Here is a 55,228-nt window from a genome sequence, read left to right on the forward strand (position 1 = left end):
GCTCGCCTTCGCTGGTCTGATCTGGATCATCGCGACCAAGATCTGGCCGCCGCTGATGAACGCGATCGAAGAGCGCCAGCAGAAGATTGCTGAAGGCCTCGCTGCTGCCGACCGCAGCCAGAAAGATCTGGCCCAGGCGCAGGAGAAGGTCAACGAAGCGCTGAAAGAAGCACGCACCAAGGCCAACGAGATCATCGACCAGGCCCACGCGCGCGCCAACCAGATCGTTGATGCTGCCCGTAACGAAGCGATCACCGAAGCCACCCGTCAGAAGGAACTGGCCCAGGCTGAAATCGACGCCGCCGCCAACCGTGCCCGTGAAGATCTGCGCAAGCAGGTGTCCGCGCTGGCCGTGACCGGTGCCGAAAAGCTGCTCAAGCGCGAAATCGACGCCAACGCCCACAAGGCGCTGCTCGACGAGCTGGCCTCGGAGATCTAAGGATGAGCCAGGCCCTCACGCTTGCCCGCCCGTACGCCCGCGCCGCGTTCGCGACCGCGCGCGACGAAGGCGCGTTCGCGCCGTGGTCGGACGCCCTGGCGTTCTCCGCCCACGTCGCCGCCGACCCGCGCGTGGCGGCCCTGCTCGCCAACCCGGAGCTGGGTCGTGACGACGCCGTCGCCCTGCTGGCGCCGGTGACCCACGGCGAGACCTACTCGCGCTTCCTGACCATCCTGGCCGACTCGCATCGTCTGCCGCTGCTGCCGGAAATCTCCGGCATGTTCGATGCCCTGCGCGCCGAAGCCGAGCATGTGGTCAAGGCCACGGTGACCTCGGCGGCTGAGCTGTCGGCCGGTGAGCTGGATGCGATCAAGGTCGCGCTGCGCAAGCGCTTCAACCGCGAGGTCGAAGTGACCACCGCGGTCGATGCCTCGCTGATCGGCGGCGCCGTGATCGACGCCGGCGACGTGGTCATCGATGGTTCGCTGAAGGGCAAGCTGGCCCGTCTGCAGACCGCGCTCGCTAACTGAATTCATTTAACGTCCGGCCCCGCTGCCGGCACTAGGACTTGACGATGGCAACCACGCTCAACCCCTCCGAAATCAGCGAACTGATCAAGAACCGCATCGAGAAGGTCAAGCTGGCCGCGGAATCGCGCAACGAAGGCACCGTGACCAGCGTGTCCGACGGCATCGTGCGCATCTTCGGTCTGGCCGACGTGATGCAGGGCGAAATGATCGAACTGCCGAACAACACCTTCGCCCTGGCCCTGAACCTGGAGCGCGACTCGGTCGGCGCCGTGGTCCTGGGTGACTACGAGCACCTGCGCGAAGGCGACGTCGCCAAGACCACCGGCCGCATCCTGGAAGTGCCGGTCGGTCCGGAACTGCTGGGCCGCGTCGTGAACGCGCTGGGCGAGCCGATCGATGGCAAGGGCCCGCTGGGCACCGACCTGACCGCTCCGGTGGAGCGCGTTGCTCCGGGCGTGATCTGGCGCAAGTCGGTCGACCAGCCGGTGCAGACCGGTTACAAGTCGGTCGACGCCATGATCCCGATCGGCCGTGGCCAGCGCGAGCTGATCATCGGTGACCGCCAGACCGGCAAGACCGCGATGGCCATCGATGCGGTGATCAACCAGAAGGGCACCGGCATCAAGTGCGTGTACGTTGCGATCGGCCAGAAGGCTTCGACCATCGCCAACATCGTGCGCAAGCTGGAAGAGAACGGCGCGCTGGCCCACACCATCGTGGTGGCCGCGACCGCTTCCGAATCGGCTGCCATGCAGTACATCAGCGCCTACTCGGGCTGCACCATGGGTGAGTACTTCATGGACCGCGGCGAAGACGCGCTGATCGTGTACGACGATCTGTCCAAGCAGGCCGTGGCCTACCGCCAGATCTCGCTGCTGCTGAAGCGCCCGCCGGGCCGTGAAGCCTACCCGGGTGACGTGTTCTACCTGCACTCCCGCCTGCTCGAGCGCGCAGCCCGCGTGTCCGAGGAATACGTCGAGAAGTTCACCGAAGGCAAGGTCACCGGCAAGACCGGTTCGCTGACCGCGCTGCCGATCATCGAAACCCAGGCCGGCGACGTGTCCGCCTTCGTTCCGACCAACGTGATCTCGATCACCGACGGCCAGATCTTCCTGGAAACCGACCTGTTCAACGCCGGCATCCGCCCGGCCGTGAACGCCGGTATCTCGGTGTCGCGCGTCGGTGGCTCGGCCCAGACCAAGATCATCAAGAAGCTGTCGGGCGGCATCCGTATCTCGCTGGCCCAGTACCGTGAGCTGGCGGCGTTCGCGCAGTTCGCCTCGGACCTGGACGAAGCGACCCGCAAGCAGCTGGAGCGTGGCCAGCGCGTCACCGAGCTGATGAAGCAGAAGCAGTACGCGCCGATGTCGATCGCCAACCAGGCGCTGTCGATCTACGCCGTCAACGAGGGTTACCTCGACGACGTGCCGGTCAACAAGCTGCTTGCGTTCGAAGAAGGCCTGCACGCCCACTTCGCCAACACCCAGGGCGAGCTGGTCAGCAAGGTCAACGCCACCGGCGGTTGGGACAACGACATCGAAGGTGCCTTCAAGAAGGGCATCGCCGAGTTCAAGACCACCGGCAGCTGGTAATCGCGGTCCTGTAGAGCGGAGCCACAGGCTCCGCTGGACCAGATGACAAACGGTTGAACAACGCGGGGCATCAGCCCCGCGCCACGGGAAACAAGAGATGGCAAGCGGACGCGAAATCAAAACCAAGATCAAGAGCGTGCAGAACACCCGCAAGGTGACGCGCGCCCTGGAAATGGTCTCGGCCTCCAAGATCCGCAAGGCGCAGGATCGGATGAAGACCTCGCGTCCGTACGCGCAGGCGATGAAGCAGGTGATCGGCCACCTGGCCCAGGCCAGCACCGACTACCAGCATCCGTTCCTGGTCGAGCGCGAGCAGGTCAAGCGGGTCGGGTTCATCGTGATCTCCTCCGATCGCGGCCTGGCCGGCGGCCTGAACAACAACCTGTTCCGCAAGATGCTGGGCGAAGCCAAGGCATGGCAGGACAAGGGTGCCGAAGTGGACCTGGTGACCATCGGCCAGAAGGCATCGACCTTCTTCCGCCGCGTGAAGGTCAACATGGTCGGCAGCGTGACCCACATCGGCGACGTGCCGAAGCTGGAATCGCTGATCGGTGTGATCAAGGTCATGCTCGACGCCTTCACCGAAGGCAAGGTCGACCGCGTGTACCTGGTCTACAACCGCTTCGTGAACACCATGACGCAGAAGGCCAGCTTCGATCAGCTGCTGCCGCTGCCGCCGGCTGAGAAGCAGGTCGCTCACCACGACTGGGACTACCTGTACGAACCCGATGCCGCGACCGTGCTGGAGCACGTGATGACGCGTTACATCGAGTCGCTGGTGTACCAGGCACTGCTGGAAAACGTCGCCTCCGAGCATGCGGCACGCATGGTTGCGATGAAGGCGGCGAGCGACAACGCCAACAAGCTGATCGGCACCCTGCAGCTCGTCTACAACAAGGCGCGCCAGGCAGCGATCACCCAGGAAATCTCCGAAATCGTCGGCGGCGCGGCAGCAGTCTGACCGCGTTCGTTCAAAGCACACATTAGAGGATGCAGCAATGAGTCAGGGCAAGATCGTTCAGATCATCGGCGCGGTCGTCGACGTCGAATTCCCGCGTGAGTCGGTGCCGAAGGTGTACGACGCACTGAAGGTCGACAACACCGAAATCACCCTTGAAGTCCAGCAGCAGCTGGGCGACGGCGTGGTGCGCACCATCGCCCTCGGTTCCACCGATGGCCTGAAGCGCAACCTGATCGCCACCAACACCAACCGCGGCATCTCCGTGCCGGTCGGTGCTGGCACCCTGGGCCGCATCATGGACGTGCTCGGCCGTCCGATCGACGAAGCCGGCCCGGTGGCCGCCAGCGACAGCTGGGAAATCCACCGTGCGGCCCCGTCGTACGAAGACCAGTCCCCGGCCACCGAACTGCTGGAAACCGGCATCAAGGTCATCGACCTGATGTGCCCGTTCGCCAAGGGCGGCAAGGTCGGCCTGTTCGGCGGCGCCGGCGTCGGCAAGACCGTCAACATGATGGAACTGATCAACAACATCGCCAAGGCGCACAGCGGTCTGTCCGTGTTCGCCGGCGTGGGTGAGCGTACCCGTGAGGGCAACGACTTCTACCACGAAATGAAGGACTCCAACGTCCTCGACAAGGTGGCGATGGTGTACGGCCAGATGAACGAGCCGCCGGGCAACCGTCTGCGCGTCGCCCTGACCGGCCTGACCATGGCCGAGTACTTCCGCGATGAGAAGGACGAAAACGGCAAGGGCAAGGACGTCCTGCTGTTCGTCGACAACATCTACCGCTACACCCTGGCCGGTACCGAAGTGTCGGCACTGCTGGGCCGTATGCCGTCGGCCGTGGGTTACCAGCCGACCCTGGCCGAGGAAATGGGCGTCCTGCAGGAACGCATCACCTCGACCAAGAACGGTTCGATCACCTCGATCCAGGCCGTCTACGTTCCCGCGGACGACCTGACCGACCCGTCGCCGGCGACCACCTTCGCCCACCTGGACTCGACCGTGACCCTGTCGCGTTCGATCGCCTCGCTGGGTATCTACCCGGCCGTCGATCCGCTGGACTCCACCAGCCGCCAGATGGACCCGCTGGTCATCGGCCACGAGCACTATGACACCGCCCAGCGCGTCCAGCAGACCCTGCAGAAGTACAAGGAACTGAAGGACATCATCGCGATCCTGGGCATGGACGAGCTGTCCGAAGAGGACAAGCAGGCCGTGTCGCGCGCCCGCAAGATCGAGCGCTTCTTCAGCCAGCCGTTCCACGTGGCCGAAGTGTTCACCGGTTCGCCGGGCAAGTACGTGCCGCTGAAGGACACCATCCGTGGCTTCAAGGCCATCGTCGATGGCGAGTACGACCACCTGCCGGAGCAGGCGTTCTACATGGTCGGCGGCATCGAAGAAGCGGTCGAGAAGGCCAAGAAGATGGCCGAGAAGGCCTGATCCGGGACGGGCGGGAGCGATCCTGCCCGACCTGACGCCGGTGCCGGGCAACCGCCCGCACCGGTGGACTCCCACGGTGGCATTGCGCCGCCGCGAACAGCGAAGAGATTTGCATGAGCACGATCCGTTGCGACATCGTCAGCGCCGAGCAGGAAATCTTCCGTGGCGAAGCGACCCTGGTCGTGGCCACCGGTGAGCTGGGCGAACTGGGCATCGCGCCCAAGCACGCGCCGCTGATCACCCGCCTGAAGCCGGGCAAGGTGGTGGTGACCACGCCGAACGGCGAGCAGCTGGATTTCGCCATTTCCGGCGGCATCCTGGAAGTGCAGCCGCAGGTGGTGACCGTGCTGGCCGACACCGCGATCCGCGCGCAGGACATCGACGAAGCCTCGGTCCGCAAGGCCAAGGAAGAAGCCGAGCGCATCCTGGCCAACCGCGGCGAAGCGATGGAAGTGGCCGAAGCCCAGCAGAAGCTGGCCGAGGCCGTCGTCCAGCTGCAGGCCCTGGAACGCCTGCGCAAGACCCTCAAGCACTGAGGTTCACGCGCTGCATCCACGAGAACGCCGGCCTTGCGCCGGCGTTTTTGTTTGGCGGACCGGTAGCGCCAACGGTGCTCGAGATCCGTGCAGGCCCGACCCATCAGCGATACACGACCTGTCGCAGCAACAGGAACGAGATCACGGCCAGGCCGCCTTCCACCAGCGGCTTGGCCAGCCAGGCGTACTGCAGGCCCAGCGCATGATCCGCGGCAGATACCAGCAGCGTGCTGGCCGTGGTGAGCAGCAGCCACAGTGGCAGGAAGCGCGCGAAGCGTCGCCAGCCCAGCCGCTGCTGGCCGTCGTCGGTCGCGAAGGTGATCCGTCCGTTCAACCAGAAACCCAGCAGCATGCCGGCCAGGCGCCCGGCCAGGTTGCCTGGTACCACGGGCAGGCCTGCCGCCGTGGCCAGCACGAACACCGCCCAGTCGAGCAGCAGCTGCAGTCCGCCGATGATGAGGTAGGCGCTTCCCTGGCGGAGCAGGTTCATGGCTGGGGTGAAGACGGGCAAGTCCCCATGTTAGCGGCCCACGCACTAGAATCATCGGCAACGAACCATAGATTGCCGTTGCCATGACCCAACCCCTGCACGTCATCATCCTCGCCGCCGGCGCAGGCAAGCGCATGAAATCGGTGCTGCCGAAAGTGCTGCAGCCGATCGCCGGCGAGCCGATGCTGGCACATGTGATCGCCGCGGCACGCGAACTGCAGCCCGCCGCCATCCACGTGGTCTACGGCCATGGCGGTGAAGCAGTGCGGCAGCACTTTGCGGACCAGCCTGACCTGCAGTGGGCCGAGCAGGCACAGCAGCTGGGCACTGGCCATGCGGTGGCGCAGGCGATGCCGCAGGTTCCCGACGCGGCGCAGGTGCTGGTGCTGTACGGCGACGTGCCGCTGATCCGCGCGCAGACCCTGCGTGACCTGCTGGCGCAGCCGGGTCGCCTGGCGGTGCTGGTTGCGGAGGTCGACGACCCCACCGGCTATGGCCGGGTGCTGCGCGATGCCGAGGGCAAGGTCGGCTCGATCGTCGAGCAGAAGGATGCCACCGATGATCAGCTGCGCGTACGCACGATCAACACCGGCATCATCGCGGCCGAGTCGACCGCACTGCGCCGCTGGCTGTCGCAGCTTTCCAACAGCAACGCGCAGGGCGAGTATTACCTGACCGACGTGTTCGCCTTCGCCGCACACGAGTACACCCCGGCCGAGATGGCGCTGGTGGCCGACGCGCAGGAAGCCGAAGGGGCGAACGATCCCTGGCAGCTGTCACAGCTGGAGCGCGCCTGGCAGCGTCGTGCGGTACGTGCGTTGTGCGCGCAGGGCGCGCGCGTGCGTGATCCGGCGCGGCTGGACATCCGCGGTACCGTCACCGTCGGCAGCGACGTGCTGATCGACGTCGACGTGGTGCTGGAAGGCAACATCGTGCTTGGTGACGGCGTCACCGTCGGTCCGTTCAACCGCCTGAAGGACGTCAACCTCGGGCCGGGCACCGAAGTACGCGCGCATTGCGACCTGGAAGGCGTGGTCACCGAGGGCGCGGCGCAGATCGGCCCTTTCGCGCGCCTGCGCCCGGGTACTGTGCTGGCCGACGGCGTGCACGTCGGAAACTTCGTTGAAACCAAGAAGGTCACGCTGGGTGTGGGCAGCAAGGCCAACCACCTGACCTATCTGGGCGATGCGGTGATCGGCAGCAAGGTGAACATCGGTGCCGGCACCATCACCTGCAACTACGACGGGGTGAACAAGTCGACCACCACCATCGGCGACAACGCGTTCATCGGTTCCAACAGCTCGTTGGTGGCACCGGTGACCATCGGCGATGGTGCGACCATCGCTGCCGGTTCGGTCATCACCCGCAGCGCCCCGGACGGCAAGCTGACACTGGCACGCGCACGGCAGGAAACCATCGATGGCTGGAAGCGCCCTGTCAAGAAATCCTGAGCCACGTATTCCGCATGCCGACGAGCTCGGCGTGCTGCCGGGCATCGAGCAGCGCGCTGGCGAACTGCTGAAGGGCCACGAAGCCTATCCGGTATTTGCCGCTCACGGCCTGGATCTGCCGACGCTGCAGGGCGGCCTTGAGCGCCGGCAGCTGTGGGTCGTGGATGCGGCTGACGGTGGCATCGCCGGCTATCTGCTTGCCGGCGACCTGGCGGGTGAATTCCACGTGCTGCAGATGGACGTCGACCCGATGCATGCGCGCCGCGGTCATGGTCGTGCGTTGCTACGGCATGCGCTGGCACAGGCGCGGGCGGGAGGCCATCGCTCGGCTGTGCTGACCACCTTGTCCGATGTGCCGTGGAACGCAGCCTTCTATGCCAGCGAAGGGTTCGACGTAGTGCCTGAGGCGGAGCGGAACGACGGCCTGCGCGCCGTCATGGCCGAAGAGGCTGCGCTCGGATTTCCGATGCACCTGCGGGTGGCGATGCGACGGGTCTGGTAGGAGCCGACCTCGGTCGGCACATCCACGCATGGCGTGGATCTACCCCATCGATCCACTCAACCCGCCGGCAGCAGGATCGACACGCACAACCCGCCATCGCCGCGATTCTGCAGCGACACCCGCCCGCCATGCGCCTCCACGATCTCGCGGGTCAGCGCCAGCCCCAATCCGGTGCCATTGCGCTTGGTCGAATAGAACGGCATCAGCGCGTTCTGCAGTACCTGCTCGTTCATGCCCTTGCCGCGGTCCAGCACGTCCAGGCGCAGCCATTGCGGCAGCCGTGTCAGCTGCACCTGCACGTCATCGTTGGGTGGATCGGCTTCCGCGCAGGCTTCGTGCGCATTCTTCAACAGGTTCAACAGCGCCTGCCCGAACTGCGCGATGTCGATGCGGCTGCTCAGCGCTTCGTCCGGCTCGTGCTCCATGGTGAACGGAATCTGCTGGCGCAGGCTGGACAGGAACGGCGCCCAGTGCACGGTCTGCAGCTGAGGCTGCGGCAGCTTGGCAAAGCGCGCATAGCCACGGATGAAGCCCTCCAGGTGGCGCGCACGGTCTTCGATGGTGGTGAAGATTTCCGGCAGCCGGTCGAAGCGTTCGCGCTGCACCAGCACGCCGCCGGAATGGGCCAGCGAAGCGATCGGCGCCAGCGAGTTGTTGAGCTCGTGGCTGATCACCCGGATCACCTTCTTCCAGGTCTGCACTTCCTGGCGGCGCAGTTCGGCGGTCAGCAGGCGTACCAGCAGCAGGTCGTGCGGGCGGCCGTTGAGCTGGAACGCGCGGCGTGAGAGGTGATAGACCTGCTCGTCGTCCTCGTCGCCGTCCTCGCCTTCGGCATGCACCGCGAACAGGCTGTCACCGCCGCGGGCGATCGCGTCGCGCAGCTCCACCGGCACCTGTTCCAGCACATCCTCCAGGCGCTGTCCTTCCAGCTTCCAGCCGCCGTGCAGCAGCTTGCGCGCAGCCAGGTTGGAAAACAACACGCGGGCGATGCCATCGCCACCGGACGCGATCAGCAGCATCGCCACCGGCGTGTTCTGCACCATGGTGTCGAGCAGCAGTTCGCGCTGTACCAGCCCCTGCCGCTGCGCTCGCAACACATCGCCCAGCTCGCGATGCGCCTGCACCAGATCGCCCAGCTCATCATTGCCCGGCCAGTGCACGCCGAAGTTGAATTCACCATCGCGGTAGCTGCTGGTGGTGCCGGAGAGGGCGCGCATCAGCGAGCGCACCGGCGCGGTCGCACGGCGCAGGGTCCACCACATCAGCGACAGCAGGACCAGTGTCGATACCGTGGTGATCACCCAGCCGTGATCCATCCAGTACGCCAGCAGCCACGGCAACGCGGCAGCCAGTGCCAGCACCGGCAGCAGGCGCAGGAACAGGCGGAAGGTGAACGAGCGCCGCTTCATTCGCGCGGAATGCCGTGGCGGTCCATGCGCCGGTACAGCGCCTGGCGGCTGAGCCCGAGCTCGGCCGCGGCCTGCGCGATCACGCCATGGTTGCGTGCCAGCACATCCTCGATGCGCGTGCGATCAGGATCATTGCCGGCACCCGGTGCCGGGCGCGGTGCCGCCGCAGTGCGCGGCAGGTTGAGGTCAGCCACTTCGATGCGGCTGCCGGTGGCCAGCAGCTGGGCGCGCTGGATCACATTGCGCAGTTCACGCACATTGCCGGGCCACGGATGCCGCTGCAGCGCCGTGGCCGCGGCACTGGACAGTGGCTTGTCGGTGGCCAGGAAGCGCTCGGCCAGGGGCACGATGTCGCCCGGGCGTTCGGCCAGTGGCGGCAGCACCAGTTCCACCGTGTTGAGGCGGTAATAGAGATCCTCGCGGAAGGTGCCGTCGCGGATCATCGCCGGCAGGTCGGCGTTGGTCGCACTGACCACGCGTACCTTGACCTGGCGCTCGCGGTTGGAGCCCAGGCGCTCGAAGCGGCCGGTTTCCAGCACGCGCAGCAGCTTCATCTGTCCGCCCAGCGACAGGTTGCCGATCTCATCGAGGAACAGGGTGCCACCGTCGGCCGCTTCGAACTTGCCCTCGCGTGCCTTGTTGGCACCGGTGTAGGCACCGGCTTCGGCGCCGAACAGTTCGGCTTCGATCAGTTCCGATGGCAACGCACCGCAGTTGACGGTGATGAACGGGCCCTTGGCCACCAGCGAATTGGCCTGGATGATCTGTGCGATCTTCTCCTTGCCGGCCCCGTTGGGACCGGTGATCAGGACCGGCAGTTCCGAGCGCGCGACCTGGCAGGCCAGGGCGATGACACGCTCGCTGGCAGGGTCGGCGAACACCGCGCCGCACAATTCGTACTTCGCTTCCAGGGCGTTGCGCTGGCGCAGTTCACGGCTGCGACGCCGGTCCAGTTCGCGACGCGCCTCGGACAACTCCAGCAGGTTGTTGACCGTGGTCAGCAGCTTGCGGTCGTCCCACGGCTTGGCCAGGTAGTCGGCGGCACCGGCCTTGACCAGGTCCACCGCGCTGCTCAGATGGGTCCAGGCGGTGAGCAGGATCACCGGCAGGTCCGGGTGGCGTTCGCGGATCTGCGCGAACAGAGCCTCGCCTTCCTCGCCGGACGTGGTGTCCTCGCTGAAGTTCATGTCCTGGATCACCAGGTCGACCGGCTGCGACTCGAGCAGTGCCAGGCCCTCGGACGGGCTCTGCGCCTGCAGGGTGTCGATGTCGTGCAGGGAGAACAGCACGTCCAGCGCGGTACCCACGCTGGCGTTGTCGTCGATGATCAGGATCGAAGGCATCAAGCGGTTCTGCAGAAAGGGATGGGCGGCGCCGTTGGAGCCGTTCGTGTCCACACGCCGGGAGAGCCCGGCGCCACCCATCAAGCATAGCCAAACCCGTGGCCGCAGGCGCGGTCCGGGCTTACCGCGGCGGAGGAGGCGGTGGCGGCGGCACCGGAGCAACCAGTGCCAGGCGCCAGGCAGCCGCATTCACCGGCACGGTCAGTTCGCGCCTGTCGCGGCGCAGCAACAGGTAGGCGGTGGGGGCGGTGGAGTGGCGCAGGGCTTCGGTCAGATGCTCGATCCTGCGCACGGCGGTGTCATCCACGCGCAGGATGCGGTCACTGCTGCGCACGCCGAAGCGGGCTTCGGGGGCAGCGGCTTCCACCCGCACCTGGCCTTCGGTCGAGCGCAGCGCCAGCCGTGCATCCTGCTGGCGCCACTCCAGCGTCTGCGCGCTGCTGCTGCCGGCCAGGGCCGGCAGGGATGGAAGCAGCATCAGCAGCAGCCAGCAGGCGCGCATCTCAGGCGCCCCGGGTGGCAACCGCCGGCGGTACCGCTGCGGCACGCCGCGCCGGCCCGAACACCGCGATCTGGCCCAGCGCCCACAGCAGCAGCGCACCCAGTGGCAGGTAATACAGCGGCATGCGCGGCAGCTCGTACATGTTCATCAGGGCGAGGTTGATGGCGTAGGCCGCCAGCATGCCCAGCACGATGCCCAGTGTGGCCAGCAGGAAGTTCTCGGTCTGGAAGTAGCGCAGGATCTGCCCGCGGGTAGCGCCGAGCGCGCGGCGGATGCCGATCTGCTTGCTGCGCTGCTGCACCCAGAAGCTGGCCAGGCCGATGATGCCCAGCGCGGTGACCACCAGCAGCGACACGCACACGGTGACCAGCAGGCCGACCATTGCCCGGTCGTTCTTGAAGTAGTCCTTGCGCTGGTCCTCGTAGGTCAGCTTGTCGCGCATCAGCCGGTTGGGGTCGATGCGCTCCAGCGCCGCGGCCGCAGCATCGAGTACTTCCTGGCGCCGTGCCGGATCGGTCCGCAGCACGTACGTGCCGCCTTCATCGAAGGTGCGCTGCAGCGGCAGCAGCATCGAATTGGTCCAGTTGTCGTTCCAGCCATTGGGCGTGCTGAGCGTGTCGACGATACCGACCACGTTCAAGGGTTGCTTGCCCATGTAGTAGGTCTTGCCCAGCGCGCTGCCGTTGGGCTCCATCTTCGCGGCAGTGCTCTGGGTGAGGATCACCGGGATGGCCTTCTGCTTGGCACCGCCCTTGGAGGCTTCCTTGAACTCGATGTACTCGCCGGGAAGGAAGTCGCGGCCTGCGATGAGGTTGATTCCCATCGTGCCCAGGCCGCCTTCGGACAGGGTGTACATCGACGCGTTCGTGGTCGGGCGTTCCTGGTCGACCTCGCGGGAGATACTGCTGCTGGACGAGCCGTTGCGGAACGGCACCTGGTTGATGATGGTGGCACTGGTGACGCCGGGAATCGCGCGCAGTGCCGCCAGGTCTTCGCGGGTGCGCGCCATGGCATTGGTCTGCTCGCCGATGCCGCTGACGCGCAGCATCACCAGTTCGTTCTCGGCGATGCCGCTGGGCATGCTGATCTTCTCCACGCGCTGGCTGACCAGGAACAGCGCGTTGCAGACGATGGCGCAGGTCAGGGCGACTTCCAGCACGATCAGGGCAGCGGCGGTCTTGTGCCGGCGCAGGGTGCTGAGGATGGGGCGGATGTCCATGGGTGTCCTCGTTCTCGTGCTTACTGCGACTTGAGCTGGATGGCCGGGGTGACCTGCATCGCGCGCCACGCGGGCAGGAAGCCTGCGGCAAGACTGGCGAACAGGGTCAGGCCCAGTGCGAGCAGCAGCATGTTGCCGTCCAGGTGGGCGAGCTTGGCGTACTCCACCGGCTGCTGGCGCACCGCGAACAGGCCGAGCAGGGCCAGGCCGATGCCCAGCACGCCACCGACGACGCCGACTGCGCCGGCTTCCACCAGGCACTGCAGGAAGATCTGGCCGCGGCTGGCACCGAGGGCACGGCGCACGCCGATCTCACCGCTGCGGCGCAGGAACTTGGCCAGCAGCAGGCCCACCGTATTGACCAGGCAGACGCCGAGGAAGCCCAGTGCCAGCCACAGCTGCAGGCGCACGTCGCTGGGTACTGCGCCGTTGAAGTCCAGCCATTCCATCACGGTGCGCAGGCGCACGTTCGGCGGATGCTTGAAGCGGCCGGCCTCGCGCTGCTGGGTCGAATAGTTCTCCAGGTAGCGGCGGTAGTCGCCGGCCTTGGCCGGGTCGATCTCCACCCAGTACTGCAGCCAGGCGCACGGCGCATTGAGCGAGTAGCTGTTGCCGTCGGGATTTTCGCCAAAGCAGTTCATGTTGCCGTTGTTGCCGAGCTTCAGGTCGAACGAGGTGGAGATCGGCAGCAGCAGGTCTTCGTTCTTGCCATAGCTGCCGGTGGTCAGGTCATAGAAGTGCGGCTCCGGGCTCCATTCCTTCATCACGCCGACGATGCGGTAGCTCTGGCCTTCCATGCGCAGGTCGCGGCCCACGCTGTTGGCGCCCTGGTACAGCTTGTCGTTGAGCGCCTTGGAGATGACCACCACGCGTGCGCGAGCTTCATCGTCCTCCCGCGTCCACGGCCGGCCGTACTGCATGGGCACCTCGAACATCGGGAAGAAGTCGGCCGAGGTCCAGCGGGTGTCGATGCTGAAGGGCTTGAGGGTGCTGTTGTCCGGCTCGATGGTGCCGCCGCCGCCGCTCATCAGCGCCTGGCGCTCACCCTTGGCTTCGCGCAGCAGCGCTTCACCGTCGAACCGGGTCAGCTGGGTTTCCGGCTCCTCGCCGGCAACGTAGGCGCCGGTCGCGGCATCGAGCTGCACGTAGAACAGGCGGTCGCTCTTGCCGGGAATCGGGTCGCCGGACAGCACGTGGAAGACGGTCAGCGTGGTCATCGAGGCGCCGATGCCGAGTGCGATGGCAACCACCATCAGCGCGGTCAGAACCTTGTTGCGGCGGAAGCTGCGCGCCGCCAGTCGGGCGTAGTAGGCGAACATGGTCGGGCCCTCACTCGTTGACGGCGACGATGTGGCGCACGGGCGTGGCCAGCACCGGCTCACGCACCAGGTCGGTCACCTGGCCGTCGACGATGTGCACGTTGCGCTGCGCACGTGCGGCCAGTTCCGGATCGTGGGTGACCATCACGATGGTGGTGCCGGCCGCATTGATCTCTTCCAGCAGCTCCATCACGCCGCGTGCCATCTGCGTATCCAGGTTGCCGGTCGGTTCGTCGGCCAGCAGCAGGCGCGGGCTGCCGGCCAGGGCGCGCGCGATCGCCGCACGCTGCTGCTGGCCGCCTGACAGCTCGTTCGGGTAGTGCTTCATGCGCGAGCCGAGGCCGACCTGGCTCAGTGCCTTCTCGATGCGCTCGCGGCGTTCGTTGGCACTCATCTTCCGATAGCGCAGCGGTACGTCGACGTTGTCGAACAGGTTGAGGTCCGGGATCAGGTTGAAGCCCTGGAAGATGAAGCCGATCTTCTGGTTGCGCAGGCGGCTGCGGGCATCGTCCCCCAGCGTGCTCACGTCCTGCCCGTCCAGCATGTAGGTGCCGCTGGTGAAGGTTTCCAGCAGGCCGGCGATGTTGAGGAAGGTGGTCTTGCCGGAGCCGGACGGACCGGTGACGGCGACGAACTCGCCTTCCTTGACCTGCAGTTCCAGCGAGCGCAGTGCGTGGGTTTCCACCTGTTCGGTGCGGAAGACCTTGGCGACCGAACGCATTTCGAGCATGTACATGGGGTGTCCTCTCTCCAGGATTCAGGGTTCTGATATCAGTTGACGGAGACGCGTTCGGCGTCCTTGAACAGGTCGCTGCCGGAGACCACGATGCGGTCGCCCGGTTGCACACCCGACTTGATTTCCACTTCGCCCAGGCTGCTGACGCCCAGTTCCACCGGACGGCGCACGGCGGTGCGGCCATCCATCACGTAAGCCATGCCGTTGCCCTGTTCGACGAACGGGCCACGCTCGACCTTCAGCACGTTCCTGCGGGTATCGAGCAGCACGCGCACCGACATTCGCTGGCTCTGGCGCAGGCCCTCCGGCTGTGCGCTGGCAAAACGCACGCGGGCGTTGACCTCGCCATTGACCACCTCCGGCGACACCGCGCTGATCTCGCCCGGGAACGGCTGGCCGTTGCCGCCGGTCAGCTGTGCGGGCATGCCGATGGCCAGGTCACGGGCGAAGCTCTCCGGAACCTTGATCTCGACTTCGAACTTGGACAGGTCGACCACGCCCAGCACCGGCGCGTTGGCGGCCAGGTTGGTGGACTGGATCGCCTGCACCTGGCCGACCTGGCCATCGAACGGCGCGCGCAGGGTCAGTGCATCGACCTGGCGCTGGACTTCGGCCACCACGGCCTTCTGGCGATCGGCCAGCAGCCGCTTGTTGCGCGCGTCCAGGTCGGCGCCCTGGCTCTGCAGGCGTGCATCGGTGGTGGCGTTGGCCAGGGTGATGTCGGCCTTCTTCAGCGAGTCCTTGGCCTTGGCCAGGTCGATCTGCGGCACCGCACCGCCGTCGTAGCCGCGCTGGTAGCGCTGCAGGTCGCGGTCGGCGGCCTGCCGCTCGATGGTGGCCTGGTCGGTTTCCTTGCGCGACTTGGCGCGGGCCAGGGTCGCGTCCAGCGCGGCGCGGCTGGCCTCGGCTTCCAGACCGGCCAGGGTGGCCTGTTCCTGGGCCAGCTTGCTGCGCAGTTCCGGGCTGTCGATGATCGCCAGTTCCTGGCCCTTCTTGACCACGTCGCCGGCGACCACCTTCAGGTCCACGGTACCGGCCGAGATGGCGTACAGGATCGGGCTGTTGGCGGCGATCACGCGGCCGTCGGCCGCGATGTCACGCACCAGGTCGCCGCGCTTCACTTCGGCGATGCGCACGCGGCTGCTGTCGAAGGAGCGGCTGGCGTTGGACCAGGCGTGCACGGCCCAGCCGATGCCGGCCAGCAGCACGATGGCGCCCGCCGCCGGCCAACGGTAGCGGTGCCAGTTGGCGCGGGTGGCGCTGGCCGGTGCGGAGGAAACGATCTGGTCCTGGGCGGAAGTGTCGCGGATCATCGGATGCGTGCCTTGCGGTGGTAGCCAGTACCAAGCACGTAGCGTGCCAAATTTATTCTTTTTCAGATCAATGGTTTGGCGGGCCCGTCGCGGTGTCCGGGTGTCCGCGGACACCTTTCCGGACACTTTCATTAAGCGGACAGGAGGGGGAACCCGGACACGCAGGCTAGAATGCGCCGATCGTCTTCAAGGAATTGCGTGACATGTGTGGAATCGTGGGTGCGATCGCCGATCGCGACGTAGTGCCGGTGTTGATCGAGGGCCTGAAGCGCCTTGAGTACCGTGGTTACGATTCCTCGGGCATCGCCGTGATCGATCAGGGCGAACGGCCGGAGGTGCGTCGCGTGCGCCGTACTGGCCGTGTGTCGGAAATGGCCACGGCGGCCGAGGCTGAAGGCTTCAATGCGGTGCTGGGCATCGGCCACACGCGCTGGGCCACCCATGGCGGCGTCACCGAGGCCAACGCGCATCCGCACATCAGCCAGGGCGTGGCGCTGGTGCACAACGGCATCATCGAGAACCACGAAGAGCAGCGCGAAAGGCTGCGCGCGCTCGGCTACACCTTCGAGTCGCAGACCGACACCGAAGTCATCGCGCACCTGATCCATCATCACCTGAAGGATGGCGACGATCTGCTGGTGGCGCTGCAGCACACGGTGAAGGAGCTGACCGGTGCCTACGCACTGGCCGTGGTCAGCCATGTCGAGCCGGAGCGCTTCGTCTGCGCGCGGATGGGCTGCCCGCTGCTGATCGGCGTGGGTGAAGGCGAGAACTTCGTTGCCTCCGATGTCTCGGCCGTGATCTCGGCCACCCGCAAGGTGATTTTCCTGGAAGAGGGCGACACGGCCGAGATCCGCCGCGACGGTGTGCGCATCTTCGACGAGCACGATCAGCCGATCGAGCGCGACGTGCATCTGTCAGACGTGTCGCTGGCATCGCTGGAGCTGGGGCCGTATCGCCACTTCATGCAGAAGGAAATCCACGAGCAGCCGCGCGCCCTGGGTGACACCATCGAGGCGGCAATCGACGCCGGTGGCTTCCCGGCCGAGCTGTTCGGCAAGAACGCCGAAACGGTGCTGTCGGGCATCGAAGGCGTGCAGATCATCGCCTGCGGTACCAGCTATTACGCCGGCCTGACCGCGCGCTACTGGATCGAGGCCATTTCCGGCCTTCCGTGCAGCGTGGAGATCGCCAGCGAATATCGCTACCGCGCCGCCTATGCGAACCCGAAGCACCTGATCGTCACCATCTCCCAGTCCGGCGAAACGCTGGATACGATGGAAGCGCTGAAGTACGCCAAGTCGCTGGGTCACAAGCACACGCTGTCGATCTGCAACGTGCCGGAAAGTGCGATCCCGCGCGCCAGCGAGCTGGTCTGCTACACCCGTGCCGGTGCCGAGATCGGCGTGGCCTCGACCAAGGCGTTCACCACCCAGCTGGCCGCGCTGTTCCAGCTGACCGTGGTGCTGGGCAAGCTGCGTGGCCGCATCGACGCAGAGCAGGAAGCAGACTACCTGGAGCAGCTGCGCTTCCTGCCGGGCAGCGTGCAGTACGCACTGAACATGGAGCCGCAGATCGCGGCATGGGCCGAGCGTTTCGCGCGCAAGAGCAGTGCGCTGTTCCTGGGTCGCGGCCTGCACTACCCGATCGCGCTGGAAGGCTCGCTCAAGCTCAAGGAGATCTCCTACATCCACGCCGAAGCCTATCCGGCGGGCGAGCTGAAGCACGGCCCGCTGGCGCTGGTGGACGAGGACATGCCGGTGGTGGTGATCGCCCCCAACGACAGCCTGCTGGAGAAGGTGAAGTCGAACATGCAGGAAGTGCGCGCCCGTGGTGGCGAGCTGTTCGTGTTCGCCGACCAGGACAGCAACTTCAACGAGTCCGAAGGCGTGCACGTGATCCGCACGCCGCGCCACGCCGGCGTGCTCAGCCCGATCGTGCACACCATTCCGGTGCAGCTGCTGGCCTACCACACCGCACTGGCGCGCGGCACCGACGTGGACAAGCCGCGCAACCTGGCCAAGAGCGTGACGGTGGAGTAACGCCGGCTGCTCGGACTGGATGCCGTACACGAAGGGGGCCCATGTGGCCCCCTTTCGTTTGCGCCGGTAACCGCATCAAGTGGGACAGCCGCCGGTCGTTCTGTCCGCCGGCGGCAGGCCGCAATCAATCTTTAGTGCGCAATACCGCCTGTATTCAGCGGCGGTTTCAGCCACGGTGCCATTCTCTGGATCGTCAGTTGGTTCCCACGACGAACTGTCCTATCGATGCCGGTAGTGACCGATGGTCGCAGTCGTAGAATCGATCTGACCGAGGCATGGGTTGCGCGGTTGAGCCCACCTCGTTCGCGTTGCAGTACGTCGCCTGCCGATGCATCTCCCAGGGCAGGCACGTGCGCCAGACGTGCGCTGAAAGGTCTGTTCCCGGGGAGGGAGCGTATCGGAAGAGCACACTTTTTTGACTTCAGTGACCTGCACCAGGAAACAAGAATGAACGTCCGCGAACTCCTGCAATCCAAGAAAGAAGCTGTCATCACCATCGACGCCGAAGACACCATCGGTGCCGCTGCCCACAAGATGAGCGCGAACAAGATCGCTGCGCTGGTGGTGATGAAGGACGATGCCCCGGTCGGCATCATTTCCGAAAAGGACATCGTGCGTACCCTGGCCGACGACGGCCCGCAGGCTGGTCGCCGGGTGATTTCCAGCGTGCCGACCACCGGCCTGGAAGGTATCTCGCCGGAGGCCACGCTGAAACAGGCCATGTCGTTGATGACGTACTCGCGGCGCCGTCATCTGATGGTCACCGACGGCACCCGCCTGGTCGGCATCCTCAGTCTGGGCGATATCGTGAAGAACCTGCTGGGTGAGCTGGAGCTGGAAAAGGCCGTGCTTCAGGACATCTACATGGCCGCCCACTGAGGGCTGCAGCGCTGGACGCAGAGAAGCAGGGCATTGCCCGGCTTCTTCGTTCACGGCATCGGTGAAATCAGAAAGTGACCTTCACCGAATCGGCGCTGTAGTCCGCCGGGCCGTGGTAGACCACTTCGATGTTGTTGCCGTCCGGATCGAGCACGAAGGCGCCGTAGTAACCGGGATGGTAAGGGCGCTCGCCGGGTGCGCCGTTGTCCTTACCTCCGGCAGCGATGGCCGCAGTGTGGAAGGCATCGACGGTGGCGCTGTCACGGGCCTGGAAGGCCAGGTGGTGGCGGCCGGTCAGCTGGCCAGCGGCGGCCTCGCTGCTGGCGCTGGAAACGAACAGCTCATCGGCCCAGAAGAAATCCGGCCCTTCACCACCCAGCGGCACGCCAATGGTGTCGTACACCGCCTGGTAGAAGCGACGGCTGGCGGCCAGGTCACGCACCACCAGCTGCAGGTGGTCGATCAAGCGGCCGCGGTGCAGTTCCATTGTTTCCATACCAACCTCGCAAAAAAGGGGACGGAGGGAATTAAGTCGCTTCCGGCCAATAGTGCCAGAAACGGCTTAATCCCCTCCTTCCCTTTTCTGGTCAGTTGGCGATGATCTCGACCCAGTAGCCGTCCGGGTCCTTGATGAAGGCCAGGTTCTTCATGCGGCCGTCGGTCAGGCGCTTCTGGAAGGTCACGCCGAGGTCCTCGAAGCGCTGGCAGGCGGCTTCGATGTCCGGCACCGATACGCAGATGTGGCCGAAGCCGCGCGGGTCGCTGTTGCCATCGTGGTAGACCGCGCCGTCCTGGGCCTCGGTGCCATGGTTGTGGGTCAGTTCCAGCACGCCCGGCAGGCCGGCCATCCACAGGCGGCGCTGGGCGTCGTCTTCCGGCACCACCGCGCCGGCCGGCACGTAGGCCAGGAAGTACAGGCTGAACTGGGCCTCCGGGAAGTCGCGCTTGTCGATCAGCTGGTAGCCGAGCACGCGGGTGTAGAAGTCCAGCGAGGCGGTGATGTCCTTCACCCGCAGCATGGTGTGGTTGAACACGAAGCCGGTGGTCTCGGCCGGGGCCTGGGCGGCGACGCCGGGGACATCGCGCAGGGCGGGAATGGTCATGGGGGAGGTCCTTCAGACGGGGCCGTTGCCGGCCGGATGGCTTCATTCTACCGGCCCGCACCTGACGGCACCGCGACGTACAATGGCCGGATCGCACCGTTCCGTCCTGATAACGATTGCCCGCCATGTCGCAGCGTGAATGGGTGGCTGCCGCCATCCGCAAGATCGAAGCCGATTTCAACCGTTCCGCCGATACCCACCTGATCCCGCTGGCGCTGCCCGGGTTCGAGGGCATCGAGCTGTACCTGAAGGATGAATCGAGCCATCCCACCGGAAGCCTCAAGCACCGGTTGGCGCGCTCGCTGTTCCTGTATGCGCTGGCCAATGGCTGGCTGCGCGAGGGCCGGCCGGTGATCGAGGCCTCCAGCGGCTCGACTGCGGTGTCCGAAGCCTATTTCGCGCGCCTGCTGGGCCTGCCGTTCATCGCGGTGATTCCGGCCACCACCTCGCCGGAGAAGATTGCGGCGATCGAATTCCATGGCGGCCGTTGCCACCTGGTAGAGCGTGCGTGCGACCTCAACTGCGATTCGGAAAAGCTGGCCCGCGAAACCGGCGGCCACTTCATGGACCAGTTCACCTACGCCGAGCGCGCCACCGACTGGCGTGCCAACAACAACATCGCCGAATCCATCTTCAAGCAGATGGCCGAGGAACCCAGCCCGATCCCGGAATGGATCGTGTGCAGCCCCGGTACCGGTGGTACCGCTGCGACGCTGGGCCGCTATGTCAGCTACCGCCGGCACGACACCCGCATCCTGTGCGCGGACCCGGAAGTGTCGGTGTTCTTCGACGGCTACAAGGCCGCCGTGGCCGGTGAGCCGGACTGGCGAGGCCTGACCTGCAGCGGTGGTTCGCGCGTGGAAGGCATCGGCCGGCCGCGGGTGGAGCCGAGTTTCATCCCGACCAGCGTCGATGCGATGGTGAAGGTGCCCGACGCGCTGAGCCTGGCCGCGATGCGCCATGTCAGCCGCCAGCTCGGCCGCCGCGTCGGTGGTTCCACCGGCACCAACTTCATCGGCGTACTGCAGGCCGCGCAGTGGATGCGCGAGGCAGGCCATCAGGGCAGCATCGTCAGCATCCTGTGCGACAGCGGCGAGCGCTACGCGCAGAGCTATTACGACCCGGCGTGGTACGTGCGGCAGGGAATCGATGTCGAGCGCGCCGATGCGCAGCTGGCGGCAGCGGTGGCCGGGCAGGGCTTGCCGGAACTGCCGTGGAGCAGCCTGGAAGCGCTGTAGCGCCTGCGTAGCGTCGAGCCATGCTCGACTCCGATAAAGAGCCGTCGAGCATGGCTCGACGCTACATACTCAGTATCCCGCCGCAGTGAACGCATCCAGTACCGCATCACGCAAGGCATCGGGCAGGGCCTCGATGTCCATCGCGCGATCATCCAGGTGCAGGCTGGGGTCCAGCGTGCTGGCGCGGCCCTGGGCCAGGGCCTGCAGCCACAGCAGCACGCAGATCACGAATTCGCGCTCATGGCCCAGCTGCAGCTGGCTGGCGCCGCGCTCGATCACTTCGAACGGGTACCACTCCTGAGCGTCATTGAACGTGCCGCCCTGCTGCAGCACCGCCTGCAGCTGCTGCAGGTGGCGCGGGGCGTCGTCGCCGGCATCGCACAGCGCGGCGATCCAGGTCAGTTCGGCCGGGCTGGCAGACAACGCCAGTGACCGCGCCGCTGGGGCGGATGCAACTGCAGCCAGACCTTCCATGTAGGGCCTCGTTCGGTACGTACCGCTGCGGACTCCCCCGCAGCGAAAGCTTCGAGCCGCGACCGTAAGGCCGACGTGAATGCCAGGCGTCACCCCCTTGTCAGCCACGCCCGCCAGCGCCATATGTACCAGGCTGCCCGCCCGCCGGGCCCGTACCCTGGAGATCTGCCGTGACCGCTGCCAACCCCCTGCTCGATTTTTCCGGCCTGCCGCGCTTCGAGGCGATCCGCCCCGAGCACGTGGCGCCGGCGCTGGATGTGCTGCTGGCCGAGGCCGAAGCGGCGGTCAGCGCCGCCGAGCAGGTGCAGCCGGTGCGCTGGGAGAGCTTCGTCGCCCCGCTGGACGATGCCACCGAGCGCCTGTGGCGCGCCTGGGGCCTGGTCGGCCACCTGCAGGGCGTGGTCAACACCCCGGAACTGCGTGAGGCATACAACAGCAACCTGCCGCGGGTGACCCGCTTCGCCAGCGCGCTGGGCCAGAACCTGGCGCTGTACCGCCAGTACCAGGCGCTGGCCGCCAGCCCGGAGGCCGCAGGTTTCGACGAGGCCCGGCGCAAGGTGCTGGACAACACCCTGCGTGATTTCCGCCTGGGCGGTGCCGAGCTGGCGCCCGAGGCGCAGCAGCGCTTCGCAGAGATCAAGGAGGAACTGTCGGCACTGTCGGCGAAGTTCTCGCAGAACGTGCTCGACGCCACCGATGCGTGGTCGCTGATCATCGAGGATGAAGCGCGCCTGGCCGGCCTGCCGGAGGACGTGAAGGCCGCCGCGCACGCTGCGGCGGAAAAGGACGGCAATCAGGGCTGGAAGCTGACCCTGCAGATGCCGTGCTACCTGCCGGTACAGACCTGGGCCGAAGACCGTGACCTGCGCGAGATCCTGTACCGGGCCAGTGCGCAGCGTGCGTCCGAATTCGGCGACGACGCGCTGGACAACAGCGGCAACATTGACCGCATCCTGGCCCTGCGTGCGGAGCTGGCCGCGCTGCTCGGCTTCGCTTCCTACGGCGATTATTCGGTGGCGACCAAGATGGCGCAGGACCCGGCCGAGGTGCTGGGTTTCCTGCGTGACCTGGCCGCGCGTGCCAAGCCGTTCGCGGCCAAGGATCGCGCCGAGCTGGAGCAGTTCGCGCGTGAACAGCTGGGCATCGACAGCCTGCAGGCCTGGGACCTGGCGTTCGCCGCCGACCGCCTGAAGCAGGCGCGCTACAGCTATTCCGAGCAGGACGTGAAGCAGTACTTCACCGAACCGAAGGTACTGGGCGGCCTGTTCTCGGTGATCGAGCAGCTGTATGGCCTGCGCGTGCAGGAAGACAGCGCGCCGGTGTGGCATGAGGAGGTACGCTTCTTCCGCCTGGTCGATGCGCAGGGCGCGCTGGTCGGCCAGTTCTACCTGGACCTGTATGCGCGCGAAGGCAAGCGCGGCGGTGCGTGGATGGATGATTGCCGCAACCGTCGCGTGCGTACCGACGGCAGCGTGCAGACGCCGCTGGTCTATCTGGTGTGCAACTTCGGCCGCGGTGCCAATGGCAAGCCAGCCACCTTCAGCCACAACGAAGTGACCACCCTGTTCCATGAAATGGGCCATGGCCTGCACCAGCTGTTGACCCGCATCGGCGAACTGGGCGTGGCCGGCATCAATGGCGTGGAGTGGGATGCGGTGGAACTGCCCAGCCAGTTCATGGAGAACTTCTGCTGGGAATGGGACCACCTGCAGGGCATGACCGCGCACGTCGACAGCGGCGAACCGCTGCCGCGCGCGCTGTACGAGCGCATGCTGGCCGCGCGCAATTTCCACAGCGGCATGGCCACCGTGCGCCAGCTGGAATTCGGCCTGTTCGACATGCTGCTGCACAGCCAGTTCGAGCCGGCGCAGGACAGCGTGCTGGCATTGCTGGACCGCGTACGCGCGGACGTGGCGGTGAACCATCCGCCGGCCTGGAACCGCTTCCCGCATCAGTTCAGCCACATTTTCGCCGGCGGCTACGCGGCGGGCTACTACAGCTACAAGTGGGCCGAGGTGCTCAGTGCGGATGCCTATGCCGCGTTCGAGGAAGCACCGCAGGCACTGGCTGAAACCGGTGCGCGCTTCCGCGACGAGATCCTGTCGCGCGGCGGCAGCCGGCCGGCGGCGGAGAACTTCAAGGCCTTCCGCGGCCGCGCACCGCAGATCGACGCGCTGCTGCGCCATTCGGGCATGGCGTAAGGCTCTGGTAGGTGCCAACCTTGGTTGGCACTTTCCGGCAATGGCGCGGACCAAGGTCCGCACCCACCGAAGAGCGGTGCTCTATTCGGCGTAGATCATCTTCCGGGTCATGCCGCCGTCGACGATGAAGTCCTGGCCGGTGGTGAAGCCGGACAGCGACGACAGCAGGTACACCGCCAGTGCGCCGATGTCCTCGGGGCGGCCGACACGGCCGACCGGGTGCTGGGCGTGATCGGTGGCCGGGTAGTCGGGTTCGTGGCGGCGCGATGGCGCCTGCCAGGCCGTGGTACCGATCCAGCCGGGGCTGATGCTGTTGACCCGCACCGCCGGGCCGCTGCTGATCGCCAGCGCGTGGGTGAAGGCGACCAGCCCGCCCTTGGCTGCCGCATAGGCCTCGCTGTGCGCTTCGGACTGCCAGGCGCGGGTCGAGGCGATGTTGATGATCGCGCCCTCAGTGCGGGCCGAGAGTGCCGGCAGTGCGTGCTTGCTGCACAGGAAGGCACCGTGCAGTGACGACAGGCGGCGCTGCCATTCCTCCCACTCCATGTCCTGCAGCAATGTGCCATGCGGGCCGGCGATGCCGGCGTTGTTGACCAGTCCGTCGATTTGGCCGAACCGCTGCAGGGCCACCGCGATGAAGCCGCGCACGCAGGCTTCGTCGGTGATGTCCAGGCGCTGGAACGCGGCATCGTCACCCCGCTGCCATTCGTCCAGGCAGGCCTGGCCGGCTTCCACGTCCAGATCGCCGATCAGCACGCGTCCCCCGGCGCCGAGCACGGCCTGGGCGATGCCACGGCCGATGCCGTTGGCGCCGCCGGTGACCAGCACCACCTTGCCCGACAGCGGCGCGGCCGGCCATGCGGCAATCGGCGGCACCGTACTCACGTCAGGTCTTCGCCGCGCAGGCGGCGATGCCAGCCGTCCACGCCGATGCGGTCCAGGGTCTGGATGTTGCGCTCGACGATCACGTCCGGGTCTGGATAGACATCCACCGCGCGCGCCACGCTGTCTTCGCGCAGCAGGTGCAGGGTGGGGAAGGGCGCCCGGTTGGTGTAGTTGCTTGCGTCGTCCGCGGCCACGCCGTCGAACTGGTAGTCCGGGTGGAAGCTGGCCACCTGCAGGATGCCCTGCAGGTCCAGCGCCTCGATCGCGGCGTCGGCGTTGTCGAGGAAATCGTTGTAGTCGAGGAAATCGGTCAGCACCTGCGGATGCACGATCAGCGTGGTGTCGATCTGCTCGGCCGGCGTATCGCGCAGCAGCACCAGTTCCTCGGCCAGCTGCTCAACCAGGGCTTCCGGCGTGGTCGCATCGCTCAGCACGATGCGGACCTGGTCCTTCACGTACACCGCCTTGGCGAACGGGCACAGGTTCAGGCCGATCACGATGCGCTCCAGCCACAGGCGGGTGGCGGCGATCGGGTCATCGGTGGGCAGGTGGGAATCGTTCATGGCGGGCACGTCGGCTGGCGGGGCCGCCATTGTAGGCGCGTCGCCGGCAACGCGCCGTCGTACCCGCTGGCTGCAACGCCGGGCGATGCCCGGCGCAGGCCTCAGTCGCGGAAGTTGTTGAACTGCAGCGGCAGCTCGAACTTGCCGGCCTTGAGCACGGCAATGGCGTCCTGCAGGTCATCACGCTTCTTGCCCTGCACGCGCAGCTTGTCGCCGTTGATCTGGCTTTCCACCTTCAGCTTGGCGTCCTTCAGTGCAGCGGCGATCTTCTTGGCGATCTTCTGCTCGATGCCCTGCTTGACGGTGATCTTCTGCCGGGCCTGGGCCAGGTTGGTCTCGATGTCGCCGAATTCCAGGCTGAGCACGTCGATGCCGCGCGCGGCCAGGCGGGCGCGCAGGATGTCGTTCATCTGCTTGAGCTGGAATTCGGTCGGCGCGGTCTGGTTGATGACATCGCCATCGCGTTCGAACTTCGCGTCCACGCCCTTGAAGTCGAAGCGGGTGGCCAGCTCACGGTTGGCCTGGTCGATGGCGTTGGTCAGTTCGTGGGTGTCGACTTCGGACACGACGTCGAAGGAAGGCATGGGCGCGGCTCCGCAGGATTCAGTGAGGGCCATTCTATCGTGCCGACCTGCCAGCTTTTTGTAGAGTCGAGCTTGCTCGACTGTTTTGTGAAGAGCAGTCGAGCAGGCTCGACTCTACAATCCGGCGCGGTCGGCGATAATGGGCCATGAACGTGCAACGCTCCCCCTCGCGCGCGGTGGCCTGGATGGTCGCGGCAGTCGCCTGTTTCTCGCTGATGGACGCTGGCATGAAGCAGCTGTCGGCCAGCTATCCGACCCTGGAAGTGACCTTCCTGCGCGGCGCGGCCTCATTGCCATTCGTGCTGGTCTGGGTCCTGGTCAGCGCCGGCCCGCGGTCGCTGGTGCCGCGACGCTGGGGCCTGCACCTGCTGCGCGGCGCGTTGGGCATGGCGATGATCGGCTGCTTCGTGTTCGCCCTGCGCGACCTGCCGCTGTCCACCGCCTACACCATCTATTTCGTCGCCCCGCTGCTGATCGCGGCACTGTCGGTGCCGCTGCTGGGTGAGCGGGTCGGGCCGCGGCGCTGGGTCGCCATCGGCATCGGCCTGGTCGGCGTGCTGGTGGTGCTGCGGCCGGGCGTGGACGGCTTCATCTCGGTGCCGGGGCTGATGGTGCTGGCCGCGGCCACCGCCTACGCCGTGGCCGCGATCACGGTCAGCCTGCTGACCCGCACTGATACCTCGCAGTCGATGGTGGTCTGGTTCCTGGTGATCATGGCGATCGGTGCGGGCCTGCTGGCCCTTCCCGGCTGGGTGCCGCTGCAACTGGCGCACGCGCCGCTGATCGCCGGCATGGGGCTGGCCGGGGCGCTGGGCCAGATTGCCCTGACCAAGGCCTTCCAGCTGGGTGAGGCCTCGATGATCGCACCGCTGGAGTACAGCGGCCTGGTCTGGGTGATCGGCTGGGATCTGGCCTTCTGGGGCCAGCTGCCGGACGGCTACACCTGGGTGGGCGCGGCGATTATTGTCGCTTCCGGCCTGTACCTGCTGCACCGTGAGCGGGTGAACCGGCAGGAGCCGCCGAAGCCGCTGGATCATCCCTGATCCCGGGGGGTAGTGCCGGCCGCTGGCCGGCAACTCCTCACGCTGGAGGGATCCGCTGCGGTTGCCGGCCGGCGGCCGGCACTACCGGGTGCGAGGCTTCACGGGCGGCTTAGAACCAAAAGGAATAACATTCCGGCTTATGGCGCGGGCGCGTGAGCGCCGGCGCTGGTAGGCTGCACGCCCCCTTCCGTCACCCAGCCGGTGAGCCACGCCCGTGATCGAGTTCCAGCGCCTGCACAAATCCTATGCCGTTGCCGGCCGCGAAGTCAGCGCGCTGCAACCGCTGGACCTGACCATCGAGGCCGGGGAGGTCTTCGGCATCATCGGCCATTCCGGCGCGGGCAAGTCGACCCTGATCCGCATGATCAACCGCCTGGAAGAACCCAGTGGCGGCCGCTTGCTGATCGGTGGCGAGGATGTCACCGCACTGGACGCCGATGGCCTGCGCGCGCTGCGCCGGCGCATCGGCATGATCTTCCAGCACTTCAACCTGTTGTCGTCGCGCACGGTGGCCGGCAACGTCGCCTTCCCGCTGGAACTGGCCGGCACGCCGAAGGCGGAGATCGACGCGCGCGTGGCCGAGCTGTTGCAGACCGTGGGCCTGGAGGCACATGCGCAGAAGTACCCGGCGCAGCTGTCCGGTGGCCAGAAGCAGCGCGTCGGCATTGCCCGCGCGCTGGCGACGCGCCCGCAGATCCTGCTGTGCGACGAAGCCACCAGTGCGCTCGATCCGCAGACCACCGCCTCGGTGCTGTCGCTGCTGTCGAAGATCAACCGCGAGCTGGGCCTGACCATCGTGCTGATCACCCACGAAATGGACGTGATCCGTCGCGTCTGCGATCGCGTCGCCGTGCTCGATGCCGGGCAGATGGTCGAGACCGGACCGGTCACCCGGGTGTTCCTGCACCCGCAGCACCCGACCACGCGCCGATTCGTCAGTGAATCGGAGCATGTCGACGAAGGCGCGTTGCACCGTGATTTCGACGCCGTCGGTGGCCGCATCGTGCGCTTGACCTTCCTCGGCGGCGACACCTACGAGCCCTTGCTGGGTAGCGTCGCGCGCGAGACCGGCGTCGATTACAACATCCTGTCCGGCCGCATCGATCGGATCAAGGACACCCCGTATGGCCAGCTGGTGGTCGCCCTGGTGGGCGGTGACCAGTCCGCCGCGCAGGCCGCGTTCGTGGCCGCCGGCGTGCACGTTGAGGAACTGCGTCGATGATCATCGCCACTGCCGGCGGCTTCTTCCGCCACCTGGATGCGGGCAAGTGGGCCGATATCGGCCAGGCCACCGTCGACACCCTGCTGATGCTGCTCGGTTCGCTGCCGCTGACTCTGGCCATCGGCCTGCCGCTGGGCGTGCTGCTGTACCTGTTCGGGGCGCCGCAGATGAAGCGCCGGCCGCTGGCCTATGGCGTGCTGGCGCTGGTGGTGAACCTGCTGCGCTCGGTGCCTTTCATCATCCTGATGATCGTGCTGATCCCGGTCACCCTGTTCCTGATGGGCACCTCGCTGGGCGTGCGCGGCGCGATCGTGCCGCTGGTCATCGGTGCTGCGCCGTTCTATGCGCGCCTGGTCGAGACCGCGCTGCGCGAGGTTGACCGCGGCGTGATCGAAGCGACCCAGGCGATGGGTGCCACCACCTGGCAGCTGGTCACCCGGGTGCTGCTGCCGGAAGCGCGCCCTGGCCTGATCGCTGGTGCCACGGTCACTACCGTGGCCCTGATCGGTTTCACCGCGATGGGGGGTGCCATCGGTTCCGGTGGCCTGGGCGACCTGGCCTTCCGCGACGGCTACCAGCGTTCGCACACCGACGTGGCCCTGGTCACCGTGGTCCTGCTGCTGGTGCTGGTGCAGCTGCTGCAGATGCTCGGCGACCGCCTGGTCGCGCATTACAGCCGCAAGTAACGGGGTGCCGGGCGACGCCCGGCATCGTCCAGGTAGTGCCGGCCGCTGGCCGGCAATGCCACGACCCGATCAGCGCACGTTCGGTACTTCGTAGCCCAGCTTGCCGACCTGGTCGGGATGCTGCGGCACGCGCTTGAGCTTGTCGGTATTCACGCCGTACTCGTCGCGCAGGCGCTCGGCCAGCTCCTTGTACAGGGCCTTGTCCATGTCCGGCTTGCGCGCGAAGATCCAGGCCATCTCGCGGCCCGGGTAACCGATCAGCGCCCAGGAATAGTCCGGGGCGACTTCCAGCACGCGCGAATGGGTCGGCACGACACGGTAGAACCAGGTACGCCAGCCGTGGTTGCCGCTGTCCGGATCGACACTGGCACGTGCGCGCACCTCCTGCACCGGTTCACCGAAGCCATCGCGGTAGCGGTAGGTGATGCCGACCTTGTGCGTGTCGCGAAGCTCGTATTCGTTGACGCTGGCGACATGCCCGCGTTCGATGAAATTCGGCACGCGGCCGATCACGTACCAGGTGCCCATGAAGCGCTTCAGGTCGATCGGCGCGTCCAGAGCGGCCGCGTCGGTGGCACGGGGCGATGGCGGCTCGCTGGCGGCCATGGCGGGGCCCGCCAGCGACAGGGCCAGCAGCACGGCGCAGAACGGGCGGATCGAAGTCATGCGGGAGCGGGCTCCAGTGGGCTTGCACGCGCATGGTCGACTGTGTGCACGCGATCCGTCAATGGTGTCGCAGTCTGTGAGAAGGCCCTTGCCCACGCTGTGTTGCATTGTCCACCGGAGAAGCCCCATGAACGCACGTTCCGTCCGTCGCCCTGGAACTGAACGCGTCATCTTCGAGCGCGCCGATCCACGCCTGCTGCGCGGCGTGCAGCAGGTGGCGCTGGCCGGCGTGGCGCTGGTGCTGGTCTGGCCGGCCGCGCGTGGCAGCAGCGCATGGCTGGGCTGGCTGCCGATGTGGCTGGTGGGCATGCCGCTGGTGGCGTGGTGGGCACTGCTGCGTTTCCCGTTGCCGCGCCTGTCATGGCTGCGGCTGGCACGTCGTACCGGTGGACAGGCACGGCGCCGTCCGGCTCCGGCTGCACGCGGTCGACGTCGCCCGGCAGCCACGGCCTGACCTTCGACACGGGGGCGACCGCGACATTCCATGCTAGCGTTCCACGGCTTATGACTGCCTGGAGCTGCAATGTCACGACTCGCTTCCGCCTGCCTGCTGGCCGGCATGATGACCGCTGCCTCGGTGGGGACCGCCGTGGCCGCTGAAGACACCGATCGCTACGCCTGGCTGGAGGACGTCACCGGCGACAAGCCGCTGTCCTGGGTCAAGGAACAGAACGCCAAGTCCGAGGCGCGCCTGGCGCAGACCCCGGCCTTCAAGCAGATGGAGACCAGCATCCGCGAGGTGCTCGACTCCGATGCCAAGATCCCCGGCGTGCAGAAGATCGGCGACTACTACTACAACTTCTGGAAGGACCAGCAGCACGAGCGCGGCCTGTGGCGGCGCACCACGCTGGCCGAGTACCGCAAGGCCTCGCCGCAGTGGGAGACCGTGCTCGACCTGGACGCGCTGAACAAGGCCGAGGGCGAGAACTGGGTCTGGCACGGCGCCGACTGCCTGCGCCCGGACTACAGCCGCTGCCTGATCGCGCTGTCGCGCGGCGGCGCCGATGCCGACGTCACCCGCGAGTTCGACCTGGCCAACAAGACCTGGATCAAGGACGGCTTCTTCCGTCCGGAGTCGAAGGGTGGCCTGAACTGGATCGACCGCGACACCGTGTTCGTCTACACCGACTTCGGTGCCGGCACCATGACCACGTCCGGCTATCCGCGCGTGGCCAAGCTGTGGAAGCGCGGCACGCCGATGGCCTCGGCCAGCGTGGTGTACGAAGGCAAGCCGGAAGACATGTACATCGCGGCGATGCACGATGACACCCCGGGTTTCGAGCGCAACCTGGTCAGCCGCACGCTGGCGTTCTACAACAACGAGATCTACCTGCGTGGCGACGACGGCACGCTGACCAAGATCGACGCGCCGAACTCGGCCGAGAAGGGCCTGCACAAGCAGTGGCTGACCCTGGAACTGCGCGATCCGTGGACCGTGGGCGGCAAGACCTACGCGTCCGGTTCGCTGCTGGCGACCAGGCTGGACGACTTCCTGGCCGGCAAGCGCGACTTCGAGGTGCTGTTCACCCCGACCGCGACCACCTCGCTGGCCAGTGCCACCTGGACCAAGAGCCACCTGGTGCTGAACGTGCTGGACGACGTCAAGAACCGCCTGTCGGTGCTGACCCCCGGCGCCGATGGCTGGCAGACCAGCCGCTTCGTCGGTGCGCCGGCCTTCGGCACCTTGGGCGTGGCCGCGGTGGACAGCAACGACAGCGACGCGGTGTGGCTGACCGCCACCGACTACCTGACCCCGACCACGCTGGCCCTGGCCGAGATCGGCCAGCCGCCGGAAACGCTGAAGACCATGCCGGCCTTCTTCGATGCCAAGGGCAAGGTGATCGAGCAGCACTTCGCCACCAGCAAGGACGGCACCCGCGTGCCGTACTTCGTGGTGCACGACAAGGCGATGAAGCTGGATGGCTCCAATCCGACCCTGCTGTATGGCTATGGCGGCTTCGAGATCTCGCTGACCCCGAGCTACTCCGGTGGCATGGGCCGCGCCTGGCTGGAGAAGGGCGGCGTGTATGTGGTCGCCAACATCCGCGGCGGTGGCGAGTACGGCCCGCGCTGGCACCAGGCGGCGCTGAAGCAGAACCGCCACAAGGCCTATGAAGACATGGCCGCGGTGGCACGTGATCTGGTCAAGCGCAAGATCACCACCGCCAAGCACCTGGGCGTGCAGGGCGGCAGCAACGGTGGCCTGCTGACCGGCAACATGCTGACCCAGTACCCGGAACTGTTCGGTGCAGTGGTGGTGCAGGTGCCGCTGCTGGACATGAAGCGCTACAGCCGCCTGCTGGCGGGCGCCTCGTGGATGGCCGAGTACGGCAACCCGGACACCAGCGACTGGGAGTTCATCAAGACCTTCTCGCCGTACCACCTGTTCGACGCGAAGAAGAACTACCCGCCGGTGCTGTTCACCACCTCCACCCGCGATGACCGCGTGCATCCGGGCCATGCCCGCAAGATGGCGGCGAAGATGATCGACGCCGGCAAGGACGTGACCTACTACGAGAACATCGAAGGCGGTCACGGCGGAGCAGCCAACAATGCGCAGGCCGCGCACATGTCGGCGCTGGCCTACAGCTTCCTGTGGGAGCGGTTGGGCGGCAAGTGATGGAATGAAAAACGCCGCCCTCGGGCGGCGTTTTTCTTTACCGGTAGTGCCGGCCGCTGGCCGGCAAACCGGGGATGTATGGGTGATGCCGTTGCCGGCCAGCGGCCGGCACTACCATCAACGTGATCCTTGCCAACGCTTCAGCCCGCGCGCAATCCGTGCCACCGCTTCCTGCAAGCGCGGTACTTCCTGCGTGTACGCCAGGCGCACGTGCTGGTTGGCGCGATGGAAGCCGAAATCCAGGCCCGGGGTGAACGCCACGTGCTCGGTTTCCAGGAAGTGGGCACAGAACGCCTGCGCGTCGTCAGTGAACGCGCTGACGTCGGCATACAGGTAGAACGCACCCTGCGGCTCGACTTCGATGCGGAAGCCCAGTTCGCGCAACGCGGGCAGCAGGAAGTCACGGCGCTGGCGGAACGCTTCGCGGCGCTGCTCGAAGATTGCCATCGATGCTTCGCTGAAGCAGGCCAGCGCTGCATGCTGGGCAATGCTCGACGCGCTGATGTACAGGTTCTGGGCGAGCTTCTCCAGATCGGGTACCGCTGCCGGCGGCGCCACCAGCCAGCCCAGCCGCCAGCCGGTCATGCCGAAGTACTTGGAGAAGCTGTTCAGCACGAACGCGCTGTCGTCCACCTGCAGCACGCTGGGCGCGTCCAGGCCGTAGGTCAGGCCGTGGTAGATCTCATCCACCACCAGGTGGCCACCGCGCGCGTGCAGGCTCTGCGACAGTGCCGCCAGTTCATCAGCGGACAGCACGGTGCCGGTCGGATTGGCCGGTGAGGCAACCAGCGCGCCGACGCTGTCGGCATTCCAGTGCTGTTCCACCAGCGAAGGGGTCAGCTGATAGGCGGTATCCGGCCCGACCGGCACCAGCTGCGCGCCACCTTCGACCAGGCGCAGGAAATGGCGGTTGCAGGGATAACCCGGGTCGGCCAGCAGCCAGTGGCGGCCGGGATCGACCAGCAGGCTGCTGGCCAGCAGCAGCGCACCAGAACCACCCGGGGTGACCAGGATGCGTTCGGGGTCGATATCCAGCGCGTAGTGGCTGCGATAGAAGCCGCTGATCGCCTGGCGCAGGGCCGGCAGGCCGCGTGCGGCGGTGTAGCGGGTGTGGCCGGCCGCCAGCGCGGCCTGGCCGGCGCGCACCACGGGTTCGGCGGTGGTGAAGTCCGGTTCGCCGATCTCCAGATGGATCACATCGTGGCCGGCCTGTTCCAGCGCCTGCGCGCGGGCCAGCAGGGACATCACGTGGAACGGGGCGATTTCATGGCTGCGCCGGCTGTAGCCCGGCGTGTGGGGCAGGGTACTCATGCGCCCATGGTACGCCGCGTGCCGGGGTCATGCGTTCGGGTAGTGCCGGCCGCTGGCCGGCATTACGGCTCGCTTCGGAGTTCATGGGGTTGCCGGCCAGCGGCCGGCACTACCGGCAGGGTTGCTGGCAGTCCTTCCGCGACCCAGACTCAGGCACAAGGACGCCATTGCATTGCCGCTCAAGGAGCCTTATCTCATGAAATCCACCCTCTGCCTGTTGCTCGCCAGCCTGATGACCACCACTGCCAACGCCGCCCCCCTGCCTGTTCCGCCGGACGCCGCCAGGCATCCGCACGTGGTCAAGGCGCCGTTCGGCGCGACCCGCAACGACGACTATTACTGGCTGCGCGACGACAAGCGCGAGAACAAGGACATGCTGGCCTACCTGCAGGCCGAGAATGCCTACGCCGACCAGCTGCTGGCACCGCTGAAGCCGCTGGAAGACACCCTGTACAAGGAGATCGTCGGCCGCATCAAGCAGGACGATTCCAGCGTGCCGGCGCGCGAGCGTGGCTACTGGTACTACAGCCGCTTCGAGACCGGCCAGGACTACCCGATCCATGCCCGCCGCAAGGGTGGCATGGATGCGGCCGAGGAAATCCTGCTGGACGTCAACGCGATGGCGGCCGGCAAGGGCTACTTCAGCGTCGGCTCGATGGAAGTGAGCCAGGACAACCAGCTGCTGGCCTGGGCCGACGATGACGTCGGCCGTCGCCAGTACACGATCCGCTTCAAGGACCTGGCGACCGGCAAGGTCCTGCCCGATGTGATCACCGGCAGCTCCGGCGACCTGGTCTGGGCCGACGACAACCGCACCGTGCTGTACGTCGAGAACGATCCGGAAACCCTGCTGACCGTGCGCGTCAAGAAGCACGTGCTGGGCACCCCGGCCAGCGCCGACAGCGTCGTCTACGAAGAGAAGGACGACAGCTTCTACATGGGCATCGGCCGCACCCGCGACGATCGCTTCATCACCATCGGCGTGCACAGCACCGTGTCCTCGGAAGAGCGCTATGCGCCGGCCAGCGACCCGACCACCTTCACCGTGCTGGCGCCGCGCCAGCGCGACCTCGAGTACGACGCCGATCACTACGACGGCCGCTGGGTGATCCGCACCAACGATGGCGCGAAGAACTTCAAGCTGGTCACCGCGCCGACCGACGCGACCTCGCGCGCGCAGTGGAAGGACTGGATCGCGCATGACGATGCGGTGTTCATCGAAGGCTTCGAACTGTTCGATGCGTACACCGCCATCGCAGAACGTTCTGAAGGCCTGGAGCGCATCCGCCTGCTGTTCAAGGACGGCCGCAGCGATTACGTGAAGGCCGACGAGCCGGCGTATTCGATGGGCCTGGGCGACAACACCGAGGCCGATACGCCGTGGCTGCGCTACGTCTACACCTCGATGACCACCCCGACCACCGTGTTCGAGCTGAACACCGCCACCGGCGAGCGCCGTCAGTTGAAGGTGCAGCCGGTGATCGGCTATGACGCCTCGAAGTATGAAACCGACCGCGTCTGGATTACCGCGCGCGATGGCGTGAAGGTGCCGGTGTCGCTGGTCTACCGCAAGGGCTACCAGAAGGACGGCAAGGGCGCGTTGTTCCAGTACGCCTATGGCAGCTACGGCATGTCGATGGATCCGTACTTCAACCAGACCGCGGTGAGCCTGCTCGACCGTGGCGTGGTGTATGCCATCGCCCACATCCGCGGCGGCCAGGAGATGGGCCGCGACTGGTACGAGAACGGCAAGCTGCTGCACAAGCAGAACACCTTCAACGATTTCATCGACGTCACCCGGGGACTGGTCGCGCAGGGCTGGGCGGCGAAGGATCGCGTCGCTGCCTCCGGTGGCAGTGCCGGTGGCCTGTTGATGGGTGCGGTGGCCAACCAGGCGCCGCAGGATTACCGGGTGATGGTGGCGCAGGTGCCGTTCGTCGACGTGGTCACCACCATGCTTGACCCCACCATCCCGCTGACCACCAACGAGTACGACGAGTGGGGCAACCCGGAGCAGAAGCCGTTCTACGACTACATGCTGTCCTACTCGCCCTACGACAACGTGAAGAAGCAAGCCTACCCGGCGCTGTTCGTCGGTACCGGCCTGTGGGATTCACAGGTGCAGTACTGGGAGCCGGCCAAGTGGGTGGCCAAGCTGCGTGACGACAACACCGGCCATTATCCGATCCTGTTCCGCACCAACATGGAAGCCGGCCACGGCGGCAAGTCGGGGCGCTTCCAGCGCTACCGCGAACTGTCCGAGTCGTATGCGTTCGTGCTGCAGCAACTGGGCATCGCCCAGCCGTGATCGCAACAGGGTGCCGGGCGTTGCCTGGCACCCTGAACCGGTATCCTTGCGGCCATGAGCGCGCCTGATCCTTCCGCCCCTCGCGATGCCCCCGCGCCCCCGCGCGTGGTGCGTTTCCGCTGGGCGTGGTGGCTGCTGGCCTACGTCAGCCTGGGCACCGGCATCGTCGGCATCTTCGTTCCGGGGCTGCCGACCACCGTATTCATCCTGATCTCGGCCTGGGCAGCTTCGCGCGGTTCCGAACGCCTGCACAGCTGGCTGCTGCAGCATCCGCGTTTCGGCCCTGCCATCGCCAACTGGCAGGCACATGGCGCGGTCAGCCGCTACGGCAAGTGGATGGCCACGATCACCATGGCGGTGTGCGCCGCCATCATGCTGTGGTGCGTGCCGATCGCCTGGGTGAAGTGGTTCTCGATCGGCAGCATGACCGTGGTGGCGATCTGGCTGTGGACGCGGCCGTTGCCGCCACCTGTGGATTGAGCGCCTGCGGTAGTGCCGGCCGCTGGCCGGCAACCCGATCCCCTGCACCAACCGCTCAGCCGCCAATGGCTATACTCGGGGCATGAAGATCCCCCATCGAAACGTCATCCTGATTCCGCTGGCAGCGGCCTCGCTGCTGTTCCTCGCCGCCTGCGGCAACAAGGGCCCGCTGGTGCTGCCGCAGAAGCCGGTGCCGGTGGAAGAAGCCGTCGAGCCGGCTGCCGAACCCGCCACCGAGGCGACCCCGGCGCAGACCGAGGGCAGCGGTACTCCGGCCACGACCGCGGACCCGGCCGCACCGACCACCCCGCCGGCGCCCGCGCCCGCGAAGAAGGCGGACGGCGGGAATGAGTAAGGCCGGCTCCACGGCCCTGCGCTTCAGCAAGATGCATGGCGCGGGCAATGATTTCGTAGTGATCGACCTGCGTGACGGCACCGCGCCGCCCACGCCCGAGCTGGCCGCGCGCCTGGCGGATCGCCATACCGGCGTGGGCTGTGATCAGATCCTGACCATCGAAGCGCCGCGTGCGGACGGTTCGGTGGCCTCCTACCGGATCTGGAATGCCGACGGTTCCAACTCCGAGCAGTGCGGCAACGGCGCGCGCTGCATTGCCGCGTGGCTGGTGCGCGAAGGCAGTGCGCAGGGGGATGTGTTCGTCATCGATAGCCCGCTGGCCAGCCATGAAGTGAAGGTGCTGGGCGATGGCCAGTTCGCGGTGACCATGGGCGTGCCGGCGTTCGAGCCGTCCAACGTGCCGCTGGTGGGCTTTGCCCACCCGCGCGAGGAATACCTGCTGCCGCTGCAGGGCGAGAGCGTGCGGTTCGCCGCGGTGTCGATGGGCAACCCGCATGCGGTGATCGAAGTGGGCCTGATCGATGCCGCACCGGTCGAGCGCGTCGGTGCGCTGCTGCAACAGCACGCGTCGTTCCCGCGCTCGGTGAACGTCGGTTTTGCCCAGGTGATGGGACCGGACCATGCGCGCCTGCGCGTGTTCGAGCGCGGCGTCGGCGAAACCCTGGCCTGCGGCAGTGGCGCCTGTGCCGCCGCCGTCACCCTGATGCAGCGCGGCCGGCTGCAGCGTGATGCACGCATCAGCCTGCCCGGTGGCGACCTGCGCATCCAGTGGCCGGGCGATGGCCAGCCGGTGGTGATGGCAGGCCCGACCGCATTCGTCTTCGAAGGGGAGTGGATCGCATGACCGAAACCGTCGACAAGCTCGGGGCCCACGAAGTTGCCGCCTGGTTGCGGCGGCATCCGGGCTTCCTCAAGCAGTTCCCGGACCTGGCCCTGACCCTGGTGGTGCCGCGTGACGACGGCCCGACCGCGTCGCTGGCCAGCTACCAGCTGGAAGTGCTGCGCGAGAAGAACCGCGAGCTGGCACGACGGTTGGCCGACCTGGGCGCGACCGCCCAGGTCAATGAACGCCTGGCGGTGCGCACGCACCAGCTGACCCTGGCGCTGATGAAGCAGGACAACGCCGCCGACACCCTGCGCGCGATGGCCGCTTCATTGCAGGAGGACTTCGCTGGCGACCTGGTACGGCTGGTGGTGCATACGCCGGTGGCCGGGCTGGAGCAGGCCGACTGGCTGCAGGTGATCGCCGCCGATGATCCGCAGCTCGGCCCGTTCCGCGATTGCCTGAAGGACGGCGAGCCGATCTGCGGCCGCCTGCAGCCGGAAAAGAATGCCGTGCTGTATGGCGTACGCAGCGAGGAAGTGCAGACCACCGCACTGCTGCCGCTGCCCGGTGTGGGCCTGATCGCGGTCGGCAGCCATGACCCGAACCGCTTCTACCCGGGCATGGGTACGTTGTTCCTGCGCATGATGGGCGACGCCCTGGCCACTGGCCTGAAACGCTTCGCCGGCTGAGCAGGACACGACGACGATGAGTGCGGTGCAGGCCTTCCTGCAGCACCTGCAGGTGGAGCGGCGGATGTCGGCGCACACGCTCGACGCCTACCGCCGCGACCTGGACGCGCTGTCGGTATGGGCCGAGCCGCGTGGCATGGCCGTGGAAGCGCTCGATGCCGAAACGCTGCGCCAGTTTGTCGCCGATGAGCATCGGCGGGGGCTGTCGGCCAAGAGCCTGCAGCGCCGCTTGTCCGCCTGCCGCAGTTTCTACGCCTGGCTGCTCAAGCACGGCCGCATCGAGGTCAGTCCGGCGGCGACGCTGAAAGCGCCGCGTGCACCGCGGCGGTTGCCGCAGGTGCTCGATGCCGACGAAGCGGTGCAGCTGGTCGAACTGGAACCGGAAGGTGAACTCGGCCGCCGCGATCGCGCGCTGCTGGAGCTGTTCTATTCCTCGGGCCTGCGCCTGAGCGAAGTCTGCGCGCTGACCTGGCGCGACCTGGACTTCGCCAGCGGCCTGGTCAACGTGATGGGCAAGGGCAATCGCCAGCGCCGGGTACCGTTCGGGCGGCCGGCACGCGAAGCGCTGCAGGCGTGGCGTGCGGAAAGCGGGGGCGGCCCGGCCTCGCCGGTGTTTCCCGGCCGCAACGGGCCGATCAGCCAACGCGCGGTGCAGATCCGCATCCGCCAGCTGGCGCAGCGCCAGGGCCTGTTCAAGCACGTGCACCCGCACATGCTGCGGCACAGTTTCGCCAGCCACATCCTGGAATCATCCGGTGACCTGCGTGGCGTGCAGGAATTGCTCGGCCACGCCGACATCGCCACCACCCAGATCTACACCCACCTCGATTTCCAGCACCTGGCCAAGGTCTACGACGCCGCGCATCCACGCGCCAAGCGCCGCAGCAAGGGCGACAAGGCTGAATAGCCCGTCCTTGATCTGGATCAGGGCAGGTCGGATGCAACCGGCGCACCGTGGCCGCAGGCCACGAGGACAGCGCCACCATGGCAAAGCCCATTCCGCTGCATCCCAGACACCCCGAGCGCATCTGCTGGGGCTGCGACCGTTACTGCGCCGCCGACGCGCTGGCCTGCGGCAATGGCTCCGGCCGCACCCAGCATCCGATCGAGACGCAGGGTGAAGACTGGTACCTCGCGTGGGGGATCGAGCCCAATCCGGAGCGGCCTTCGCAAGCAAAGCGCTGAACGGCAGCCATCCGTGCAGGCTTGATCGCACCCGGCGCTGTCCCCATGTCCCGTGAACAGCTATCGGAGGCCGCATGGACCCCAGTCAGAACCCCAACGTTTTCCACGCCACCACCATCGTCTGCGTCCGTCGCGGCGAGCACGTGGCCATTGCCGGCGACGGCCAGGTCACGCTGGGCCACACCGTGATGAAGGGCAATGCGCGCAAGGTGCGCCGCCTGGGCCGCGACGGCCAGGTGCTGGCCGGCTTCGCCGGTGCCGCCGCCGATGCCTTCACCCTGTTCGAGTTGTTCGAGGCCAAGCTGGAAAAGCACGGCCAGCTGCAGCGCGCGGCGGTCGAGCTGGCCAAGGATTGGCGCACCGAGCGCCGCCTGGGCAAGCTGGAAGCCCTGCTGGCGGTGGCCGACAAGGAAACCTCGCTGATCATCAGCGGCACCGGCGATGTGATCGAGCCGGAGGACGGCATCATCGCCATCGGTTCCGGTGGCTCCTATGCATTGTCGGCTGCCCGCGCGCTGATGGCGCACACCGAACTGGATGCACGCACCATTGCCAGCGAGGCGATCGGCATCGCTGGTGACATCTGCATCTACACCAACCGCAACGTGGTGGTCGAGGAGCTCTGAGGGTCGTGCCGGTCGCTGGCCGGCACCCTCATGATCCCCCACGCGCGTGCCTGGTTGCCGGCCCGCGGCCGGCACGACCGACAACGAATCCGTGAGCACATCCATGTCGAAGATCGAAGTTTCCTCCGCCACCATGACCCCGCGCGAGATCGTGCAGGAACTGGACCGGCACATCGTCGGCCAGCACGACGCCAAGCGCGCGGTGGCCATCGCCCTGCGCAACCGCTGGCGCCGCATGCAGCTGGTGCCCGAGCTGCGCAATGAAGTGATGCCGAAGAACATCCTGATGATCGGCCCGACCGGCGTCGGCAAGACCGAGATCGCGCGCCGCCTGGCCACGCTGGCCAACGCGCCGTTCGTCAAGGTCGAAGCGACCCGCTTCACCGAAGTGGGCTACGTCGGCAAGGACGTCGAGCAGATCATCCGTGACCTGGCCGATACCGCAGTGAAGCTGTACCGCGAACAGGCCAAGGTGCGCGTGCGTACGCAGGCCGAAGAACGCGCCGAAGACCGCATCCTCGATGCGCTGTTGCCGCGCCGCAGTGGCGGCATCGGTTTCGATCCGGACGTGGCCCGCAACGAGCCGTCGGCGCAGGACAACGAGACCCGCATCAAGTTCCGCAAGATGCTGCGCAATGGCGAACTGGACGAACGCGAGATCGAACTCGACCTGGCCGCCAATGTCAGCATGGACATCATGACCCCGCCGGGCATGGAGGAAATGGGCCAGCAGCTGAAGTCGATGTTCGCCAACCTCGGTGGTGGCGCCAAGGCGCACAAGCGCACGCTGACCATCAAGGCCGCGCGTCCGCTGCTGATCGAGGAAGAAGCCGGCAAGCTGGTCAACGAGGACGATATCCGCACCGCGGCGATCGAAGCCTGCGAACAGCACGGCATCGTCTTCATCGACGAGATCGACAAGGTCGCCAAGCGTGGCGATAGCGTGGGCGGTGGCGACGTGTCGCGCGAGGGCGTGCAGCGCGACCTGCTGCCGCTGGTGGAAGGCTCCAACGTGTCCACCAAGTACGGCACGATCAAGACCGACCACATCCTGTTCATCGCGTCGGGCGCGTTCCACCTGGCCAAGCCCAGCGACCTGATTCCGGAACTGCAGGGCCGATTCCCGATCCGCGTGGAGCTGGGCGCGCTGAGCAAGAACGATTTCGTGCGCATCCTGACCGAGCCGAAGGCCGCGCTGACCAAGCAGTACGAAGCGCTGCTGGCCACCGAGGGCGTCAAGGTCAGCTTCACCGCCGATGCCATCGAGCGCCTGGCCGAGATCGCCTTCCAGGTGAACGAGCGCCAGGAAAACATCGGTGCGCGCCGCCTGCATACCGTGCTGGAGCGCCTGCTGGATTCGCTCAGCTACGAGGCACCGGATCGTGACGGCGAGACGCTGGCCATCGACAGTGCCTACGTTGATGCCCACCTGGGCGAGCTGGTGCAGGACCCGGACCTGAGCCGCTACATCCTGTAATGCACAAGGCCGCCGAAAGGCGGCCTTTTTTTGCGGCGCGAAGGGCATCCACGCATGGCGTGGATTCACTGTCTGATGCGGTAGGCCTGCAGTACCTGGTCGATCACCGCGTTGGTGCGGGCGGCGCTGAGGCCGGTCGAGGGCGAGCGCCCGTGGCCGCGCAGTTCGTCCACGAGGGTGGCAATCAACGGCTGCTGGATCGAAGGCGGGTTCGGGATCTCGAACGCCTGCATGCCCGCGTCGGTTTCCAGCAGCACCGGGACGTCCTCGAAGGTGGCAAAACGCAGCTGCCCACGGTCGCCGGTGATCTCGATTTCATCCTGGCGGCGGAACGCACAGAAGCTCCACTGCGCGATGCCGTGCGCACCGGTTCCGGTGCGGAAGCACATCGAGACGCTGTCCTCGGCGGCGTACGCGCCTGCCTGCGAACTGGCCAGGCCGCTGACATCGCCCAGCGGGCCCAGCAGATGGTCGAGCAGGTCCAGGGTGTGCGAGCCGAGATCGACGAACAGGCCGCCGCCGGAGATCGCGGGGTTGGTCCGCCAGAAGTCCGGCGATGTGGCATGCGCCGAGTGTGGCCGGTGCAGGGTCGCGCGCACGCTGCGCGGCGTACCGATCGCGCCGCTGTCCAGCAACTGCTTGACCTTCGCGAAGCGGGGCAGGGCGCGGCGGTAATAGGCAACGAACACCGGTACGCCACTGCGTGCGCTGGCCTCCAGGATGCGTTCGCACTCGCCAAGGTCCATCGCCATGGGCTTTTCGATATAGACCGGCTTGCCCGCCGCAATGGCCTGCAACGCGTACTGCATGTGGGTGGAGGGCGGCGTGGCGACGTAGATCGCATTCACCTCCGGATCGGCGATGAGCGCATCGGCATCGGCATACCAGCGGGGAATCGCATGGCGCCGTGCGTAGTCCTCGGCCAGTACCGCATTGCGGCGCATCACTGCAGCCACCCGTGAACCGGGCGTGCCGGCCAGCGCAGGGCCACTCTTCTTTTCGGTGACGCTGCCGCAACCGATGAAGCCCCATACCACGTTGTCCAGGATCATCGCTGCGTTTCCGGGGAGAAGCAGGGAGGGTGCAGGGCCGCAACGGCAGGCGCAACCCGGTTCACGCCTCCGGCAACGGCTCGGGCACCGTTCCGGGCACGAATACGCCGTCCTTCACGTAGGCGGCCAGGGTCATGTCCAGCGCGAGCATGCCGTCGCGCTTGAGGTCCATCAGTTCCGGTTCGACCATCGCGCCGTGCAGTACGCCCAGCACCGTGGCGTGCAGCATGCGCGCGGCGATCTTCGGGTCGGCGCCGTCGCGCAGCTGGCCCAGGTCCCCGGCCCGGCGCAGGGCGCGCTCCATCCGGTCCAGCGCATCGCGGAAGCCGGCCTGCTGCAGTTCGGTCAGCACCCTGGTATCGGCCGAGGCATCGCTGCGCAGCATGATCTCCATGGTCTTGCGCAGGCGCTCGTCCTCGGACAACTCGATGAACGAGTGGATCATCACCGCGCGCAGGTCATGCACCGGCGTGTCGCGCTGGTCGGTGGAGGTGCGCTCCAGTTCCTGCATGAAAGGCAGATGCACGCGCTCGACGATCGCGGCCAGCACCTCGCCCTTGTTCTTGAAATGCCAGTAGACCGCGCCACGGGTGTACCGGGCGCGGGCGCCGATCATCTCCAGCGTGGTACGGGCCACGCCGTGTTCATGGAAGCAGGCTTCGGCGGCGTCAAGGATGCCTTCCCGGGTTGCCTGGGTGTCCTCTTTGGTCTTGCGGGCCATGGGTGTGGGTACGAGTGCGGGTGAAACGTGGCTGAATTGTACCGGTTTACAAACAAACACGCATGTATGTATATTTCGCACCCATCATTCCCGCCGTGTGCGTGGCAGGCCCGTTCTGGCTACCACTCACCGCCGGCATGCGTTGTCTGCTGGCGCTTTTGGCCCGTATCAGCGTTTTTTGAGATTCCTTCCCCTAAGAGCCTTTCCGTCATGTTGCTGAGCCGAATCCGACCTTTCGCGCTGTCGCTGGCCATCGCCGCGACCGTGGCTGCCTGTGGCGGCCAACCCCAGGCCCCCGAACAGGGCCCGGGTGACGTCACCGTGGTCACGCTGAAGTCAGAGACCGTGGGCCTGACCCGCGAACTGCCGGGCCGCACCAATGCCTTCCTGGTGGCCGAAGTGCGCCCGCAGGTCAACGGCATCGTTGCCAAGCGCCTGTTCACCGAGGGCGGCATGGTCAAGGCCGGCGAGCCGCTGTACCAGCTCGATGACGCCAGCTACCGCGCCCAGGCCAACAACGCCCGCGCCCAGCTGGCCCGCGCCGAAGCCACCGCCAACGCCGCCCGGCTGAGCGCCAAGCGCATCACCGAGCTGGCCAAGGTCGACGCGGTCAGCCAGCAGGACCTGGAAAACGCCGTGGCCGCGCAGAAGCAGGCCGAGGCCGACGTCGGTGCCGCCAAGGCCTCGCTGGACGCGGCCAACGTCACCCTCGGCTACGCCCGCATCACCGCGCCGATCAGCGGCCGCATCGGCAAGTCCAGCGTCACCCAGGGTGCGCTGGTCAGCGCCGGCCAGGCCAACGCGCTGGCCACCGTGCAGCAGCTGGACCCGATCTATGTCGACCTGACCCAGTCCTCGGCCGAGCTGCTGCAGCTGCGTCGCGAACTGGCCGCCGGCCGGCTGCAGGACAACCAGACCCTGCCGGTCAGCATCCTGATGGAAGACGGCAGCACCTTCGAGCACAAGGGCACGCTGGAGTTTTCCGAGGTCAGCGTCGATCCGGCCACCGGCAGCTTCGGCCTGCGCGTGAAGGTGGACAACCCTGACGGCCTGCTGATGCCGGGCATGTACGTGCGTGCGGTGATCGGCGGTGGCGTGCGCAGCGATGCAGTGCTGGTGCCGATGCAGGGCATCGCCCGTGATCCGAAGGGCGACACCACGGCGATGGTGGTCGACAAGGACAACAAGGTCGAAGTGCGCCCGGTCAAGGTCAGCCGCACGGTCGGCGACAAGTGGCTGGTCGATGACGGCCTGAAGGCCGGCGACAAGGTCATTGTCGAAGGCCTGCAGAAGATCGGCCCCGGCATGCCGGTCAAGGCCACCGAGAAGGGCGCTGCACCGGCAAAGCCGGCGGCAGCGGCCCAGCCTGCCGCCCCGGCCGGCGACGCGAAGTAAGCGGAGAACCCCATGGCACGCTTTTTCATCGATCGACCCATCTTCGCGTGGGTGATCGCCATCATCATCATGCTCGCCGGCGGCCTGGCCCTGTTCAAGCTGCCGGTCTCGATGTACCCCAACGTCGCACCGCCGGCGGTGGAAATCAGCGCCACCTATCCGGGTGCATCGGCCAAGGTGGTCGAGGACTCGGTGACGCAGATCATCGAGCAGAACATGAAGGGCCTTGATGGCCTGATCTACTTCTCCTCCAACAGCTCGTCCAACGGCCAGGCCACCATCACCCTGACCTTCGAGAGCGGCACCAACCCGGACATCGCCCAGGTGCAGGTGCAGAACAAGCTGCAGCTGGCCATGCCGCTGCTGCCGCAGGAAGTGCAGCGGCAGGGCATCAACGTGGCCAAGTCCAGCTCGGGCTTCCTGAACGTCATCGCGTTCGTGTCCGAGAATGGCAGCATGGACGCCAACGACATCGCCGACTACGTCGGTTCCAACGTCGTCGACCGTCTGAGCCGCGTGCCGGGCGTGGGCAACATCCAGGTGTTCGGTGGCAAGTACGCCATGCGCATCTGGCTGGACCCGAACAAGCTGCACACCTATGGCCTGTCGGTTGCCGAAGTGACGGCAGCGGTAAAGGCCCAGAACGCCCAGGTGGCGATCGGCCAGCTCGGCGGTGCGCCGTCGGTGAAGGGCCAGCAGCTCAACGCCACCATCAACGCGCAGTCGCGCCTGCAGACCCCGGAACAGTTCCGCAACATCATCGTGCGCGGTGCGCAGGACGGTGCCGAACTGCGCCTGGGTGATGTCGCCCGCGTCGAACTGGGTGCCGAGTCCTACGACTTCGTCACCCGCTACAACGGCCAGCCGGCCAGCGGCCTGGCGGTCACCCTGGCCACCGGCGCCAACGCGCTGGACACCGCGGCCGGCGTGGATGCCGCGCTGCAGGACATGAAGAGCTTCTTCCCGGCCGGCCTGAAGGCCGAGATCCCGTACGACACCACCCCGTTCGTGCGCGTATCGATCAAGGGCGTGGTGCAGACCCTGATCGAAGCGATCGTGCTGGTGTTCGTGGTGATGTACCTGTTCCTGCAGAACTTCCGCGCCACCCTGATCCCGACCATCGCCGTGCCGGTGGTGCTGCTGGGTACCTTCGGCGTGCTGGCGATGCTGGGCTTCTCGGTGAACATGCTGACCATGTTCGCGATGGTGCTGGCGATCGGCCTGCTGGTGGACGATGCCATCGTGGTGGTGGAGAACGTCGAGCGCATCATGTCCGAGGAAGGACTGTCGCCGCTCGAAGCGACCCGCAAGTCGATGGGGCAGATCACCGGCGCGCTGGTGGGTATCGGCTTGGTGCTGTCGGCGGTATTCGTGCCGATGGCCTTCATGAGCGGCTCCACCGGCGTGATCTACCGCCAGTTCTCGGCCACGATCGTCTCGGCGATGGCGTTGTCGGTGCTGGTGGCGATCGTGCTGACCCCGGCGCTGTGCGCGACCATGCTCAAGCCGCTGAAGAAGGGCGAGCACCACGTCGCGCACAAGGGCTGGTCCGGCCGTTTCTTCAACGGTTTCAACCATGGTTTCGACCGCACCAGCGAAAGCTACCAGCGTGGCGTGCGCGGCATCATCCACCGTCCGTGGCGTTTCATGGGCATCGTGGCGGCGCTGTTCGTGCTGATGGGCGTGCTGTTCGTGCGCCTGCCCAGCTCGTTCCTGCCCAACGAGGACCAGGGCGTGCTGATGGCGCTGGTGCAGGCACCGGTCGGTGCCACCCAGGAGCGCACGCTGGAATCGATCACGGCGCTGGAAAACCACTTCCTGCAGAACGAGAAGGATGCGGTGGAATCGGTGTTCTCGGTGCAGGGCTTCAGCTTCGCCGGCATGGGACAGAACGCGGGCATGGCCTTCGTCAAGCTGAAGGACTGGAGCGAGCGTGACGCCGACAATGGCGTGATGCCGATCACCGGGCGCGCGATGGCGGCACTGGGCCAGATCAAGGATGCCTTCATCTTCGCCTTCCCGCCGCCGGCCATTCCGGAACTGGGTACCGCCTCGGGCTACACCTTCTTTCTGAAGGACAACAGCGGCCAGGGCCACGAGGCCCTGGTGGCCGCGCGCAACCAGCTGCTGGGCCTTGCCGCCGGCAGCAAGAAGCTGGCCAACGTGCGTCCGAACGGCCAGGAAGACACGCCGCAGTTCCGCATCGACATCGATGCGGCCAAGGCGACCTCGCTGGGGCTGTCGATCGACCAGATCAACGGCACCCTGGCCGCCGCGTGGGGCAGTTCGTACATCGATGACTTCGTCGATCGCGGCCGCGTCAAGCGCGTGTTCGTGCAGGCCGACCAGCCGTTCCGCATGGTGCCGGAGGACTTCGATCTCTGGTCGGTGAAGAACGACAAGGGCGAGATGGTGCCGTTCAGTGCGTTCGCCACCAAGCACTGGGACTATGGCTCGCCGCGCCTGGAGCGCTACAACGGTGTGTCGGCGATGGAAATCCAGGGCGAACCGGCCCCGGGTGTCGCCTCTGGTGATGCCATGGCCGAGATCGAACAGCTGGCCAAGCAGCTGCCGGCGGGCTTCGGCATCGAATGGACGGCGATGTCCTACCAGGAACGCCAGGCCGGCTCGCAGACGCCGCTGCTGTACACGCTGTCGCTGATGATCGTGTTCCTGTGCCTGGCCGCGATGTATGAAAGCTGGAGCGTGCCGACCGCCGTGCTGCTGGCCGCTCCGCTGGGCATCCTCGGTGCGGTGCTGGCCAACACCTTCAAGGGCCTGGAACGCGACATCTACTTCCAGGTGGCGATGCTGACCACGGTGGGCCTGACCAGCAAGAACGCGATCCTGATCGTCGAGTTCGCCAAGGAAAACCTGGAGAAGGGCGCCAGCCTGATCGAGTCGATCATGCACGCCGTGCGCGACCGCCTGCGCCCGATCGTGATGACCTCGCTGGCCTTCGGCATGGGCGTGGTACCGCTGGCGATCTCCACCGGTGCCGGCTCTGGTGCCAAGCAGGCGATCGGCACCGGCGTGCTCGGCGGCATGATCGTCGGCACCGTGCTTGGCGTGTTCTTCGTGCCGCTGTTCTTCGTCGTGGTGCAGCGCGTGTTCAAGCGCAAATCCGCGACGTAATCGAAATGGTCGCGCCGGCCCCTGGCTGGCGTTATCGAAGCGGTAGTGCCGGCCGCTGGCCGGCATCACCTCCTGCCTTCCGGCAGTACCGATGGAAGTCATCCCATGAAAAGTGCATCCCTGTTCCTTTCCATCGCCGCCGCGCTCGCGCTGGCCGGCTGCTCCACCCTGGTCCCGAAGAACACCGCCGTCGCGCCGGCCATTCCGGCGCAGTGGCCGGCCGAGGCCACGCAGGGCCAGGTGGCCGATGTCGCCGCCGTCGGCTGGCGCGACTTCTTCACCGACGCGCGACTGCAGCAGGTGATCGACCAGTCGCTGCAGAACAACCGCGACCTGCGCGTGGCCGTGCTCAATGTGGAACGCGCACGCGGCCAGTACCGCGTGCAGCGCGCCGATCGCGTTCCTGGCGTGGCCGTCACCGGCCAGATGCAGCGCCAGGGCACCGATGCCGGTGTCACCGAGCAGTTCAGCGCCGGTGTCGGCGTGGCCGAGTTCGAGCTGGACCTGTTCGGTCGCGTGCGCAACCTCAGTGAGGCGGCGCTGCAGCAGTACTTCGCTGTCGCGGCCAACCGCCGCAATGCGCAGTTGAGCCTGGTGGCCGAGACCGCGACCGCGTGGCTGACCTATGGTGCCGACGCACAGCGGCTGAAGATTGCCGATGCCACGCTGAAGACCTACGAGGATTCGCTGCGCCTGGCCGAAGCCCGCCATGAGCGCGGCGGCAGTTCGGCGCTGGAACTGACCCAGACCCGTACGCTGGTGGAAACCGCGCGTACCGATGCCGCACGCCTGCGTGGGCAGCTGGCCCAGGACCGCAACGCGCTGGCACTGCTGGCCGGTGGCCAGCTGGATCCGTCACTGCTGCCGGACAGCATCGAACCGCAGCTGCTGGCGCTGGCACCGCCGCCGGCCGGCCTGCCCAGCGACGTGCTGCTGCAGCGCCCGGACATCATGGCCGCCGAACACCAGCTGCTGGCCGCCAACGCCAACATCGGGGCGGCACGTGCGGCGTTCTTCCCGAGCATCTCGCTGACCGGCAGCATTGGCAGTGGTTCGAGCGAACTGTCCAACCTGTTCGACAGCGGCACCCGCGTGTGGAGCTTCCTGCCGAAGATCACCCTGCCGATCTTCCAGGGCGGCAAGCTGCGCGCCAACCTGGCCATCGCCAATGCGGACCGTGATATCGCTCTGGCGCAGTACGAGAAGTCGATCCAGGTCGGCTTCCGCGAAACCGCCGACGCGCTGGCGCTGAATGTCAGCCTGGATGAGCAGGTGAGTTCACAGCAGCGCCTGGTGGACGCGGCCGAACAGGCCAACCGCCTGTCGCAGGCGCGCTACGACGCCGGCCTGGACAGCTTCGTCACCCTGCTCGATGCACGGCGTACCGCCTACAACGCGCAGCAGACGCAGCTGCAGGCGCAGCTGGCCCAGCAGGCCAACCGCATCACGTTGTACAAGGTGCTGGGTGGCGGCTGGCACGAGCGCAGCTGAGAGAAGCCGGCCAGCGGCCGGCTCTACCTGATGATCGATGGGAGTGCCGGCCGCTGGCCGACATTGTCATTCCAAGGCCTGCTACACCGCCTCATCGTCGCGGCGGGTGGCATGGCAGGCGCGCACCCGTGCCAGCGCGTCGCCGGCTTCGCGCGCCATGCGCTCGTACTCGCGGCGGATCTCTTCCAGTCGCTCTTCGTCCAGTTCTTCCAGATCCAACAGCTCGTTGTTGGCTTCGGCCGTCGCGCGGATCAGCTCGTCGAGCTTGATCTGCATCGCCGCGGTGTCCGAGTTCTGCGTGTGCTGGATCAGGAACACCATCAGGAAGGTGATGATGGTGGTACCGGTGTTGATCACCAGCTGCCAGGTGTCGTTGAAACCGAACAGTGGGCCACTGATGCCCCAGATCACCACGATCGCGACCGCAGCCAGGAAGGTCCACGGCGAACCGGTGGCGGCCGCGGCCTTCTTGGCGATCGTATTGAACAGGTTTCTTGCTTTCATCGTCGTCGTCCCACTCAGGTGACGAAGATGATCGGCAGTGGCTTGTGCAGAGGCCGTGCAGCTCAGGCGCGCAGGCGCGGAGCATCCTGCAGGCGCACCCGGCTGGTCTGGTAGACGTGCTGCCAGCAGCGGTCGACGAATTCGCGGGCCTGGGCTTCACTCAGGCGCGGCATGATCTGCAGGGCGTACTGGGTCTGGAACATCTCGTCGCGCTGCGCATTGCTGGCGCGCGGCTGGGTGATCAGCGAATCGCAGGCGAACTTGATCCACGGTACGTACGAGCCGAACGAATTGTGCGGCAGTGCGCCGTCGGCATGCTGGCGACGCCAGTGGTCAAGCTCGGCGTCTACGTTGATGACCGGGGGAATGGTGGGAACTTCAGCGTGCATGTCGATCCAATCGGTTGAAGTGGATGGGAGTGGGGGTTCATCGCAGTGTGGCCTGAGCGGCAGTGGATGCCGCGTCAGGGAGATGTGCAGCCAGCGTTGCGATTGCCGATCAGTTGCGCATGCTCGACCGCGCCCATTTCTTCGGCCATGTCGGCCATTGCGTTGCACAGGCGCTCGTGGTCGAGCGGACGACCCTGTACCAGTTCCAGCTGCAGGCCCTGGTAGGCCGTCCAGAACAGGGCGCCACGCTGATGCAGCGCGAACTGCTGCTGCAGGCGCGTGCGGATGGCGGCGAGGATCGGGTCGGGCGTGGGGCGTACGGCGTGCGCGCGCATGGCTGGCTCCGCCGGGGGAAGTAGGTCCCGGTAGCCCCACCCTAGGCGGCCTGCACGGGTGGGGTGTTACCGCAGCGTGTGCAGGCAGTCCAGCTGACTGTGCACGGGTTCACAGCAATCGCCGCAAACGCTGCCGGCACTAGGGCGTGCCAGCACTGAAGCGTTCATTAAGCAGGTTCAACAGTACGCTGCGCGGTGCTCATTCGCCGATGTCTTCGTTCCAGATCTCCGGATGCTGCGCAATGAAACCGCCGAGCAGATCGACGCATTCCTGGCTGTCGAGGTCGATCACGTTGACGCCGTTCTCGCGCAGCCAGGCGATGCCGCCCTGGAAGGTGCGCGATTCGCCCACCACCACGGTGCCGATGTTGAACTGGCGCACCAGGCCCGAGCAGTACCAGCACGGGGCCAGGGTGGTGACCATGATGGTGTCCTGGTAGCGGCGCTGGCGGCCGGCCTTGCGGAACGCATCGGTCTCGCCGTGCACCGACGGGTCGCCTTCCTGCACGCGTCGGTTGTGGCCGCAGCCGAGCAGGCGGCCGTCGTTGTGGTACAGCGCCGCGCCGATCGGCACGCCGCCTTCGGCCAGGCCCTGGCGGGCTTCGGCGATGGCGGTCTGCAGCAGGGCCTGGTAGTCGGGCGTGGTGATCATGCGGGGCTCCGGTAAGTCGTGGCCCGCCATGATACGGGCAGGGGGTGCCGCTGGCTCCCGGCGGTGCGATAATCGGGGCCATGAGCGAATCCCCCTACAAAGCCGGTACCACCCATTTCGGGTTCCGCGACGTCGCCGCCAAGGACAAGCAGAAGCTGGTCGGCCAGGTGTTCACGTCGGTCGCGCGCAACTACGACCTGATGAACGACCTGATGAGCCTGGGCGTGCACCGGGCGTGGAAGCGCTACTACGTGGCGACCGCGCAGGTGAAGCCGGGCGACCGCGTGCTCGACCTGGCCGGCGGCACCGGCGACATCGCCGCCCTGCTGAAGGAGCGCGTTGGCGCCGAGGGTTCGGTGGTGCTGGGCGACATCAACGCCGGCATGCTGTCGGTCGGCCGTGACCGCCTGACCAACCGCGGCCTGGTGCTCGGCCTGGACTACGTGCAGTGCAACGCCGAAGCCCTGCCGTTCCCGGACAACAGCTTCGATCTGGTCACCATCGCCTTCGGCCTGCGCAACGTGACCGACAAGGACGCCGGCCTGCGTGAGATGTACCGCGTGCTGAAGGTGGGCGGCCAGGCCCGCGTGCTGGAGTTCTCCGAAGTCACCGCCGACTGGTTCAAGCCGATCTACGACTTCCATTCGTTCCGGATACTGCCCAAGCTGGGCAAGCTGTTCGCCAACGATTCGGACAGCTACCAGTACTTGGCCGAGAGCATCCGCAAGCACCCGCCGCAGGAAGAACTGAAGGCGATGATGGGGCAGGCCGGTTTCGAGCGCTGCCACTACAAGAACCTGACCGGCGGCATCGTCTCGATCCATTCCGGCTACAAGCTGTAAGTCGTGCCTTGGTAGGTGCCAACCTTGGTTGGCACGCCCAGGCCGCGGTCATCCGCTCTGGTGGGTGCCGACCTTGGTCGGCACGGGCCTGCCGCGGTCATCGGCTTTGGTGGGTGCCGACCTTGGTCGGCACCGGCCTGCCGCGAGCGATGAAAGATCCGTGCCAACCAAGGTTGGCACCCACCTGTAGATGCCAACCTTGGTTGGCATGCGCCGGAGGCGCAGGGTCGGCCCCACCCGCCATTACCCCGCACCGCGCAACGCCTGCGCGGCCGGAGGGAGGTACCATTGGGGGTCTGATCCCCGTAACGGTCCCGATTCATGCGTAATCCGCTGATGCTCCTTCCGCTGGCCGTGGCCCTGGCCGCCGGCTGCTCCCAGGAGGCGGCCGCGCCCGCCGCCGCCCCGACTGCCGCAAAGGCCCCCGCCGCCCCCGTGAACGCCGAGAACCGCAGCCACGACGAAAGCTCGTATGCCGAGCCGGACAAGGTCGTCATCAAGGACATCGCGCTGGATCTGAAGCTGGACTTCGACCAGAAGCAGATCGGCGGCACCGCCACCTACACCTTGGAATGGAAGCAGAAGGACGCCAAGCAGCTGGTGCTCGACACCCGCGAGCTGACCGTGTCCAAGGTCGAGGCCGTCGCCGCCGATGGCGCGCGCAGCCCGCTGAAGTTCGAGTTGGCCGCAGCCGACAAGGTGTTCGGCAGCAAGCTGACCATCGAAGCCCCGGAGCAGCCGGCCAAGGTGGAAGTGAGCTACCACACCGCACCGACCGCCTCGGGCCTGCAGTGGTTGGCGCCGTCGATGACCGAGGGCAAGAAGCTGCCCTTCATGTTCAGCCAGTCGCAGGCCATCCACGCCCGTTCCTGGGTGCCGCTGCAGGACACCCCGAGCGTGCGCTTTACCTACAGCGCGCATGTGGTCTCGCGCCCGGACGTGATGGTGCTGATGAGCGCCGACAACGATCCGAAGGCCGCGCGTGACGGTGACTACACCTTCAAGATGCCGCAGCCGATTCCGTCGTACCTGTTGGCCATCGCCGCCGGCGACCTGGTGTTCGAGCCGATCTCCGGCCGCTCCGGCGTCTGGGCCGAGCCGACCATGGTCAACAAGGCCGCCAAGGAATTCGAAGACACCGAAAAGATGATCGGTGCCGCCGAGAAGCTGTACGGCGAATACCGCTGGGGCCGCTACGACATGCTGGTGCTGCCGCCGTCGTTCCCGTTCGGTGGCATGGAGAACCCGCGCCTGACCTTCGCCACCCCGACCGTGATCGTCGGCGACAAGTCGCTGGTGTCGCTGGTCGCCCACGAACTGGCGCACAGCTGGTCGGGCAACCTGGTGACCAACGCCAGCTGGAAGGACATCTGGCTCAATGAAGGCTTCACCACCTACGTCCAGGGCCGCATCACCGAAGCCCTGTACGGCAAGGAGATGGCCGAGATGGAGAAGCAGATCGACCAGACCGACCTGCTGGCCGAAGTGAAGGACATGAGCCCGGCCGACCAGGCGCTGGCGCTGCCGCCGCTGAACGAGCGCGACCCCGACGAAGCCCTCAGCCAGGTCGCCTACGTCAAGGGTTCGTGGTTCCTGGAGTTCCTGGAACAGCGCTTCGGCCGCGAGACCTTTGATCCGTTCCTGCGTGGCTGGTTCGATGACCACGCCTTCCAGAGCGCGAACACCGACCAGTTCGTCGAGTACCTGAAGAAGAACCTGCTGCCGAAGAACCCGTCGGCGGTGACCGAGGCCGAACTGAAGGCCTGGCTGGACGAGCCGGGCATCCCGGCGTTCGCGGTCAAGGCGCAGTCGCGCAACTTCAGCAGCGTCGATACCGCGCGCATCGCCTTTGCCAGCGCCGGCACCGTGCCGAGCAGCCAGGTCATCGCCGACTGGAGCACGCAGGAATGGGTGCGCTTCATCGACGGCCTGGGCACGACCCAGCCGCTGGACAAGCTGGCCACGCTGGACAAGGCGTTCCACTTCACCGGTACTCCGAATGGCGAGATCGCCATGCGCTGGTATCCGCTGGCGATCCGCAGCGGCTACGAGCAGGCCAATGAAGCGGCAGCGGCATTCATCGAGCGTGTCGGCCGTCGCAAGCTGATCCTGCCGATCTACGCCGAACTGGTGAAGACCCCGAAGGGGCTGGAGCTGGCCAAGCAGGCCTTCGAGAAGGCCAAGCCGGGCTACCACCCGATCACCACCGCCTCGGTGCAGGACATGCTGGCCAAGGCCGAAGCCAAGTAAGAAAACGCGCCGGGTATCCCCCGGCGCTTTTCTTTGTAGAGTCGAGCCATGCTCGACTGGCTCTTCAGCAGCAGTCGAGCATGGCTCGACTCTACAAGAATGCGAAAACACCAAGGACCTCCGCATGAAACGACTGATCCTGCTCACCGCCTGTACCCTGGCCCTGGCTGCCTGCAGCAACCCCGAGGAAGAGCGCAAGGCGCAGGAAGCCGCCGCGGCCGCTGTGCAGGCGCAGAAGGAAGCCAAGGCCGAGGACGTCGCCAAGCAGTACGACATGGCCGTGGCCGCTCAGGACTGGGAGCGCGCACGCCTGCATGGCGCCTCGCTGCTGGACCAGTACAAGGACACCGCCGCGGCCGAGCGGATCGCCGCCGGCTTCGATGAGGTCAAGGCCAAGGGCGATGCCGCGCGCGACCTGCGCCGCATGCAGGCACTGTGGCAGTACAACCAGATCCCGGTGGGCAACAAGGGCAACCAGGTCTCGGCGCAGATCTACAGCAAGGAACGGGTGGACGTGGATGGCAGCGGTGCCAAGCCGGTGCAGCTGGTGTTCCGCGATCACCCGGAATGGAAGCGGCACGCCTACCTGGTGCTGCAGGCCGGCGATTTCCGCTGCCCGCAGTGCACGGTGAAAGTGACCGTGGACGATGGCAAGCCGGTGTCGATGGCCGCCTGGCGGCCAAAGACCGATGAAGCCATCGCCCTGTTCATCACCGACCAGAAGGCGCTGTGGAAACTGGCGCGCAAGGGCAAGTCGATCAGCATCGAATTCCCGGTCAAGGCCGGTGGTACCCGTACCGCAGTGTTCGAGACCGGCGGCGTCGACGCCAGCCGCATGCCGCAGTGGTGGCAGTGATGATCGCGACGGGCAGCGCAGCGCACGCGTTGTCCGCGATCCGGCACTGGGTGTTCGACATGGACGGCACGCTGACGGTGGCCGTGCATGATTTCGCCGCGATCCGCCGCGCGCTGCAGATCGCGGCCGAGGAAGACATCCTCGACCATATCGCAGCGCTACCTGACGCACCGGCGCAGGCCAAGCGCGAGTGGCTGCTGGATCACGAACGCGCGCTGGCCGAGGACGCACTGCCGGCACCGGGTGCGGTGAAGCTGCTGCGCGCGCTGGCGGCCGGCGGTTGCCGGCTGGGCATCCTGACCCGCAACGACCACGCGCTGGCGAAGCTGACGCTGGAGGCGATCGGGGTCGGGGAAC

The 55,228-nt window shown here is 66.7% G+C and carries 55 protein-coding genes (2 of these 55 running past the window's edge); 33 read left to right on the forward strand and 22 right to left on the reverse strand.

Annotated elements, in window-relative coordinates; genetic code table 11:
* From SSKA14_RS04985 to SSKA14_RS05010, 6 genes are all read left to right on the forward strand, one after another.
* Positions 1-439, forward strand: the 3' portion of a protein-coding gene (locus SSKA14_RS04985) for a F0F1 ATP synthase subunit B (RefSeq protein ID WP_005419512.1). It extends 32 nt beyond the left edge of the window; 439 of the gene's 471 nt are visible here — the last part of the coding sequence; its start codon lies off the left edge, out of view; the stop codon is at positions 437-439.
* Positions 440-441: 2 nt separating this feature from the next.
* A complete protein-coding gene (locus tag SSKA14_RS04990; protein WP_008268086.1) occupies positions 442-969 on the forward strand; it encodes a F0F1 ATP synthase subunit delta in 528 nt (175 codons plus the stop codon).
* Between the two features lie 44 nt (positions 970-1,013).
* Entirely contained in the window at positions 1,014-2,561 is a 1,548-nt protein-coding gene (atpA, locus tag SSKA14_RS04995; protein WP_008266965.1) for a F0F1 ATP synthase subunit alpha, read from the forward strand.
* A 97-nt stretch (positions 2,562-2,658) separates the two neighbouring features.
* Positions 2,659-3,522 (forward strand): F0F1 ATP synthase subunit gamma, encoded by an 864-nt coding sequence (gene atpG / locus SSKA14_RS05000; RefSeq protein ID WP_006471334.1) that lies wholly within the window; start codon positions 2,659-2,661, stop codon positions 3,520-3,522.
* A 37-nt stretch (positions 3,523-3,559) separates the two neighbouring features.
* Positions 3,560-4,966, forward strand: a complete 1,407-nt coding sequence (gene atpD / locus SSKA14_RS05005) for a F0F1 ATP synthase subunit beta (protein ID WP_006471333.1) — start codon at positions 3,560-3,562, stop codon at positions 4,964-4,966.
* 113 nt (positions 4,967-5,079) lie between these two features.
* Positions 5,080-5,502, forward strand: coding sequence for a F0F1 ATP synthase subunit epsilon (locus SSKA14_RS05010; protein ID WP_005411127.1), 423 nt, complete (start codon positions 5,080-5,082; stop codon positions 5,500-5,502).
* 103 nt (positions 5,503-5,605) lie between these two features.
* On the opposite strand, the gene SSKA14_RS05015 is transcribed toward SSKA14_RS05010, so the two are convergent.
* Entirely contained in the window at positions 5,606-5,992 is a 387-nt protein-coding gene (locus tag SSKA14_RS05015; RefSeq protein WP_008266158.1) for a GtrA family protein, read from the reverse strand.
* 83 nt (positions 5,993-6,075) lie between these two features.
* Here SSKA14_RS05015 and glmU point away from each other — a divergent pair, with 83 nt between their 5' ends.
* Positions 6,076-7,443, forward strand: a complete 1,368-nt coding sequence (gene glmU / locus SSKA14_RS05020; protein WP_008264958.1) for a bifunctional UDP-N-acetylglucosamine diphosphorylase/glucosamine-1-phosphate N-acetyltransferase GlmU — start codon at positions 6,076-6,078, stop codon at positions 7,441-7,443.
* A complete protein-coding gene (locus SSKA14_RS05025; protein WP_008267358.1) occupies positions 7,412-7,945 on the forward strand; it encodes a GNAT family N-acetyltransferase in 534 nt (177 codons plus the stop codon). The genes glmU and SSKA14_RS05025 overlap by 32 nt, the downstream gene beginning before the upstream one ends.
* A 56-nt stretch (positions 7,946-8,001) precedes the next feature.
* Here SSKA14_RS05025 and SSKA14_RS05030 read toward each other — a convergent pair whose 3' ends face one another.
* The 7 genes from SSKA14_RS05030 to SSKA14_RS05060 all read right to left on the reverse strand — a co-directional run bounded on the left by SSKA14_RS05030 (position 8,002) and on the right by SSKA14_RS05060 (position 15,786).
* A complete protein-coding gene (locus tag SSKA14_RS05030) occupies positions 8,002-9,354 on the reverse strand; it encodes an ATP-binding protein (protein ID WP_008267515.1) in 1,353 nt (450 codons plus the stop codon).
* Positions 9,351-10,697, reverse strand: coding sequence for a sigma-54 dependent transcriptional regulator (locus tag SSKA14_RS05035; RefSeq protein WP_040009373.1), 1,347 nt, complete (start codon positions 10,695-10,697; stop codon positions 9,351-9,353). The genes SSKA14_RS05030 and SSKA14_RS05035 overlap by 4 nt, the downstream gene beginning before the upstream one ends.
* 121 nt (positions 10,698-10,818) lie before the next feature.
* Positions 10,819-11,199 (reverse strand): hypothetical protein, encoded by a 381-nt coding sequence (locus tag SSKA14_RS05040; RefSeq protein ID WP_008264523.1) that lies wholly within the window; start codon positions 11,197-11,199, stop codon positions 10,819-10,821.
* Between the two features lies 1 nt (position 11,200).
* Positions 11,201-12,418, reverse strand: coding sequence for an FtsX-like permease family protein (locus SSKA14_RS05045; RefSeq protein WP_008267120.1), 1,218 nt, complete (start codon positions 12,416-12,418; stop codon positions 11,201-11,203).
* Positions 12,419-12,438: 20 nt separating this feature from the next.
* The gene (locus SSKA14_RS05050; protein ID WP_008266729.1) at positions 12,439-13,737 is read right to left on the reverse strand and encodes an ABC transporter permease; all 1,299 of its coding nucleotides are present in this window, start codon (positions 13,735-13,737) and stop codon (positions 12,439-12,441) included.
* Positions 13,738-13,747: 10 nt separating this feature from the next.
* A complete protein-coding gene (locus SSKA14_RS05055; RefSeq protein WP_006471290.1) occupies positions 13,748-14,473 on the reverse strand; it encodes an ABC transporter ATP-binding protein in 726 nt (241 codons plus the stop codon).
* A 35-nt stretch (positions 14,474-14,508) separates the two neighbouring features.
* Positions 14,509-15,786 carry an efflux RND transporter periplasmic adaptor subunit gene (locus SSKA14_RS05060; RefSeq protein WP_008268094.1) on the reverse strand — a complete coding sequence of 426 codons (1,278 nt, stop codon included), beginning with the start codon at positions 15,784-15,786 and terminating at the stop codon, positions 14,509-14,511.
* Positions 15,787-15,989: 203 nt separating this feature from the next.
* Here SSKA14_RS05060 and glmS point away from each other — a divergent pair, with 203 nt between their 5' ends.
* Together glmS and SSKA14_RS05070 are read left to right on the forward strand one after the other, a co-directional pair.
* Positions 15,990-17,828: a glutamine--fructose-6-phosphate transaminase (isomerizing) gene (gene glmS, locus SSKA14_RS05065; RefSeq protein WP_040007066.1), complete on the forward strand. Its 1,839-nt coding sequence runs from the start codon at positions 15,990-15,992 to the stop codon at positions 17,826-17,828.
* Positions 17,829-18,275: 447 nt separating this feature from the next.
* A complete protein-coding gene (locus SSKA14_RS05070; protein WP_008266421.1) occupies positions 18,276-18,707 on the forward strand; it encodes a CBS domain-containing protein in 432 nt (143 codons plus the stop codon).
* A 67-nt stretch (positions 18,708-18,774) separates the two neighbouring features.
* On the opposite strand, the gene SSKA14_RS05075 is transcribed toward SSKA14_RS05070, so the two are convergent.
* Positions 18,775-19,203, reverse strand: a complete 429-nt coding sequence (locus SSKA14_RS05075; protein ID WP_008265342.1) for a VOC family protein — start codon at positions 19,201-19,203, stop codon at positions 18,775-18,777.
* A gap of 91 nt (positions 19,204-19,294) precedes the next feature.
* A complete protein-coding gene (gene gloA, locus SSKA14_RS05080; RefSeq protein WP_008266289.1) occupies positions 19,295-19,810 on the reverse strand; it encodes a lactoylglutathione lyase in 516 nt (171 codons plus the stop codon).
* 125 nt (positions 19,811-19,935) lie between these two features.
* Here gloA and SSKA14_RS05085 point away from each other — a divergent pair, with 125 nt between their 5' ends.
* Positions 19,936-21,048 (forward strand): PLP-dependent cysteine synthase family protein, encoded by a 1,113-nt coding sequence (locus SSKA14_RS05085; RefSeq protein WP_008266366.1) that lies wholly within the window; start codon positions 19,936-19,938, stop codon positions 21,046-21,048.
* 69 nt (positions 21,049-21,117) lie between these two features.
* Here the strand turns inward: SSKA14_RS05085 and SSKA14_RS05090 are convergent, their stop codons facing one another.
* Positions 21,118-21,522 carry a hypothetical protein gene (locus tag SSKA14_RS05090; RefSeq protein ID WP_006471153.1) on the reverse strand — a complete coding sequence of 135 codons (405 nt, stop codon included), beginning with the start codon at positions 21,520-21,522 and terminating at the stop codon, positions 21,118-21,120.
* Positions 21,523-21,692: 170 nt separating this feature from the next.
* Between SSKA14_RS05090 and SSKA14_RS05095 the strand changes: the two genes are divergently transcribed.
* Positions 21,693-23,723, forward strand: coding sequence for a M3 family metallopeptidase (locus tag SSKA14_RS05095; RefSeq protein WP_008267968.1), 2,031 nt, complete (start codon positions 21,693-21,695; stop codon positions 23,721-23,723).
* Positions 23,724-23,804: 81 nt separating this feature from the next.
* Here the strand turns inward: SSKA14_RS05095 and SSKA14_RS05100 are convergent, their stop codons facing one another.
* The 3 genes from SSKA14_RS05100 to SSKA14_RS05110 form a co-directional block, all read right to left on the reverse strand.
* A complete protein-coding gene (locus SSKA14_RS05100) occupies positions 23,805-24,608 on the reverse strand; it encodes an SDR family oxidoreductase (RefSeq protein WP_040007068.1) in 804 nt (267 codons plus the stop codon).
* The gene (locus SSKA14_RS05105; RefSeq protein WP_008265492.1) at positions 24,605-25,171 is read right to left on the reverse strand and encodes a DUF1415 domain-containing protein; all 567 of its coding nucleotides are present in this window, start codon (positions 25,169-25,171) and stop codon (positions 24,605-24,607) included. Before SSKA14_RS05105 ends, SSKA14_RS05100 begins: the two co-directional genes overlap by 4 nt.
* A 101-nt stretch (positions 25,172-25,272) precedes the next feature.
* Complete coding sequence (locus SSKA14_RS05110; RefSeq protein ID WP_006471121.1) at positions 25,273-25,755, reverse strand: YajQ family cyclic di-GMP-binding protein; 483 nt, start codon at positions 25,753-25,755, stop codon at positions 25,273-25,275.
* A 146-nt stretch (positions 25,756-25,901) separates the two neighbouring features.
* Between SSKA14_RS05110 and SSKA14_RS05115 the strand changes: the two genes are divergently transcribed.
* The 3 genes from SSKA14_RS05115 (at position 25,902) to SSKA14_RS05125 (ending at position 28,706) form a co-directional block, all read left to right on the forward strand.
* Positions 25,902-26,798, forward strand: a complete 897-nt coding sequence (locus SSKA14_RS05115; protein ID WP_008268196.1) for a DMT family transporter — start codon at positions 25,902-25,904, stop codon at positions 26,796-26,798.
* A 214-nt stretch (positions 26,799-27,012) separates the two neighbouring features.
* Positions 27,013-28,020: a methionine ABC transporter ATP-binding protein gene (locus SSKA14_RS05120; RefSeq protein WP_006471119.1), complete on the forward strand. Its 1,008-nt coding sequence runs from the start codon at positions 27,013-27,015 to the stop codon at positions 28,018-28,020.
* Positions 28,017-28,706 carry a methionine ABC transporter permease gene (locus tag SSKA14_RS05125; protein WP_008264736.1) on the forward strand — a complete coding sequence of 230 codons (690 nt, stop codon included), beginning with the start codon at positions 28,017-28,019 and terminating at the stop codon, positions 28,704-28,706. Before SSKA14_RS05120 ends, SSKA14_RS05125 begins: the two co-directional genes overlap by 4 nt.
* 69 nt (positions 28,707-28,775) lie before the next feature.
* Here SSKA14_RS05125 and SSKA14_RS05130 read toward each other — a convergent pair whose 3' ends face one another.
* Positions 28,776-29,372, reverse strand: a complete 597-nt coding sequence (locus SSKA14_RS05130; protein WP_008265127.1) for a lipocalin family protein — start codon at positions 29,370-29,372, stop codon at positions 28,776-28,778.
* A gap of 127 nt (positions 29,373-29,499) precedes the next feature.
* Between SSKA14_RS05130 and SSKA14_RS05135 the strand changes: the two genes are divergently transcribed.
* Both SSKA14_RS05135 and SSKA14_RS05140 read left to right on the forward strand, forming a co-directional pair.
* Positions 29,500-29,826: a hypothetical protein gene (locus tag SSKA14_RS05135; RefSeq protein WP_008264559.1), complete on the forward strand. Its 327-nt coding sequence runs from the start codon at positions 29,500-29,502 to the stop codon at positions 29,824-29,826.
* A gap of 69 nt (positions 29,827-29,895) precedes the next feature.
* Positions 29,896-31,992, forward strand: coding sequence for a prolyl oligopeptidase family serine peptidase (locus SSKA14_RS05140; protein WP_040007071.1), 2,097 nt, complete (start codon positions 29,896-29,898; stop codon positions 31,990-31,992).
* A gap of 117 nt (positions 31,993-32,109) precedes the next feature.
* Here SSKA14_RS05140 and SSKA14_RS05145 read toward each other — a convergent pair whose 3' ends face one another.
* Positions 32,110-33,303, reverse strand: coding sequence for a pyridoxal phosphate-dependent aminotransferase (locus SSKA14_RS05145; protein ID WP_008264787.1), 1,194 nt, complete (start codon positions 33,301-33,303; stop codon positions 32,110-32,112).
* A gap of 196 nt (positions 33,304-33,499) precedes the next feature.
* On the opposite strand from SSKA14_RS05145, the gene SSKA14_RS05150 reads away from it, so the two are divergent.
* The 9 genes from SSKA14_RS05150 (at position 33,500) to hslU (ending at position 41,249) form a co-directional block, all read left to right on the forward strand.
* The gene (locus tag SSKA14_RS05150) at positions 33,500-35,611 is read left to right on the forward strand and encodes an oligopeptidase B (RefSeq protein ID WP_008265261.1); all 2,112 of its coding nucleotides are present in this window, start codon (positions 33,500-33,502) and stop codon (positions 35,609-35,611) included.
* A 54-nt stretch (positions 35,612-35,665) separates the two neighbouring features.
* A complete protein-coding gene (locus SSKA14_RS05155; RefSeq protein WP_040007073.1) occupies positions 35,666-36,091 on the forward strand; it encodes a YbaN family protein in 426 nt (141 codons plus the stop codon).
* 82 nt (positions 36,092-36,173) lie between these two features.
* Complete coding sequence (locus SSKA14_RS05160; protein WP_008264654.1) at positions 36,174-36,446, forward strand: lipoprotein; 273 nt, start codon at positions 36,174-36,176, stop codon at positions 36,444-36,446.
* Complete coding sequence (gene dapF / locus SSKA14_RS05165; protein ID WP_008268161.1) at positions 36,439-37,290, forward strand: diaminopimelate epimerase; 852 nt, start codon at positions 36,439-36,441, stop codon at positions 37,288-37,290. Before SSKA14_RS05160 ends, dapF begins: the two co-directional genes overlap by 8 nt.
* On the forward strand, positions 37,287-37,961 hold the full coding sequence (locus SSKA14_RS05170; protein WP_008268609.1) for a DUF484 family protein: 675 nt from the start codon (positions 37,287-37,289) through the stop codon (positions 37,959-37,961). Before dapF ends, SSKA14_RS05170 begins: the two co-directional genes overlap by 4 nt.
* 16 nt (positions 37,962-37,977) lie before the next feature.
* Positions 37,978-38,868 (forward strand): tyrosine recombinase XerC, encoded by an 891-nt coding sequence (gene xerC, locus SSKA14_RS05175; RefSeq protein ID WP_008265281.1) that lies wholly within the window; start codon positions 37,978-37,980, stop codon positions 38,866-38,868.
* Between the two features lie 77 nt (positions 38,869-38,945).
* Entirely contained in the window at positions 38,946-39,146 is a 201-nt protein-coding gene (locus tag SSKA14_RS05180) for a DUF3079 domain-containing protein (protein ID WP_040009376.1), read from the forward strand.
* A 74-nt stretch (positions 39,147-39,220) separates the two neighbouring features.
* Positions 39,221-39,772: an ATP-dependent protease subunit HslV gene (gene hslV, locus SSKA14_RS05185; RefSeq protein WP_005411093.1), complete on the forward strand. Its 552-nt coding sequence runs from the start codon at positions 39,221-39,223 to the stop codon at positions 39,770-39,772.
* Between the two features lie 103 nt (positions 39,773-39,875).
* Positions 39,876-41,249 carry an ATP-dependent protease ATPase subunit HslU gene (hslU, locus tag SSKA14_RS05190; RefSeq protein WP_008264930.1) on the forward strand — a complete coding sequence of 458 codons (1,374 nt, stop codon included), beginning with the start codon at positions 39,876-39,878 and terminating at the stop codon, positions 41,247-41,249.
* A gap of 65 nt (positions 41,250-41,314) precedes the next feature.
* On the opposite strand, the gene SSKA14_RS05195 is transcribed toward hslU, so the two are convergent.
* On the reverse strand, positions 41,315-42,301 hold the full coding sequence (locus tag SSKA14_RS05195; protein ID WP_008264884.1) for a Gfo/Idh/MocA family oxidoreductase: 987 nt from the start codon (positions 42,299-42,301) through the stop codon (positions 41,315-41,317).
* 61 nt (positions 42,302-42,362) lie between these two features.
* Entirely contained in the window at positions 42,363-43,022 is a 660-nt protein-coding gene (gene smeT / locus SSKA14_RS05200; RefSeq protein WP_008265584.1) for an efflux transporter SmeDEF transcriptional repressor SmeT, read from the reverse strand.
* A 210-nt stretch (positions 43,023-43,232) separates the two neighbouring features.
* Between smeT and smeD the strand changes: the two genes are divergently transcribed.
* From smeD to smeF, 3 genes are all read left to right on the forward strand, one after another.
* A complete protein-coding gene (smeD, locus tag SSKA14_RS05205; RefSeq protein ID WP_008265543.1) occupies positions 43,233-44,417 on the forward strand; it encodes a multidrug efflux RND transporter periplasmic adaptor subunit SmeD in 1,185 nt (394 codons plus the stop codon).
* 12 nt (positions 44,418-44,429) lie between these two features.
* The gene (gene smeE, locus SSKA14_RS05210) at positions 44,430-47,552 is read left to right on the forward strand and encodes a multidrug efflux RND transporter permease subunit SmeE (RefSeq protein ID WP_008264888.1); all 3,123 of its coding nucleotides are present in this window, start codon (positions 44,430-44,432) and stop codon (positions 47,550-47,552) included.
* Between the two features lie 105 nt (positions 47,553-47,657).
* Positions 47,658-49,043, forward strand: coding sequence for a multidrug efflux RND transporter outer membrane subunit SmeF (gene smeF, locus SSKA14_RS05215; RefSeq protein ID WP_040007075.1), 1,386 nt, complete (start codon positions 47,658-47,660; stop codon positions 49,041-49,043).
* 81 nt (positions 49,044-49,124) lie between these two features.
* Here the strand turns inward: smeF and SSKA14_RS05220 are convergent, their stop codons facing one another.
* The 4 genes from SSKA14_RS05220 to SSKA14_RS05235 all read right to left on the reverse strand — a co-directional run bounded on the left by SSKA14_RS05220 (position 49,125) and on the right by SSKA14_RS05235 (position 50,923).
* Positions 49,125-49,547 (reverse strand): low affinity iron permease family protein, encoded by a 423-nt coding sequence (locus tag SSKA14_RS05220; protein WP_008267004.1) that lies wholly within the window; start codon positions 49,545-49,547, stop codon positions 49,125-49,127.
* 62 nt (positions 49,548-49,609) lie between these two features.
* Positions 49,610-49,936, reverse strand: coding sequence for a hypothetical protein (locus tag SSKA14_RS05225; protein ID WP_008266057.1), 327 nt, complete (start codon positions 49,934-49,936; stop codon positions 49,610-49,612).
* A 74-nt stretch (positions 49,937-50,010) separates the two neighbouring features.
* Entirely contained in the window at positions 50,011-50,271 is a 261-nt protein-coding gene (locus SSKA14_RS05230; RefSeq protein WP_008266493.1) for a hypothetical protein, read from the reverse strand.
* A gap of 199 nt (positions 50,272-50,470) precedes the next feature.
* Positions 50,471-50,923, reverse strand: a complete 453-nt coding sequence (locus SSKA14_RS05235; RefSeq protein WP_008265099.1) for a nucleoside deaminase — start codon at positions 50,921-50,923, stop codon at positions 50,471-50,473.
* An 80-nt stretch (positions 50,924-51,003) separates the two neighbouring features.
* Between SSKA14_RS05235 and ubiE the strand changes: the two genes are divergently transcribed.
* From ubiE to SSKA14_RS05255, 4 genes are all read left to right on the forward strand, one after another.
* The gene (ubiE, locus tag SSKA14_RS05240) at positions 51,004-51,765 is read left to right on the forward strand and encodes a bifunctional demethylmenaquinone methyltransferase/2-methoxy-6-polyprenyl-1,4-benzoquinol methylase UbiE (RefSeq protein WP_008267586.1); all 762 of its coding nucleotides are present in this window, start codon (positions 51,004-51,006) and stop codon (positions 51,763-51,765) included.
* A 321-nt stretch (positions 51,766-52,086) separates the two neighbouring features.
* Positions 52,087-54,015: a M1 family metallopeptidase gene (locus SSKA14_RS05245; protein WP_040007077.1), complete on the forward strand. Its 1,929-nt coding sequence runs from the start codon at positions 52,087-52,089 to the stop codon at positions 54,013-54,015.
* Between the two features lie 124 nt (positions 54,016-54,139).
* On the forward strand, positions 54,140-54,871 hold the full coding sequence (locus tag SSKA14_RS05250) for a hypothetical protein (RefSeq protein ID WP_008265071.1): 732 nt from the start codon (positions 54,140-54,142) through the stop codon (positions 54,869-54,871).
* On the forward strand, positions 54,871-55,228 hold the 5' portion of the coding sequence (locus SSKA14_RS05255) for an HAD family hydrolase (protein WP_008268059.1). The gene runs 266 nt beyond the window's last position; the window shows 358 of its 624 coding nt (coding positions 1-358); its start codon is at positions 54,871-54,873; its stop codon lies beyond the right edge, outside the window. Before SSKA14_RS05250 ends, SSKA14_RS05255 begins: the two co-directional genes overlap by 1 nt.

Source organism: Stenotrophomonas sp. SKA14 (assembly GCF_000158575.1).
In the GTDB taxonomy this organism is placed as follows: Bacteria; Pseudomonadota; Gammaproteobacteria; order Xanthomonadales; family Xanthomonadaceae; genus Stenotrophomonas; species Stenotrophomonas forensis.

What these genes read in the sequence shown, in the direction of transcription:
- SSKA14_RS05235 (WP_008265099.1), bottom strand. Translation starts at nt 50,923, where the DNA reads ATGATCACCACGCCCGACTACCAGGCCCTGCTGCAGACCGCCATCGCC.
- atpD (WP_006471333.1), top strand. Translation starts at nt 3,560, where the DNA reads ATGAGTCAGGGCAAGATCGTTCAGATCATCGGCGCGGTCGTCGACGTC.
- SSKA14_RS05220 (WP_008267004.1), bottom strand. Translation starts at nt 49,547, where the DNA reads ATGAAAGCAAGAAACCTGTTCAATACGATCGCCAAGAAGGCCGCGGCC.
- SSKA14_RS05160 (WP_008264654.1), top strand. Translation starts at nt 36,174, where the DNA reads ATGAAGATCCCCCATCGAAACGTCATCCTGATTCCGCTGGCAGCGGCC.
- SSKA14_RS04990 (WP_008268086.1), top strand. Translation starts at nt 442, where the DNA reads ATGAGCCAGGCCCTCACGCTTGCCCGCCCGTACGCCCGCGCCGCGTTC.
- SSKA14_RS05030 (WP_008267515.1), bottom strand. Translation starts at nt 9,354, where the DNA reads ATGAAGCGGCGCTCGTTCACCTTCCGCCTGTTCCTGCGCCTGCTGCCG.
- glmS (WP_040007066.1), top strand. Translation starts at nt 15,990, where the DNA reads ATGTGTGGAATCGTGGGTGCGATCGCCGATCGCGACGTAGTGCCGGTG.
- smeE (WP_008264888.1), top strand. Translation starts at nt 44,430, where the DNA reads ATGGCACGCTTTTTCATCGATCGACCCATCTTCGCGTGGGTGATCGCC.
- SSKA14_RS05170 (WP_008268609.1), top strand. Translation starts at nt 37,287, where the DNA reads ATGACCGAAACCGTCGACAAGCTCGGGGCCCACGAAGTTGCCGCCTGG.
- SSKA14_RS05025 (WP_008267358.1), top strand. Translation starts at nt 7,412, where the DNA reads ATGGCTGGAAGCGCCCTGTCAAGAAATCCTGAGCCACGTATTCCGCAT.
- smeD (WP_008265543.1), top strand. Translation starts at nt 43,233, where the DNA reads ATGTTGCTGAGCCGAATCCGACCTTTCGCGCTGTCGCTGGCCATCGCC.
- SSKA14_RS05015 (WP_008266158.1), bottom strand. Translation starts at nt 5,992, where the DNA reads ATGAACCTGCTCCGCCAGGGAAGCGCCTACCTCATCATCGGCGGACTG.
- ubiE (WP_008267586.1), top strand. Translation starts at nt 51,004, where the DNA reads ATGAGCGAATCCCCCTACAAAGCCGGTACCACCCATTTCGGGTTCCGC.
- SSKA14_RS05060 (WP_008268094.1), bottom strand. Translation starts at nt 15,786, where the DNA reads ATGATCCGCGACACTTCCGCCCAGGACCAGATCGTTTCCTCCGCACCG.
- SSKA14_RS05110 (WP_006471121.1), bottom strand. Translation starts at nt 25,755, where the DNA reads ATGCCTTCCTTCGACGTCGTGTCCGAAGTCGACACCCACGAACTGACC.
- SSKA14_RS05225 (WP_008266057.1), bottom strand. Translation starts at nt 49,936, where the DNA reads ATGCACGCTGAAGTTCCCACCATTCCCCCGGTCATCAACGTAGACGCC.
- SSKA14_RS05125 (WP_008264736.1), top strand. Translation starts at nt 28,017, where the DNA reads ATGATCATCGCCACTGCCGGCGGCTTCTTCCGCCACCTGGATGCGGGC.
- SSKA14_RS05145 (WP_008264787.1), bottom strand. Translation starts at nt 33,303, where the DNA reads ATGAGTACCCTGCCCCACACGCCGGGCTACAGCCGGCGCAGCCATGAA.
- SSKA14_RS05195 (WP_008264884.1), bottom strand. Translation starts at nt 42,301, where the DNA reads ATGATCCTGGACAACGTGGTATGGGGCTTCATCGGTTGCGGCAGCGTC.
- SSKA14_RS05105 (WP_008265492.1), bottom strand. Translation starts at nt 25,171, where the DNA reads ATGAACGATTCCCACCTGCCCACCGATGACCCGATCGCCGCCACCCGC.
- SSKA14_RS05245 (WP_040007077.1), top strand. Translation starts at nt 52,087, where the DNA reads ATGCGTAATCCGCTGATGCTCCTTCCGCTGGCCGTGGCCCTGGCCGCC.
- SSKA14_RS05230 (WP_008266493.1), bottom strand. Translation starts at nt 50,271, where the DNA reads ATGCGCGCGCACGCCGTACGCCCCACGCCCGACCCGATCCTCGCCGCC.
- SSKA14_RS05135 (WP_008264559.1), top strand. Translation starts at nt 29,500, where the DNA reads ATGAACGCACGTTCCGTCCGTCGCCCTGGAACTGAACGCGTCATCTTC.
- SSKA14_RS05055 (WP_006471290.1), bottom strand. Translation starts at nt 14,473, where the DNA reads ATGTACATGCTCGAAATGCGTTCGGTCGCCAAGGTCTTCCGCACCGAA.
- SSKA14_RS05010 (WP_005411127.1), top strand. Translation starts at nt 5,080, where the DNA reads ATGAGCACGATCCGTTGCGACATCGTCAGCGCCGAGCAGGAAATCTTC.
- atpA (WP_008266965.1), top strand. Translation starts at nt 1,014, where the DNA reads ATGGCAACCACGCTCAACCCCTCCGAAATCAGCGAACTGATCAAGAAC.
- xerC (WP_008265281.1), top strand. Translation starts at nt 37,978, where the DNA reads ATGAGTGCGGTGCAGGCCTTCCTGCAGCACCTGCAGGTGGAGCGGCGG.
- SSKA14_RS05115 (WP_008268196.1), top strand. Translation starts at nt 25,902, where the DNA reads ATGAACGTGCAACGCTCCCCCTCGCGCGCGGTGGCCTGGATGGTCGCG.
- smeF (WP_040007075.1), top strand. Translation starts at nt 47,658, where the DNA reads ATGAAAAGTGCATCCCTGTTCCTTTCCATCGCCGCCGCGCTCGCGCTG.
- SSKA14_RS05085 (WP_008266366.1), top strand. Translation starts at nt 19,936, where the DNA reads ATGTCGCAGCGTGAATGGGTGGCTGCCGCCATCCGCAAGATCGAAGCC.
- smeT (WP_008265584.1), bottom strand. Translation starts at nt 43,022, where the DNA reads ATGGCCCGCAAGACCAAAGAGGACACCCAGGCAACCCGGGAAGGCATC.
- dapF (WP_008268161.1), top strand. Translation starts at nt 36,439, where the DNA reads ATGAGTAAGGCCGGCTCCACGGCCCTGCGCTTCAGCAAGATGCATGGC.
- SSKA14_RS05180 (WP_040009376.1), top strand. Translation starts at nt 38,946, where the DNA reads ATGGCAAAGCCCATTCCGCTGCATCCCAGACACCCCGAGCGCATCTGC.
- SSKA14_RS05140 (WP_040007071.1), top strand. Translation starts at nt 29,896, where the DNA reads ATGTCACGACTCGCTTCCGCCTGCCTGCTGGCCGGCATGATGACCGCT.
- SSKA14_RS05040 (WP_008264523.1), bottom strand. Translation starts at nt 11,199, where the DNA reads ATGCGCGCCTGCTGGCTGCTGCTGATGCTGCTTCCATCCCTGCCGGCC.
- SSKA14_RS05070 (WP_008266421.1), top strand. Translation starts at nt 18,276, where the DNA reads ATGAACGTCCGCGAACTCCTGCAATCCAAGAAAGAAGCTGTCATCACC.
- SSKA14_RS05130 (WP_008265127.1), bottom strand. Translation starts at nt 29,372, where the DNA reads ATGACTTCGATCCGCCCGTTCTGCGCCGTGCTGCTGGCCCTGTCGCTG.
- SSKA14_RS05150 (WP_008265261.1), top strand. Translation starts at nt 33,500, where the DNA reads ATGAAATCCACCCTCTGCCTGTTGCTCGCCAGCCTGATGACCACCACT.
- SSKA14_RS05250 (WP_008265071.1), top strand. Translation starts at nt 54,140, where the DNA reads ATGAAACGACTGATCCTGCTCACCGCCTGTACCCTGGCCCTGGCTGCC.
- SSKA14_RS05050 (WP_008266729.1), bottom strand. Translation starts at nt 13,737, where the DNA reads ATGTTCGCCTACTACGCCCGACTGGCGGCGCGCAGCTTCCGCCGCAAC.
- SSKA14_RS05090 (WP_006471153.1), bottom strand. Translation starts at nt 21,522, where the DNA reads ATGGAAGGTCTGGCTGCAGTTGCATCCGCCCCAGCGGCGCGGTCACTG.
- SSKA14_RS05075 (WP_008265342.1), bottom strand. Translation starts at nt 19,203, where the DNA reads ATGGAAACAATGGAACTGCACCGCGGCCGCTTGATCGACCACCTGCAG.
- atpG (WP_006471334.1), top strand. Translation starts at nt 2,659, where the DNA reads ATGGCAAGCGGACGCGAAATCAAAACCAAGATCAAGAGCGTGCAGAAC.
- SSKA14_RS05045 (WP_008267120.1), bottom strand. Translation starts at nt 12,418, where the DNA reads ATGGACATCCGCCCCATCCTCAGCACCCTGCGCCGGCACAAGACCGCC.
- hslV (WP_005411093.1), top strand. Translation starts at nt 39,221, where the DNA reads ATGGACCCCAGTCAGAACCCCAACGTTTTCCACGCCACCACCATCGTC.
- SSKA14_RS05035 (WP_040009373.1), bottom strand. Translation starts at nt 10,697, where the DNA reads ATGCCTTCGATCCTGATCATCGACGACAACGCCAGCGTGGGTACCGCG.
- glmU (WP_008264958.1), top strand. Translation starts at nt 6,076, where the DNA reads ATGACCCAACCCCTGCACGTCATCATCCTCGCCGCCGGCGCAGGCAAG.
- gloA (WP_008266289.1), bottom strand. Translation starts at nt 19,810, where the DNA reads ATGACCATTCCCGCCCTGCGCGATGTCCCCGGCGTCGCCGCCCAGGCC.
- hslU (WP_008264930.1), top strand. Translation starts at nt 39,876, where the DNA reads ATGTCGAAGATCGAAGTTTCCTCCGCCACCATGACCCCGCGCGAGATC.
- SSKA14_RS05155 (WP_040007073.1), top strand. Translation starts at nt 35,666, where the DNA reads ATGAGCGCGCCTGATCCTTCCGCCCCTCGCGATGCCCCCGCGCCCCCG.